This window comes from [Clostridium] clostridioforme AGR2157 (assembly GCF_000424325.1).
GTDB classification, from domain to species: domain Bacteria; phylum Bacillota; class Clostridia; order Lachnospirales; family Lachnospiraceae; genus Enterocloster; species Enterocloster clostridioformis_A.
Window position 1 is genome coordinate 1 of sequence record NZ_AUJR01000010.1, and the last position, 56,690, is coordinate 56,690.

The following is a 56,690-nucleotide window of genomic DNA, read 5'->3' on the forward strand; positions in this document are numbered from 1 at the left end:
GACGACGAGGTAGATAGGTTAGAGGTGGAAGTGCAGTAATGTACGGAGCTGACTAATACTAATCGGTCGAGGGCTTATCCAAAAGGTTAAGGGAAGAAAAGGTTTGTGGAACAATCGGAATTCAATATGCGGTTTTGAAGGTATGTATATGCCTTTAATGGCCCGGTGGCTCAGCTGGTTAGAGCGCCGCCCTGTCACGGCGGAGGTCGACGGTTCGAACCCGTTCCGGGTCGTTTTTCTTTCATATACACGCTGAAAGAGATACCTATTGGGGTCTTAGCTCAGCTGGGAGAGCATCTGCCTTACAAGCAGAGGGTCACAGGTTCGAGCCCTGTAGGCCCCATTTAAGTATTTTTTACAGAAAAGTGTATATACTAATATAATAAGGGCGAATTCCCGAGTGGCCAAAGGGGACAGACTGTAAATCTGCTGGCAATGCCTTCGGTGGTTCGAATCCACCTTCGCCCATTTAAAATGTTAGTTGACAAAACATTTTAAAACATTTATAATTATATACTAGCGCGGGGTGGAGCAGTCTGGAAGCTCGTCGGGCTCATAACCCGAAGGTCGTAGGTTCAAATCCTGCCCCCGCAATTTTTTTTGCAAAAACTTAAACTTTATGGGCGTGTAGCTCAGTCGGTAGAGCACTTGACTTTTAATCAAGTTGTCCCGGGTTCGAATCCCGGCACGCTCATCAGATGCCCAGATAGCTCAGTTGGTAGAGCAGAGGACTGAAAATCCTCGTGTCGTTGGTTCGATTCCGACTTTGGGCACTCAGCATTTAGCACTTATCCTTGACGGATGGGTGCTTTTTTGTTTTATTGTAAGATTTCCTTCATTGTAAAAATGCCGGAAGTCTGATAGTATAAATATTGTTTTAAGGATTCGATATACTACTAACAAAAGATACCAGGGGAAAATAAATGAGCAGACGGCGTAAAAAAAAGGATTCACCAATAAAGACTGTGATTTTGATTATCATGGCAGCCATCATCATGACGGCAGCCGTGTATGTTGTCATGTCCGTGATTGGGAAAATCCGGACGGATTATGAAAAGCTGGATTTCGGCACTGAGGAGAAGGAGACGCCTTCCATAACCATAGATATCAGTGAGGAGCCAAAGGCCGGCTGGAATGAAACAGATAATGGTTGGATGTATTATCTGGATGAAGAAACGTATGTGGCAGACCAGTGGAAGGACATAGACGGTTTTCTGTACTACTTTGACAGTGACGGCATCATGGCTACCGGAGAATTGAAACAGGAAGGTCAGATTTATACCTGCCATGATACTAAGGGATATCTGAAGGATATTCACATTGATTTGGACTATGTACCTGAGAGTACAGGTGAGAACCTGGACAGCCTGGTGAGGACTAATGCGTTCTGGTGTTATCTGAGGGCGGAAGACACAGGACTGTTTAAGACTATTCTGTACCGTAAGACCGTGGAGAACAAGGTAATGGTACTGGGGGGAGAGACTGCCCCAGAAAAGACTACAAGGAATTCTATGCGTGCTTACGGCGATTACGTATATTTCCTGCCTAAGGTAAAGGAAAGCCAGAAACAGGGCCTTTCTGAGGCTGAGAGGGGGCTTTGCGATAAGCTCTTCCGGATGAGGCCGGGTAGCGATACAAAGGAACTGATTGCAGAGAACGTGGATGGTTATATGGTGCTGGAGGAGACAATCTATTACGCCCAGGCAGGGAAGATTTACCATACCACCTCAGGCACAGAGATTGCCACTGGGCAAGCCAGGTATTCGGTGGTCATAAAAGATGGAAATTGTTATCTGGTGGACGACATGGGAAATCCTGCGGTTGCTGAAAGCGGCAGCAGTGTCAGCATTGGAGACCGTGTTTACAGGATTGAGGAAGACGGAAAGATAAAATATGTAAAACACGGCCAGGTAACCATTGGCAAAAAGACCTATTATCTGGGCGGCAGCGGAACAAAATCTTCCGTCTGTGTAAAGAGCGATGGGAGCGATACTGCCATTATCAGGGAAAACTATGGTGTACAGAGCTATTGCATTGTGGATAACCAGATCTACTATAGCAGTTATGTGGATAAAGGTACCGGAGGAGAGTGGTACAGCCAGATTTTCAGAACTGATTTGGAAGGGCAGAATAAACAGGCAGTGTCAGAGCGTTTCCCTGGTGTTATGCAGAATATGTATTACTATGAAGACGAGGGCCAGATATTCGGGGAATACAATCCCGCTATCTGGAAACAGGCATACGGAGCAGCTGTTATTATAGCAAGAGATGGGAACATTTATCAGATAAAGGATGAATCCGTACGGACCGGAAAGCATGTGGACGGAAATGACATGTTGGAAATTATAATGGCCAGGGACGGCAAGGTCATCTGTCTGTGGCATGATTGTGAATGGGACAGAAACAGAGGAATAACCAGTATCCTGTGGAGCAAAGCCATTGAGCTGGATGCCGGGGACAGAAGCCTGATTGATATGGTTCCCTCAACAGAATACGGGAAGAGCAGCGAATCCCAGGAGACGGGGGACATAATCCAGCCAATTGAGACTATGCCGCCGGCTTCCACAGAGACTGTCTCACCGGCGGAGCCTTCCGTAAATAACAACCCTGTAATCAACACGGAGGGACCTCATACGGATACAACTGTACCAACGGTTCCGGCACCTGCTCCCACAGTCCCGGCGCCTGCTCCTACGGTTCCACCGGTGACGGAACCGTCTGCAGAGGTAAAGATAGTGCCTTTGGGATAAAGAGATAGACCCGTATTAGCGGGGTTCTTCCTCATCAAAATCCACTATCACATAAAAACCACGTGAATTTTCGCGTATGTCTTTTACAATTCCGTATTCAGATTTGATGCGGTAACGGGCGGCGAAGCAGCCGGACATGGCTACAGCTGGGTCAATGATATAGCTGTAGCTGCTGGTTCCTTCCCGCTCGATTATTTTTACTTTATCGCCTTTATTCACAAGTCCCTGGCGTTCCATTTTAAATTCAATGGTTCTCATTGATACCTGCTTCCTTTCCTACTTCATAACATACCATATTGATGTAGTCAGATAAGGTACTGTTCTGGCAACCTACAATGTAGTGATTGCAACGGTTGACCGGAATCAGTATCTTATATGCCCTGCTGATGCCAATGGCTGTGGCCATGGCAGGCGTAATCTCCCCCAAAAGGGAATTGGCCATGACAATGCCGATAGGACCGATGATGATATCTGCGTCCCCGGCATTGACAATAACCGGATTCTCACCGGTAGCGCCATAGGTGGCGCCTGCTTTCAGCATGGCGGATGTGGCTATGCTGTTTGTTCCGATGGCATATGTCTCCAGACTTGGAAAACGTTTTTTCAGCTGTTCGATGACTGACTTACCCATTTTTCCGCCCTGTCCGTCTATGATGACAATTTTCATGGTTCACCTTCTTTTCTTTTGTGTTGAGGGATGTCTATAATTGTGTCCGACATAAAATTTAAGTAGTTTACAGGGATATATTTTAACAGAAATGTGGGAAAAAGTAAATGTTATCCACAGATGGGCGGGGCAGAAGGGTGGAATTGTGGATAAAGATGAACGGAACGATTTTATATGGGAATAAAAAGCCTTTCAAGCTGGTCTTGACAAATCAGAGTCAGGTGTTATAATCAAGGTTAGCAATATGCAGAGGCATTGAGGGAAACAGTAGTCAGTGGGAAGTATCCAGAGAGCAGGCCGGTTGGTGGAATGGCCGCATACCAAAGATTGACGAATACCAGTCCTGAGCCGCGTCAGGGAGGTCCGGACAGGTGTTGTGTGTGGAAGGGGTATGATTTGTGTCAGATGCCCTTATGATACACGTTTTCACAACACAAAGAAGGGTGGGAAATGGCGCCGTACCCCCGCGTTAAGGGATAAATGAGTGAAAATCAAGGTGGAACCGTGTGAATGCACCCTTGGACATAAGAATATGTCCAGGGGTTTTTATTTTCCCGTTTTTTCACAGGATTCCGGCAGCGGACATATTCAGAAGGAATGTTTTTCAGCAGAACAGCCGGAATCATGATATCAGAATAACACCAAAGAGATGGAGCCGAAAAAGGCCCATAGAAGAAAGGAGATTCGTATGAAAATTATTTTACCAGACGGAAGTGTACATGAAGCTGAGGATGAATTAAGGGCCATACGCCACACGGCATCCCATGTACTGGCACAGGCAGTTAAGAGATTGTATCCGGATGCAAAGCTGGCCATTGGACCGGCCATTGATGATGGCTTTTACTATGATTTTGACAGGGAGGGAGGCTTTACTCCTGAGGACCTTGAGAAGTTAGAGGCAGAGATGGCTAAGATTGTAAAAGAAAATCTGCCGATTAAGCCGTTTGTACTGCCAAGGGCTGAGGCCATCAAGTTCATGAAGGAAAAGGGAGAGCCTTATAAGGTAGAGCTTATTGAGGACCTGCCGGAGGAAGAGACAATCAGCTTTTACCAGCAGGGCGAATTTGTGGACCTGTGCGCAGGACCCCATATCATGTATACAAAGGGCGTAAAGGCGTTTAAGCTTACAAGCATTGCAGGTGCTTACTGGAGAGGCAGCGAGAAGAATAAGATGCTTACCAGGATATACGGAACCGCATTTGCCAACAAGACAGACCTGGAATCCTATCTGGCCATGATGGAGGAGGCAAAGAAGCGTGACCACAGGAAGCTGGGCAAGGAGCTGGGCCTGTTCATGTTTGCGGAGGAGGGACCAGGATTCCCATTCTTCCTTCCCAAGGGAATGACATTAAAGAATACCCTGATTGATTACTGGCGTGAGATTCACTACAGGGACGGCTATCAGGAGGTTTCCACCCCCATCATCCTGAGCCGTAAGCTTTGGGAGAATTCAGGCCATTGGGACCATTATAAGGATAATATGTATACCACTGTAATTGATGAGGAAGACTATGCTGTCAAGCCTATGAACTGTCCGGGAGGAATGCTGGTCTACAAGAATCAGCCCCATTCTTACCGTGACCTGCCTTTAAAGGTAGGCGAGCTGGGACTGGTTCACCGCCATGAGAAGAGCGGACAGCTCCACGGCCTGATGCGTGTGCGCTGCTTTACTCAGGACGATGCCCATATCTTCATGAGAGATGACCAGATTGAGGACCAGATTAAGGGTGTAACAAAGCTGATCAATGAAGTGTATACACAGTTTGGCTTTGAATATTTTGTGGAGCTGTCCACCAGGCCGGAGGATTCCATGGGGTCTGACGAGGATTGGGAGATGGCTACAAACGGCCTTAAGAAGGCGCTGGAGGACATGGGCCTTGATTATATTGTCAACGAGGGCGACGGCGCGTTCTACGGTCCTAAGATTGACTTCCACCTGAGGGATTCCCTGGGCAGGACATGGCAGTGCGGTACCATTCAGCTGGATTTCCAGATGCCTCAGAGGTTTGACCTGGAGTATACGGCTGAGGACGGCTCCAAGAAGCGTCCAATCATGATTCACCGCGTATGCTTTGGCTCCATTGAGCGTTTTATCGGCATCCTGATTGAGCATTTTGCAGGGAAGTTTCCGGTATGGCTGGCTCCTGTGCAGGTTAAGGTAATCCCTGTTTCTGAGAAGTCCATGGATTATGCCACCGGCGTATACGAGAAGTTAAAGGCAGCCGGCATCCGCACAGAGCTGGACCACAAGGACGAGAAGGTAGGCTACAAGATTCGCCAGGCTCAGCTGGAGAAGGTTCCCTATATGCTGGTTCTGGGTGAGAAGGAAGCCGTAGAGGGCGCGATAACGGTGAGAAGCCGGGACAAGGGTGACCTGGGCGCTGCTGGACTGGATGGATTCATTGAAGATATTAAGAGGATGATTGAGACGAAAGAGAGATAGTATTAGAATGTCCCTGCCCGGAATATATAATACAATGGGCAGGGACGTTCTGTTATTTTAAGCGGGTTCTTATATTTTTGTTTCTCTGTTAAGGTTAAGCCTGTTTCAACGGTACTTCTACCTTTTTCTTTACAACAAAAGCAGCTGCAAGGGATACCACAGATATGATGAATGGGAGCCGGCCATTGCCCAGTGGTCCAAGGAATTTATCACGGATTGATGTGGATGGCATGGAGATTGATTAGAATCTGTACCATATCTCAGGCCCAATGAAAAGGGGCTGTCGCACCAGATGATTGAAAAATCATAGGTGCGGCAGCCCTTTTTGTGCTCATATGGATTTTATTGAGTCATTACTTAAAAATCAGACTGTACGAAAATCAAACACATTATCCGGCGGTCAAGACAGGTTTCACCTGAAAACATTGTAAAAGGGTGCCTATGCAGCAGAACTAAAGGAAGAGGGAGTCGTCCGTTAAGGCATTTATTACTTAATTTTTTGTAAGCAAAATTGAGATTATTACAGAACCGCTTGACAGAAGTACGAAAACGAACTACAATAAAGTACGAAAGTGAACTTTTGAGAAAGGGTGTATTATGAATCCGAAAGATTTTTTTTATAACTTTGGCAGAGCAATTTATCATATTGATGCGGTATATGATGAGTTTGCAAAAAAGAGTGGTGTAGCGCCTACGCTTTTGTGGATATTATATGCGCTAAATGATGGAGAAAACCATACCCAGCGGGAGATCTGTGTTGATTGGGGCCTGCCTAAAAGTACAGTCAATACCGTAGTGAGTGAAATGAAACAAAACGGATATATTGAACTTGAACCGATTAAGGGAAAACGCAGGGAAATGACAATATTGCTGACTGAAAAGGGAAAGCAGTATGCAGATACCGTTTTGAAGGACATTTATGAAAAAGAAGCAGAGGTATTTTCAGCGTTTACCACGGATGATTTAGGTATTCCGGATCGGCTGGAAAACATTGTGAATCTATTAAAAAGATAAAAGGAATTGCTTAAATGAGAATTATTGTTCTTGAAGGTTTGATTGTACTCGTAATGATGCTCTGTATGGTTGCCTGTGGAAACCAGGCAGATAGTACACCTGCAGAGGAACAGGGCAAAACATCGGTAGTTGCGCAAAAAGTTGATCCGCAGATTTCGGAGGATGATAAGAAAGAAACAGAAGATAATTCTAAAACAACTGCTGCGGATGAACGGAAACAGTGAGTGATGCAGAAGGCGGCAAGGTGCTTGTGGCTTATTTTTCCGCAACCGGGACAACAAAAAAACTCGCGGAGTATGCGGCTGAGGTTACTGGGGCAGATCTGTATGAGATTGTTCCGGCAGAACCATATAGTGATGCGGATCTTGATTGGAATGACAAAAACAGCCGTACAAGCATTGAAATGAATCATGATTCGGTAAGACCGGCTATAAACGGCAGTGTGTCCGATATGGAATCGTATACAATTGTATTTATCGGGTATCCAATCTGGTGGGGCGATGCACCGCATATCATTGATACATTCATGGGAAGTTATGATTTTTCTGGGAAGACCATTGTTCCCTTCTGTACTTCCGGTAGTAGTGGGATTGGTTCCAGTGCAGAAGAACTGCATGATTATACCGATGAAAGTGTGACGTGGCTTGATGGCGAAAGATTAAAGAGTTACCGCTGCTTGCGGCAGAAATCCAGTTGGGACAGGAATCCCATGAGTGGATGGGTATTGTAATGGTATGCCTTTTTGTCCTGCATCATGTAATGAATTATAAATGGTTCAAAGGTGTATTCAAAGGGGATTATTCTCCTGTCAGGTTTTGCATTAAAATGGCTGACGCTTCCGGGGAGTAAGCAGGCGGCACGAATTCTCCACGAACCGGCATGGTGATGATGAAGATATGCACATAGTTCGGTCAGTGATTTCTACATGAGCCCGTATGAGCTTACTCAGAAAGAATATGTGGAAATAAAGGGCAATAAATCGAGCAATTTTCACGGCAAAGACCTGCGGGTTGAGAATATTACATGGCTTGGTGCAGTGGCTTGAAGATAATAAAATAAAGCAAAAATAGGAAATGGAGGAGGAAACTGACATGGAGTATATAAAATTGGGAAACTCAGATTTGAATGTATCCCGTATCTGCATGGGATGTATGGGGTTTGGTGATCCGGGACGAGGACAGCACAGCTGGACTTTGGATGAAGAACATTCAAGGGAAATCATAAAACACGGACTTGAATTAGGTGTCAATTTTTATGATACGGCAATCGCCTATCAAAACGGTACAAGTGAGCAGTATCTTGGCAGGGCGGTAGGGGATTTTGCAAAGCGAGAGGATGTTGTGATTGCGACAAAGTTCCTGCCCCGGACAAATGAGGAAATAGCAGCCGGAATAAGCGCCCAGCAGCATATCGAAAATATGTTAAATAAGAGCCTTGAAAATCTCGGCATGGAGTATGTTGATTTGTATATTTACCATATGTGGGATTATCAGACGCCGCTTTATGATATCATGGAAGGCTTAAACAGAATGGTGAAAGCCGGAAAGACGCGGTATATTGGCATTTCAAACTGCTTTGCATGGCAGCTTGCAAAAGCAAATGCTCTTGCGGAAAAAGAAGGGTTTGCAAAATTTGTATCCATACAGGGGCATTATAACCTGATTTTCAGGGAAGAAGAGCGCGAGATGTCAGCTCTGTGTTATGAAAATAATATTGCCATGACGCCTTATAGCGCCCTTGCCAGTGGACGTCTTTCCAGAAGGCCGGGAGAAACATCAAAACGTCTGGAGGAAGACAGCTATGCGAAAGGGAAATATGACAATGCGGCCACGCAGGATGAAATGATTCTAAGGCGGGTTGAGGAACTTGCAGATAAGCATGGTGTGACAATGACGGAGATTTCCCTTGCATGGCTTCTGACGAAAGTCACCTCTCCGGTTGTGGGGGCAACGAAGTTCCATCATGTGGATGGTGCTGTGAGTGCTGTTAATCTGAAACTGACAGAGGAAGAGACCTCTTATCTGGAAGAGTGCTATGTTCCCCACTGGCTGGTTGGAGTAATGGCACAGAACACGGTATCAGCTGCAAAAGAAAACCATGTTTGGTCCGTAGGCGATCAGAAAATAAAATAAACAGGAGGAAAAGCATTATGGCAGTAAAACAGACGGCAGGAAGGACCCAGCTTGGGGATTTTGCCCCGAAATTTGCAGAACTTAATGATGATGTATTATTTGGCGAGGTTTGGGCACGGGAAGATAAACTCTCCCTGCGAGACCGCTCCATTGTTACAGTTGTTTCTCTTATGGCACAGGGACTCACGGATGAATCAATCAAATATCATCTGATGAGTGCAAAGACGAACGGGATTGCAAAAGAAGAGATTGCAGAAATCGTAACTCATGCGGCGTTTTATTGTGGGTGGCCGAAAGCGTGGGCTGTATTTCGTATGGCAAAAGAAGTTTGGAATGAGGAAATTGTTGCAGAGGACGCGAAAACAGAACATGAAAAATCTTTGATTTTCCCTATTGGAAAGCCGAATGATGCATTTGCACAGTATTTTATAGGACAAAGCTTCCTTGCACCAGTTTCAACGGAACAGGTGGGCATTTTCAATGTGACCTTTGAACCGGGCTGCAGAAATAACTGGCATATTCATCATGCGGATAAAGGCGGCGGACAGATTCTGATTTGTGTGGCAGGACGAGGTTATTATCAGGAATGGGGAAAAGAACCTGTGCTTATGGTTCCCGGATGTGTGGTGAATATTCCTGCTGGGGTGAAGCATTGGCATGGTGCGGCACCGGATAGCTGGTTTTCTCATTTGGCAGTGGAGGTGCCAGGGGGGAATGGGAGCAATGAGTGGCTGGAAGCTGTAACAGATGAACAGTATAAGGATTGCAAATAAGGAGTGATAGTAAGCGCTTAATTTAGGAGTGGATTTCCATCTGTTCTCCGGTATGCGATAATGGTTACTGTAATGCAAGCATTTTACTCTTCAAACCAGCTTGCAAACTTTCATTATAAGGAGGTAGCCATTATGCGGGCAGCCGGAAAAACTGCCGAAGAACAATACCAGCTGATCCTGGAGTGCCGCAGGAGCGGCATGAGCGACTGCGACTGGTGCAGGGAGAAGGGAATCAAACTGGACACATGTGCCTGTTATAAACGTCTGGACGGCAGCATCCAGGGGCGTTTCCGATGGCCGCGCAGTCGGGAGGAAGTAAAGCCCATCACCTGGAAACAGTTCGACTGGCTCATGTCCGGTCTGGAGCTCGAGCAGCCCAAGGCACTGAAAAGGGCCATATAAAATCCGGCTCTCCACCGAAAAGGCAAAAGGCAAGAAGCCTATCCTGTTTTTCCCGGAAAGCCTCTTTCCGCTGGTTTGTTACCATTACCATAGGTTTGATGCTGTCGGATGAGTTCTTTGTATTCGGACTGTGAGAATACTTCTTGCTCCGTTCACCAACCTCGATCCGCTGAATGAACAGCCGCAGCAGTTCCGGAGTCAATTCGTCAATGGCGGTGTAACGCTTTGCCTTCTCAATGAACGTCTCCACATTAGCCGCTGTCAGTTTTTCCAGCCGCAACGAGTTCACTATCCCGCTTCCGCATAGCGTCCAACTCTTTCTGGAGCGAGTTCATCTCCCGCCGCAGCTCCACGCTGTTCTTCTGGTTGATGTACTGTGCGAACTGACGCTCCTGCGTCCTGGCGGAGTGTGTCACCCGACGGATATCATCCAGTATAATTCTGATTAGATCCATTTCTCGGATATGGTGCGGTGTGCAGCATCTTTACCACGTTTTCCATAAGTATAGCACTTGAATTTGTACTTCTATGGAAAACAAGGTCCAATGTTCGCTACTTGAAGATTACTCAAACCGCGCGATCAGATCGCTCCGGTGAACAAAGTCCTCCACCTCTTCTCGGAAAGTGTGGATGATCGTCTCTTTACTGGGTTTTGGGTAGCGGTGCGTGATTTCATAACAGGTCAGCGGCGGGGGCGGCGCAGTCAGGGTATAGCGGACGATATGTTCCTTATTTTTCAACGCCTGATAAACGCTTGCTGGAGCGATAGCCCAGCGGTCCGGTACATCCAGATAGAGGGGGATCTGTGCGCCGGTCCCTACGAAAACTAGGCTTTTCCCTGATGGCCAGTGTTGGTCGTGCCACATTTCATAGTCCGCGCTCCAACGCAGATACACCTCATCCTTGATGGACAACTCCCCCGGCGTGATCTGGTCATGGTACCGGCTGTCCCTGTGACAGATCACATACATCTGCTCCTGGTAGAGAATGTGGGCCAGGATGTCCGGATACCGGCGCTGGCTGTAGACATAGCCGATGTCAATAACTCGGTGGCCGCTGGGACACTGGATTTTATCAGCTTCAGCTACTACCGTTCCAATGTTATTTCCACAGAAACCAAAATAAACGTGATCGGCGGCGACCTCAACCCTTATCTGAAAGCCACCCCATGGGGCTGGCCCATTGATGCGCTGGGGCTGCGTTATGTTCTCAACGAGTTCTATGACCGGTATCAGAAGCCGCTGTTCATCGTGGAGAATGGACTGGGTGCCGTGGATGAGATTGAAACGGACGGTTCCATTCAGGATGGCTACCGCATCCAGTATCTCCGCGCTCATCTGCGGGCAATGATGCAGGCGATGAATGAAGACGGTGTGGAGCTGTTAGGCTATACTATGTGGGCTCCCATTGACTTGGTGTCCCTCAGTACCGGTGAGATGAAAAAACGCTACGGTTTTATTTATGTAGACATGGATGACAAGGGAAATGGTACTTTGACACGCAGAAAAAAGGCATCCTACGACTGGATGAAAGAGGTTATTGCCAGCCAAGGCGAAAACTTGTGGAGGGAGAATCAATAAGGGTTCCTATCCCGGCTATATCAAACGCTATTGACGGGAGAAGGGGAGCCAGACCAAGATAAACGAGGGCGATCTGGACTTGATCCGGCAGCATACCAACGACTACATCGCATTTAGCTACTACCGCAGTGCGGTGTGCAAGTCTGACGGAACAATGTTTTGTTTAGCCATAGAGGAAACGATAGTTCCCATTCTCGTGTTGCAGGAACGGTCAATCTCAGCCAAATGCTCGAACAGCGTACCCTCTACCACAAGGTTTGTATAAAGCACCAGATTGGGGATTAGATAATCGCACTCTTGACGATATGTACCGCCCATTTGTTCAAATAATGATTTCATTGATGGCTCCTTTCATTATGATAAATTTGTTTGCAGTTTGAGGGCTGTGCCTTTTTCTCCTTTCCTCATAACTGCCTTTTCAATTCGTCACAAATGAGCCGCCTCCTTTATAGATTACATCATGGGGTCTTTTCATAAAATCAAATCTCCTTTCCAAGTGCGATTTCCGTACTTTGCGACCGGGCATCTATGGATAAGTTTATTAACACAGATAATGCCAAGCCGCCATAAAATATAGAAATGTCAAAATGGCAGGGCGTGTTGCCCTGCCAGAAAGTCAAAACTTGTTCCTTCACGTATAGGAGTTTTTAAGGGGTAAAGAGGAAGTGTTTTTGTAAAAATTATTCAGAATATCCCATAAATCGAGTGGCCAGTTCCTGTACCGCTAAAATCGGCGCCTGCTCATAGCTTTTGGAAGGATAATCACGCTCAAATCGTTCTGTTTCTGCCATCAACATTGGAATGAGAGAGACATCTCCCCGGAAACCCATCACTAAACACAGCATGGATTTCAGGTACTCACTTTTAAAAACGTCATAGCTTTGTACTATCCAGTCACAACAGTTATTTTGGGAATGCAGGAAAAAGTAAAGTGCATTTTCGATAAATATGTCCTGTCTGTTGGTCATTGCCCTGCGTTGGATAAATGGGAGGATTTCATTCTCATACTGAAGAATTTTTTTGCGGAGAAGAGTCCGATTCGTCCCAGACAATGGTTTTCTCATAAGACGGATGAGTTCGTCGGTATTATCCGCATTGTTGATTTCCTGTTCTTTTTCCGTATCAGCGTCAGATGGCACAAAATGTTCAGATATATACTGGTTTGCGATTTCTTCTGTTTCTGGCATTAAGTAAAGGCTGTATTCAAATCTTGCAGCTGAAAAATCCTTATATGGATGTGAATGTAAAAAGTGCCTGATTTCTTTATTTGTCATCATCTTTCCTTTCTGGGCGGGTATCTTCAATCAAGTTATCTTTTAGCTTCTGAACCGCCTTGCTGCTCGCCAATACCGGCCCCGTTTTTTACGGTTTTAGCTGTAAATCTGTTTGATGTTAAGGCGTTCTCCCTCATATAGGTATTTTGTTTTGCCCTTTTTTATCATGGCAATGGTATCCTTATGCAGGTCATTCCTTAAAGAAATGATTCGCTGTTCAGGAAGCGGTACAGAGTATTTTTTGAGAATCCCTCTTCAAAAGTTTTTGTTTTCCGCCGCATGTAATCGCTGCGGCCAGAAAAAAGCAGGCATAACAGATACCGGAAGATGGTCATAACCGGAATTCCTTTTTCCTTGCCGGCATTACATTTGAAGAGAAGCTTCCCTATTTGGAACTCGCTGATAAATATTGCGGCAAAATCAAAAACCTCGTTTTCCTTATTCTGATTATGTGGTATACTTGACATGGCATGAATCTCCTTGCTGTGTGATTGTTTTTGGCAATTCAATTATACCATGCAAGTCGGGTTTGTGCCTTTTTTAAGTGCTAATGTATTGAATTTTCAAGGTTCATCACACCAAATGGTGTGGGAAGTTTGAGTCAATTACTTATACATCATATCACCTAATCTTCATCCCTTCAATGGTTTTCTAAATAATTCCGTTACTGAATGCTTAGAGGTTCTCCCCTCTGCTCTTTTTCCAGAAGCATGGGGGGCAGTTTTTTGTGTATCTTTTTCTCACTGCATGAAGTTTTCATGTTCTGCTATGCCCTCATATGAATCCGGCAAATCAAGACTGCCATCAAAGTCAAAATCGTTATCTTCCATATATCAAAACCTTCTCTGCAAAAGAACATTAAAGAATCTCATAAAATTTTCAAAACACTTCCGATTTCCATGCCATATTTCTCCTTTAGATAAAAAAGTAATCTTTTTTTATAATTAGATTACTAAAAAATATGGAAGCCGTCGTCCATACGCCCATGCGTGTCTTTATGGCAGCAGGGGAGTCGGGGACAGGAAAGACGACCAATGCGAAAATGGTGGCACAGCTTCTGGGAATGCCCTACTATTTCTTTACCTGCGGTGAGGGAACAAACGAGACTGATCTGGTGTCTGCCATGATCCCCAATATCGGCAGTAAGAAAGCGGAGCCCGTTATGGACCTGCTTATATGGATATGCAGATGGACCCGGCATCGGCTCTGGAACGGATCAGCGGCGTGTACGAGGAAGCGATCAGCCAGGAGGATGCCCTGCGGGAGAAGAAAGGGCTGGAGGAGAACAGCGTAAGCAAAAGCGGGCGCTGACAAAGCGGCGCTCAATGGGCTTATGCAGGAAAACTTTGTCTTTCTGGAATTGAAGCGCCAGGTAGAACGGCTAAATGAGATGGATCTGAAAACGCCGGCGTTTGCTGCCTACAAGGGAGGCGAGATTGATTTTTATGTAAAAGCTTGGTCGGAAACGAACTGCGGTATGCCGTGGAGGTGAAGAGTGGGAAGAACCAGGCAACAACTGGAAAGCCTGGAGGATGTGTATATCGGGAGTCAGATGTGCCAGAGGTATCCCGGAAGTGCGCTGAACTATCCGGATTGTTACCAATTTACAGCATTTTTTATAAATTTGGTGAAAAGGCTGTTGACACTTTTGTAAAATACATATATAATGTTACATAGCGAACAGGTAAACAACGGTCAAGCAGAAAAGCGAGTTAGTAGCCTGCCATAGTATAGGAAAAGCAGATCTGTATGCACCGAACCAAACCAGGAGGTATGAAGATGAAGATTACAAAAGTAGAAGTTTTCCGTCTTCCGACGGCAAACAGCAAACAGAACAGCCCCATTGGCTGTCGGATCCATACGGATGCGGGAATCTGCGGGGATGGCGAAGCCGGTATGGCCTATGGAGTAGGCGGTACGGCTGCTTTCGGAATGGTGTGCGATCTGGCTGAACTGATCATTGGGATGGATCCGCTGCGCACAGAGTACATATGGGAGTATATGTACAAGAAAACTTTCTGGGGTCAGAACGGTGGCCCGGTGGTATTTTCCGGAATCGCCGCTATCGATGTGGCGTTGTGGGATATTAAAGGAAAATATTTCAAGGTTCCCTGCTATCAGCTTTTGGGAGGCAAAGTAAGGGATAAGCTCCGTACCTATGCAAGCCAGCTTCAGTTTGGATGGGGACAGGTTGGCGTTTCTGAACATCTGTGGGCAGTCACTCCGGAGGACTATGCTCACAATGTAAAACTGGCTGTTGATGAGGGCTTCGATGCCATCAAAATTGACTTTTTTGACCGGGATGAAGAGGGGAAACCTTTGGATTTCTTAAGCACAACGGGTATTCTGACGCGAAAGCAGCTGAAATTGGTCGAGAGCCGTATGAAAGCTGCGCGGGAAGCTGCTGGTGATGATGTAGATATTATCATGGAAAACCATTCCTATCCGGATGCGCTGGGAGCCGTACAGCTGGCAAAGCTGGCGGAAAAGTATAACATTATGGCATTTGAGGAGCCCAATACGCCTACGGCGCAAACGGTCGAATACATCGCAAAATATACATCCGTTCCGATTGCAAACGGCGAAAGGCTGTTTTCGCGGTGGCAGTATGTAGACTATTTTAAAAAGAATCTGCTTCAGCTGGCACAGCCGGACATCGGAAACTGCGGCGGTATCTCCGAGGTAAAGAAGATCTCCGATATCGCGCATGCCTTTGACGCCGGAGTTCAGGTTCATGTGGCGGGAAGCCCACTGGCAACGAATGCGGCTCTCCATGTGGAGTGTACCATTCCGAATTTCATCATCCATGAGCACCATACCTGCAATCGTATGGATACCTGCCTCGGCCTGACAAAGTACAACCTTCAGCCTGAGAATGGATATTTCAGTGTACCGGAGCTTCCGGGTATTGGAAATGAATTCCTGCAGGAAGCGATTGACAAGGCAACTCTCTATAAAGTGGTCTAATAGCCGATCACAAGGAAGGACGGGGGAAAGTGACAAAGAGTGGAGGGGCACAACATTTTTTATAACTTGTTTGTGCCTTGAGCGAAGCGAAAGGAATGATAAAAACTATGAAGATTACAAGTGTAGAATGCTATCTCGGGAATTTTATTACCGTAAAGGTCAATACGGACAAGGGCATTTACGGATGGGGCGAAGCAGGCCTGGCTTATGGTAACTGCTGGGAGGCTGCCTTTGGGCAGTGCCAGGATTTTGCAAAGCTCGTGATTGGCATGGATCCTTTTAATACGGAGGAAATCTGGGAGCACCTCCATCGCCACACCTTTTGGGGAATGGGCGGCGGTGTTGTCGTTACATCTGCCATGGCGGCCATTGATACGGCGTGCTGGGATATCAAGGGCAAGGCATTGGGCGTTCCCGTGTACAAGCTGTTGGGCGGTAAAACAAATAAGAAGCTCCGCGCATATGCCAGCCAGCTTCAGTTTGGCTGGAGAACCATTATCGAAAAGAATGACAGCCTGACTGTCCTGTATGATCCGAAGGATTACTATGATGTAGTCAAGGATGCCATGTCAGAAGGTTACGATGCCGTTAAGATTGATCCTGTATTCGCCCCGACGGAAAAAGCGGATCTGGTAAGCCTGTTTGGCACACAGGGAACCCATCATCGCGGCTGCCTGCGTCAGCATGATTTGCAGCGTTCAGTGGAGCGTATCGCCGCGGCAAGGGAAGCCGGAGGCCCGGATTTGGATATCATCGTGGAGATTCATTCTCTCCTGGATGCAAATACGGCAGCAGATCTCGGTGAAGCATTAAAACCGTACCGCATTATGTACTACGAAGAGCCGACTATGCCGTGTAATCCGTCCGTATTTAAGCACATCAAAGAGCGCAGCGGGCTTCCGCTTGCTACTGGTGAGCGAAGTTATACCCGCTGGGGTTTCCGCCAGTTCTTTGAGGAACGTACACTTGATGTGATTCAGCCGGATTTATGCAATACAGGCGGAATTACTGAAACGAAAAAAATCTGTGATATGGCGCAGGTCTATGACATGGGCGTGCAGATCCATGTATGCGGAGGCCCGATCGCAACGGCTGCCGCATTGCAGGTGGAAGCGGCAATTCCCAATTTTACAATCCATGAAGAGCACAATGCGAACCTGTGTACGAAATTTACCAAAGGCGGCAAATATTTCTACGAGCCGAAGAACGGATATTATGACGTGCCGGAGCTTCCGGGAATAGGGCAGGAAATGTCTGAGGAAGAGCTTGCAAAGAGCCGTAAAGTCGTTATCGAAGGCAACACTTCAAAATTATTCGTGAAAGCAGAATAACTTCTGCCGGTTTTAATGCGGCTTGTATCCAAAATATTGGCTGAAAAACCGAAACGCGAACCAGTAAGGCCCAGGGCGTTAAAAAATAACGTCCCGGGCCTTTTTGGGGTTCATGACAAAAGAAAGCTCGCAAAGCGTGCGGTCTATTGTTTCTTTGAGAATAGAATACTTGCATTATGAAGGAATAAAGAGTAGAATAAAAGAACCGCAGAGTTATCGACGGATGAAAGTAAGCAAATTAGAACTAGGAAGGTAAACTGAAGTGGGTTACGTAAAAATCAGGAAGAATAAAATCAGCCGGCTTTCTGTAGTGGATCAGGTCTGCGAGGCAATCAAGGCAGATTTAGCGGCGAAGGTCTGGCAAGTGGGAGACCGCCTGCCTTCGGAAAGTGAATTGGCAGATATGTTTGGCGTCAACCGTTTAAGTGTGCGGATGGCACTCCAGAAATTGAGTACGCTTGGATTTATTGAAACCAGAGTAGGGGAGGGTTCTTTTGTTACGGAATTCTCAATGCAGCCGTTTTTATTGGAAGTTGCCGGGGTTTATAAGGATGAAAAGCGCCGAAAAGATGTGGAGCAGCTCCGAAACCTTCTGGAGGGCGAATGTATGAGTATTGCAATCCTTGAGGCAACGGAGGAAGAGAAGAATGGGTTAAAGGAAAAGCTGGAACAGTATTTTGAAAAAGAAGCCGTGTATAACCAGAATATCAAAGATGATGAAGCACTGGACGAACTGGTAAACGCAGATTTCGCTTTCCATTATGAAATTATAAACATAAGCCATAATCACATATATATGGATGTGTATGCAATGGTGCAGCAGCTGATCCGCGAGCATATTAAATATTTGATCAGTACCCGTGCCCGGCGGAGGGAGGAAGCGGGACTTATGGCTTTGGACCATAAGGATGACAAGCATCTGCAAATGTATGAGAGTATTGTGAACGGAGATATAGAGGAAGCGAGACGTTCCAGGGAACTGATCCTTGGTATCCGTCCTATTCACGGGATGGATTACTTTGATCAGGCTGATGAAAGTTAGCGGTTCGTTACAGTGAATGCTATAGGCCCCCCACTTTCATGCCGTGGAGGTGCCGCAACGCAGCACGAGGGTTTGAAAGGCGGTTAATGAGGGGACTGTCATGGATGGTCAGTTTTCAGGTATAATTTTATTTACCGTATCAGGCTGCCATCCGTCCTCACAGTCACAACCTGCCATGGTATGAACTTCCCACTGGCCTGGAGGGCGCGTTTCGCGGCATTTTCAATACCGCCGCAGCATGGAACCTCCATGCGGACAATGGTGACATCCTTAATATCATTGAGGCGGATGATTTCCGTCAGCTTTTCAGAGTAATCCACCATATCCAGCTTTGGGCATCCTATCAGCGTGATGCGTCCGGCTATGAAGTCATTGTGAAAATTGCCATAGGCAAAGGCAGTACAGTCAGCAGCTATCAAAAGACGGGCATCCTTAAAGTAGGGAGCCTGGACAGGAGCCAGCTTTATCTGTACAGGCCACTGGGTCAGCCGGCTTTCCATGGAAAAGGATTTTTCCAGGGAGAGGGTTTCTGTGGAAATGGGGATTTCTCTTGCTTCCCTGGCAATACTTCGTGACTGGCTTCCCGGACATCCGCTGTGATGAGGTGCTGTGGAAGAGGAAACTGTGGAAGAGATGCCGGCGGAAGGGCAGCCGGCTGCGTCGCATGCATTCTGGCGCTGGGCCATGCGGGCTTTTACGGCTGCCTCATCATAGGCAGCGGCCTCCCTTTCCTCAAAGATAATGGCCCCGGTAGGGCAGGTGGGCAGACAGTCCCCAAGGCCGTCACAGTAATCATCCTTTAAAAGTCTGGCTTTTCCATCCACCATTCCGATGGCTCCTTCGTGACAGGCAGCAGCACATGCGCCGCATCCGTTGCACAGGTCTTCATTTATCTTAATAATTCTCCTAATCATTCCTTTATCCTCCTTGTTGGAAAACAGTCAATTGTTGTTATGCTAGAAGTATACTATGGGAAGCGCGGAATGTATGTTGTTCTGACAACATCTCATCCGCTGATTTTTACCATATTTTTTAAAGCAGGCAAGACAGCGGGAAAATAATGGCAATGGCAGGAAGAATATTTAGGACCTTGGTCCGCTTGATGCCTGCAATTTTTAAACCCACTGCCAGGGTGATGATTCCCCCGCAGGACTTAAAATTAGCAAGCATGGTGTCGGTGACCAGGGGAAGTATGTAAGAAGCCCCTCCAAACAACAGGATACCCACGACAAACTGCGGCACGGCAATAAAGCCCACCAGATATCCTGCCGTGGTCCCGAAGATAATGGCTGTAAAAAAGTCCATGACAGCCTTGGCATAGAGAATGGAATGGTCGCCGGTCATGGCTGAGTTCATGGCGCCAAATACCCCGGTGCCGCTGAAGCAGAACAGGATAATCATACTGATTAACACATCCATCTGTTCGTCATCCAGTGTCAGGGGAAGCCGTTCTTCCAGTCTGTGAATTCCTTTTAGCAGGTTATCCTCCAGGTTTAGTAGTTCTCCTATGACAGTTCCCACAATAAGGGCCAGCACCACGGCCGACAGACTTTTTAACATGATAATAAGGCTGATTCCCATGGTAATGGCTGACAGGCCAAAGATATTGGGGAGAGCATCCTTTAATTTCTGAGGAAAATGGTTTTTTAAAAATGCCCCCAGGATACCTCCCAGGAATACGGCAATGCAGTTGGTTATGATTCCATATGGCATATGACAGTTGTCTCCTTTGCTGATAGTTGTTTTAATCGTTACTTTGTGCGTTCCCCTGTATCAATGTATCGTTCCATTCTTTGATATAATTCCTGGAACAGTTCCATAAACCCCTGTACCCTTTCAGGCGGGATATCCCAATACTTAAAAACACAGCGTCCCTGCTTGGCTCCGTGTAGGAATAGTAGGTAAAGGCCAGGCCCAATCCCTCCTGAGCCATAGAGACCGCCAGGTCTGCCGTAATGTTGCCGTGGAGGACCTCATATTGTAACTTTTCCTTGTGGAATAGATCCCTGCTGATGGTGCCCAGCATGGTTGTATGGTCACTGAGGATGAACTTAAATTTAGCGGCGTCTTTCAGGTCGATCCACCAGCTGGGCGTGTGCTCTCTTCGATGAGCAATTTCCATCACCGAATGGTTTCGATTGGTGACAATGAAGATCTCATCCTTTTTCAAAAATGTAATCTCCCGCTTGAGCTTCGCGGACGGCATTGCCACGACAGCCAAATCTTACTGACCATCCAGTAACAGATCCTCCAGCTTCATGATGTTCTCTTCGACCACGTCTACTTGAACGTCGGGGTATTTCTCATAAAATCGTTTGAGGATGATAGGCAGTATCCGCCGGCCCCGGAAGGAGCTGATACCCAGTGTCACCCTGCCGCCCTTCAGGTTTTCACAGTCCCACAATTCGTTTTTGGCACGCTGGTAATCCGTCATGAGTTTTTTCAGATGACCGATGAAGACAGCGCCATTGCGTGTCGGACGAATTCCCTTTGAAGTTCGGACAAAGAGCTTCACCCCCAACTCACTTTCGTATTGATGCAGAAACTGACTCAAACTGGATTGTGCCATGAACAGCTGATCGGCTGCCTTAGAGACGCTGCCATTCTCCGCCAATGTGATCAAATATGAAATTTCCTTCAGATCCATCTCTGTCCCCTCCTCAGTCAATTGGATGCTATTGCTTTTTTCGATAGAACCTATTACATATTTTGGGTTGCGGAGCCTTCAAAAAGATTATAGAATTGATTCAAAGATTTGGCAAGCAGCGTATCCGAAAAACTTTCCCCCAAAGGTTTTTCATCCAAATGAACAAATCCGTTTCCCATAGAGTTCCCGCATTCCCTAAAGCGAAAGGAGTATGAAAATGGCAAAGATATCTCTCAAAGGTGTCATTGATCTCCACGTCCACTCCAATCCTGATCTGCGCCATCGTGCCTATGCTGACAAGGCGGAACACATCCTTCAGCTCTGGGACAATTTTACCGTCCCTGACCACCTCGACGCAGCCGTCCGGAGTATGGACCATTTTGACCATGTGATTCCGGGCGGATGTCGTGGGCAGCCAGACGATTTTGCCGCCGAGTTTGAGACTGCTCTCTACCGCTGACGGATTGATTCTTGCGCTCATGGAGGCCGGCATTCGTGTCGGCGCATGAACTGGTCCACCACAGGGGAAACAATTTTACCATGTTTGGCGGAATTACGTTGAACCGTCAAATTGGGACTTTGATGTGATTCTGGCTACCGGACATATTTCCCCGGAAGAGTGCTTTACCGTCGTTGAGGCCGCCCGTGCCGAAAGCGTCAAGAAAATCGTAGTCACCCATCCCGAGTGGTGGAGCGTTGGCATGAGTTTAGCAGACCAACTCCGTCTGGTCAAAGATTATGACGTCTATCTGGAACGCTGCTTTGCCCAGAACATGGGCAACGGAACCTACAAAAGCAACTTATCCGGCAATCTGGAGGGATCCAGGTGTGCGGCTATCGGAACGTCATTATCAGCACCGACGGCGGACAGGTGGAAAATCCCAATTGGTAGATTGCTCTGGAGCAATACATACAATACCTGTCCGACCACGGCATCCCAGAGGATCAACTGTATTACATGACCCATAGCATCCAGGCAGCTCTGTTGGGCCTGGAGACATTTCCCCCGCAGTCACCCCTTGAGTCATTCTCAACATCATAATTTAGAAAAGGAGAAGACATTATGGTAGCTCTTGTTGGTTTTATCATGATTATCGCAATCGTTGTACTGCTGCTCAAAGGCAAGATGTCGCCTATCGTTGTTCTGACGATTATTCCTACCATTGCCGCGCTGATTCTGGGCTTCGGTCCCATTGAGGTGGCCGGATTTATTAAAGACGGTATCGGCACCACTACCAGCAACGGCATCCTGTTTATTTTCTCGGTTATTTACTTCGGCGTTATGTCTGACACCGGTATGTTTGACGTCATCGTCAACGGCCTAGTCAAGGTCGCCGGCAAAAGCGTCATCGCCGTGACCGTCGCCACTGCCATCATCGCCACCATCGCCCACATGGACGGCACTACCGCCACCACCGTCCTCATCACGATCCCCGCCATGTACCCCGTATACAAGCGGATGAACATTGACACAAGGATTCTGGTGTGTCTCACCGGCGCCTGCATGGGCGTGATGAATCTGCTGCCCTGGGGCGGACCCGTGGCCCGCGCCGCCACTGTGCTGCAAATGGATGCCAACGAGCTGTGGCGTGTCCTGATCCCCATACAGATTCTGGGTTTCTTTGCCAATATCGTTGTCGCGGTCCTGTTGGGCATGCTGGCCATCAAGCAGGGTGCCGGCGCTGGCAAGGGTGTGGTGGTTGAAGTGGACGAGAAGGCCAAGGCGGAGGAAGACGCCCTGCGCCGCCCCAAGCTGCTGATCATCAACATCGCCCTCACTGTGGCCCTGATCGCGATTCTGTCTCTGGATCTGGTCACCAGCTATGTGGCTTTCCTGATTTTCCTGTGTATCGCTCTGGCCATCAACTACCCCGACCTGAAGCTGCAGGATAAGCTGGTCAAGAAACACGCGCCCTCCGCCCTCATCATCTCCGCCACGCTGTTCTCTGCCGGCGCCATGGTCGGCATCTTCGACGGCACCGGTATGCTCACCGAAATGGCCAACACCATCATCGCCATTGTTCCCGGCTTCATGGGCGGCTTCCTGCACATCATCTTCGGTATTCTGGCTCTGCCTCTGGGTCTGTGTATCGGCACCGATGCCTACTTCTACGGCATCATGCCGCTGGTCATCGAGGTTGGCTCCACCTATGGTATCCCCGCCATGGCCACCGCCACCGCCATGATCATCGGCAAGAATCTGGCCTTGCTGGTCAGTCCCCTGACCCCCGCTACCTATCTGGCCATCGGCCTGACCAACACCGAGTTGAAGGATCACATGAAGTATTCCATCCCCTGGTACTGGATTGTCAGCATTGTGATGCTGATCTTCGCGGTCATTATGGGTGTAGTTCCACTATAAAGATTGATTTCTCCTCTTTCCTATACAAGGTGCGGCCCCGGCTTTCACCGGGGTTGTGCCTTTTGTGTTATCGTTTTTTTCGACGTTTTCTCATATTTGACTGCTGAACATCCATCCGATATGATAGTACCATAAGCTTTGCCAAATCGGGTAATACGGCGATATCCCGATGCCATAATGGATGGCATTTCCCAGGCATCAAGATGTTGTAGCATCATGATGCCGTAGAGGCGGCAGTACCACATCTTTGTAGAGCGGTGTCTGCCGTCTTCTAATTTATAGTCCTCTTACTCACGTTTGTTAGAGCGTTCCACGGAAGTCCTTCCGTCATACTCCTTTTTCCACGCTTTACTGTCCCTTGGCGGTATGTTGAACAATCTTGGATTGTCACTGGTATAAATATGTACTGTTCTTCCATATTTGGCAGGAGAACAGGGATGTTCGCAAAAACAGCCTTGTCTGCGGTTTGATTTTGGACATCGGTATTTTGCCCGGTGTTTCGCTGCTTCATATCCATCCTTGTGCATACGTAAGCCCATTTTGCAGATGACGCCATCATCATCAATGGTGAAATCATAAGTGAAATGCCCTGTATGTCCCGGGTTCAGATCAATAAAAGGAGTGATCTTTTTCCGCCTGCAGTATTCGTAGACAGGATAGGCATCATGGGCAGAATCCAGAAGGAGTTTTTCAATGTGAAACTCTGGAAGATAGGCTTTCATGGTGAAAAAAGAGTGCAGGAAAGAAAGCATATCATGCCTGGAAGCCCGTTCCGGAAGCGGAAAAACAGGCAGGTCACTATGGGAATCAGAAGCCACATACATGTAGAGGTGGTAACCAAAAAAATAACATTCCCGGTGGGAATCCCAACCCCAGTTGCAGTCCGGCTGTGAATAATGGCGTTTGCATCCACAGGTACGGCAGCCGTCCTCCAGACATTTACAGAGCCTGGGGAACCTATGGGACTTAGGACCTTTAATTTCTCAGTGCTGAAAGCCAGAAATAAACTCTGAGAATCCCTCTATGAATCCGATGGTTTTTCATGTATACTATGAATAGAAAAACGCGGATGATATGGAGTTGACTATATGAAAATAGCAGTGATGGGATACAGCGGTGCGGGGAAATACACACTGGCTAAGAAACTGGGCAGGCTCTACGACTGCCCGATTCTGTATTTGGACAGGATACAATTTGAACCCGGATGGAAAGAGAGGGACCGTGAGGAGGCAATGCGTATGGCAGAGGCATTCCTGGATGAGAATCAGGACACGGGCTGGATTATTGACGGAGACTACGCAAAATTCTGCCAGGAACGGCGTCTGGAGGAAGCGGATCTCATCGTTTTCATGGATTATACCAGAAGAATCTGCCTGTGGCAGGCGGTAAAACGGTATCTGGAGTACAGGGATAAAACCAGGGAGAGCATGGCAGAAGGCTGCCGGGAGAAGATTGACTGGGACTTTGTGAAATGGATTCTCCGTGACGGTCGGGATGAAGCCCACAGCCATCAGTCCATTAAAGCCAGATATCCGCATAAGACGCTGGTGGTCCGCAACCGGAAACAGTTAAAGGGCAGTATGACAAGACTGATATTACGGAGCCGTGAGAGGACATTGGGATGAAACAGGAAGAACTTCTGATTAACCGCCTGGCTGCTTATGCGGGATCGGACATGTATCCCTTCCATATGCCTGGGCATAAGCGCATGCCGGGCCCTATGGACAGCTTTGCAAATCCCTTTACAGTGGATATAACGGAGATTGACGGGTTTGATAACCTTCACCACCCGGAGGGAATCCTAAGGGATTCCATGAGATGGGCGGCGGATGTCTACGGGGCGGACCAGACCTACTATCTGATTAATGGAAGTACCAGCGGGATTCTGGCAGCTGTATGCGGTACTGTCCCCAGAGGCGGGAGAATCCTGGTGAGCAGGAACTGCCATAAATCCGTGTACCACGGAATCTATCTGAATCAGCTTAAAACCTCCTATGTTTATCCACAGGAGATAGCGGGATTGGGGATACAGGGAGGAATCACGGCGGAGGATGTGGACAGGATGCTTAAGCGGTATATGGATACACAGGCCGTACTTATCGTATGTCCGACTTATGACGGTATCGTATCCGATATAGAGGCCATTTCCCAAATCGTTCACAGGGCCGGGCTTCCGCTGATTGTGGATGAGGCTCACGGCGCCCATTTCCGGTATGACGCCATGTTTCCGGTGTCCGCCCTGGACCTGGGAGCAGATGTGGTGATTCAGAGTGTGCATAAGACTCTTCCCAGCCTGACTCAGACAGCCCTGCTTCATATTAAGTGCAACCGGCCGGACGGCGGATGCTATGCAGACCGGGAGCGGATTGACCGGTTTATCCATATGGTACAGAGCAGCAGTCCTTCCTATGTACTCATGGCCAGCATAGAGAACAGCATATACCAGATGGAACAGATGGATATGGCGCCCTATGGGAAACGTCTTCGTGGGCTGCGGCAGAGGCTGGGGCGGATGAATCATCTGCGTCTGGCTGACACAGGGCTAATAGGACAGGCCGGAATCAGGGACCTGGATATCTCCAAAATCGTGGTGTCAACCAGGGGAACGTACCTGCCTTCTGTGGGAAATGGATTGACCGGATTTACAGGTGCCCAGCTGGATGATATTCTGCGCAGGGAGTATCATCTGGAGATGGAGATGTGCGGTGCGGATTATGTGACAGCCATTACCACGGCTATGGACAGCGAGGAGGGCCTGGAACGCCTGGGGGACGCACTGGTCCGGATTGACGCACGTTTGACGGATGACGGTTCAAATGCCCGCAGGGAAAACGGCAGTGGGCCGGTTATGGCTCCGGATTGTAAAACAGGTCAGGAGAGTATGCAAAAATGCAGTGTATACAGTATGCGGTGCGACACGGCCATGTCTGTGGGAGAGGCTATGGATGGGAAGATAAAGTCCATAAACCTGGAGGACAGTCCAGGATGCATTTCAGGGGAGTTTGTCTATATCTATCCGCCTGGCATCCCCATTGTGGCTCCCGGGGAATGGATCAGCAGACCCATCCTGGAAGTGATCCTGGAATACAGGAATAAGGGGCTTCCGGTACAGGGGCCCATGGACCAGTCTCTTAGGACCATCCGAATCGTACAGAAGGACTGACAGAATATAAAGACTGAATGAGATAAGAAAGTGCAGAGTGAATCATGGGAAAAATATTTTATGTCATGGGCAAGAGTGCCTCTGGAAAAGATACCATATATAAGAGACTCCACAGCAGGATGCCGGAACTTAAGACTGTTACCATGTATACCACCAGACCTATACGGGACGGGGAACAAAATGGGGTGGAGTATTTTTTTGTGGACCGTTCTTATCTGGACCAGTGCAGGAAGGATGGGATTTTGATTGAGTGCCGGACGTATGACACGGTATACGGCCCGTGGAGTTATTTTACAGCGGACGATGGACAGATTGATTTGAAAACAGGCAATTATCTGATTATGGGTACTCTGGAATCCTACGGGAAGATGAGTGCTTATTATGGAGAGGAAGCCCTTGTCCCAATCTATATTCATGTAGAGGATGGATTGAGGCTGCGGCGGGCTCTGGAACGGGAGCAGCAGCAGACCGTGCCTAAGTATAAGGAAATGTGCAGGCGTTTCCTGGCAGATGAGGAGGATTTCAGCCCCAGCCATCTGGAGCAGAGTAATATAACAAGGCAGTATGAAAATGTGGTGCTGGAGGATTGTCTTAGGGAGATTGTGCAGGAGATTGAGAGGATTTGCGGGGAAGGGGTAAAAAGGGGATTCCGCTGACAATGCCTATGGCAATCAGGTTGTATAACAATGGAGGTAGAAAAAGTTATGACAAAAGAAAAGTCTAAAAAAGGGTTTATCGTCCGGGCATTGGACACAGTGGAACGTGTGGGAAACGGTCTGCCTAATCCGGTCACCATCTTCCTTATACTGACAGGTATTGTGATTATCCTGTCCGCTATCTGCGCCGCTCTTGGCGTATCCGTAACTTATGATTTCCTGGACAGCACCAGCGGCGGGATTTCACAGAAGACAGTACAGGCAGTAAACCTTCTGGCCCCTGATAGTGTCCGCCACATGGTGACAACCGTTGTGTCCAATTTCACCGGATTCTTTGCGCTGGGCACCGTATTCACAATCATGATTGGTGTGGGCGTTGCGGACGGAACCGGCTTCATGTCCGCACTGCTGCGCAAAGTTGCCGCTTCTACGCCAAAGACATTTGTAACCGCTGTGGTTGTATTTCTGGGAATTATGTCCAATATAGCCTCTTCCACCGGCTATGTTGTACTGGTTCCCCTTGGAGCAATCCTGTTCATGGCTTTTGGACGCCATCCAATCGCCGGCCTTGCAGCTGCGTTTGCAGGCGTGTCCGGAGGATGGAGCGCTAACCTGTTAATTGGTACCAATGACCCCATGTTTGCCGGAATGTCCACTCAGGCAGCACAGATGATTGACCCGGGATATACGGTCCTTCCTGTTTGTAACTGGTATTTCATGATGGCTTCCACATTCCTGATTACCATCATCGGAACCATTGTTACGGACAAGCTGGTTGAACCGCGCCTTGCACCCTATGTGCCGGATGCGTCTGAAGCAGTGCAGGATATTGCTGAGAACGAGAAGCGAGGCATGCGCTGGGCAGGTATTACCGCTCTGGCATATGTGCTGTTCATGGCTGTTCTGGTGGTTCCTTCCAACGGGCTTTTAAGAAATCCTGAGACACATGCGTTCCTCACATCCCCGTTCATGAGCGGAATCATTTTCTTCATGATGCTGCTGTTCCTGCTTCCAGGTCTTGCCTATGGTATCGGCGCGGGCACGGTTAAGAATGACAAGGATTTGGTCGCCCTGATGAACAACACAATCGCAGGCCTTTCCAGCTTTATGGTACTGATTTTCTTTGCGGCACAGTTTACAGCATGCTTTAACTATTCCAACCTGGGTACCATCATTTCCGTATCCGGAGCCAACTTCCTGCAGTCAGTGGGATTTGTAGGGCTTCCGTTAATCATATGCTTTATTGTGCTGACAGCATTTATCAATATCTTCATTGCGGTTGACTCTGCGAAATGGGCTATCATGGCTCCGATTTTTGTCCCCATGTTCATGCGTCTGGGCCTGTCCCCGGAGCTGACACAGGCTGCTTACCGTATTGGCGATTCCAGTACCAACATCATCGCGCCGCTGATGCCCTTCTTTGTACTGACTGTTGCTTTCTTCCAGAAATACGACAAGAAGGCGGGAATCGGAAGCGTTATCTCCACCATGCTGCCATATTCCCTGGCATTCCTGATTGGATGGATTATCATGTTCTCTGTATGGTATCTGCTGGGCCTGCCTTTGGGACCGGGCTCACCAATGTTCTATTAACAGAAGGGGGCGTCAGTCTCAGATACTGTGCACCGGCTTCTGGAGCTTTCCGGTCTGGGGATTCTCCAGATTATATTCATTAATCTTATTAAACAGCTGCCTGGCGCTGATTCCCAGCTTATAGGCAGTGGCTGATATATTCCATCCCATTTGGTTCAATACCCACTGCAGGTACTCCTTCTCGCTGCGGCGCTTAAATTCCCGCCAGGGCACGATGCCGGCCTGGGTGAAGGAGCTGGAAGGACTGTCGTCATCCGTTGTCTTCAGGTTATAGAGAATGGGGATGCCTTCCGTGGTGATGACATGGTTCTTGGAGAGGACCACCATCCGGTCCACATGGTTTTTCAGCTCCCTGATGTTGCCCGGATAATCATAATTAATAAGGAAATCCCAGGCTTTCTCGTCGATGCTGTCGATTCTGATTTGGTTCACCCGCTGGGATTCCTCCAGGAAGAAGTGAATCATGTCCACCAGGTCCTCCTTCCTCTCCTTGAGGGCGGGGATACGGATGACAATGGTGCTGATACGGTAAAAGAAATCCTCACGGAAGGTTGTGTTGCGTACCTTGGCCACCAGGTCGCGGTTGGTGGCGGTTATCAGCCGGAAATCCAGCTGCTTGCTGTTGTTGCCGCCGATTCGCTCGATTCTCTTTGTCTCGATGGCCCTCAGCAGCTTTACCTGGGTAGTCAGGTTGATGTCGCCCACCTCATCTAAGAACAGGGTGCCCTTGTCAGCCAGCTCAAACTTACCGGCCCTTGCCTTGATGGCGCCTGTAAACGCGCCCTGCTCATGGCCGAACAGTTCTGCTTCCAGAAGGGATTCTGTATAGGCATTACAGTTGACCGCTATGAGCGGCATGTCGGAACGGCGGCTGCATGCGTGGATGTACTGTGCAGCCACATCCTTGCCGGAACCAGATTCACCGATAAGGAGGACGTTTACATTGGATGCTGCCACACGTTCACAGTCTTCCAATGCCCTCCGGTAGGCAGGGGATTTTGTGTTGAAAAAAAACTTTTTTTTCATATCGTTTTCGTCCATAAGCGTGTCTCCTGTACTTGGTTTTTGAAATTTATTAATTATGCATAAATTTGAGAAAAATTTAACATAAAAATTGTGAAAGAAGGGAAAAGTGGAAGCCAAAAACAAAAATAATCCCTTCCTGCCCCCTATTATAACTGAAATTTATTTCACTATCAAGAAAAATAGTTCATAAAAAAAGGAAATTAAAAAAAGTCAGAAGTTAAAAGAATGACAAAATAGACAATATAGAAAACCTATATAGGACGGAAAAGCAATAGAAAAAATGAATTTCCGTTGGTTAAAAGGTTAAATAATAAAAAAGACCCCGCTTTAGAAAAAGTTGGCACGATAATTGCTCTATTATTATGTGGAATGGAATCCTATGCCTAACAAATAAGAAAGATTCAAAGGGTGAAACATCATGTACATCGTAGTTACAAACAATGTGAAGTGCAGAGACAGGTATCAGGACAAATTAAAAGTGGACTTCCTGGAAAATGGTACCTACATTGATGTGTTAATCAAGGTGAGAAACTATATGCATAAAGGTTATCGCCTGGAAACCCATCCTATGGCAGGGAGCCTGAAGCCTAACCAGATTCCTTACAAAACAATCATAATTTCCGACTCTGAGGTTGAAAAAGAAGAATTTTACCAGTTTGAGATGGTGATGGAGAACAGTATCCAGTCCTGTGAGAAATTCATGAAGTACAGACGGACTCCTGATTGGCCGGAAAATATACTGGAAGACTTCAGGGACGTGGATTTATCTTTGATTGAAGGAGCTGTAAAAAAAATAATATACAAGGAGGAGTGATTAGATGAAACTTGAGTTGGGGTTCGTTCAGATTAACGACATTCAGTTTGCATCGGAATCAAAAGTGGAAAACGGAACTATTTATGTTAATGCAGAAGAGTTAAAGGCACTTTTGTTGGAAGATGAGAACCTGAAGTCTGTTGAGCTGGAGATTGCAAAACCAGGAGAGAGTGTCCGTATCATGCCGGTAAAAGACGTGATCGAGCCACGTGTAAAAGTTAACGGAGGTGGAAACTTATTCCCAGGCGTTATTTCCAAGGTGGAGACAGTGGGAAGCGGAAGGACCAACGTATTAAAAGGTTCCGCGGTTGTTACCACAGGTAAGATTGTTGGCTTCCAGGAAGGTATCATCGACATGTGCGGCGAGGGAGCCAAGTACACACCATTCTCCCAGTTAAACAACCTGGTTGTTGTATGCGAGCCAATCGACGGACTTGCAAAGCATGCTCATGAGAAGGCTGTCAGATTCGCAGGTCTTAAGGCTGCTGATTACATCGGCAGGCTGGCTAAGGACGCAGAGCCTGATGAGATTAAGGTTTATGAGTCATGCTCCGTTAAAGAGGGAATTGAGAAATATCCGGAACTTCCAAGAGTAGCTTACGTACTTATGCTTCAGAGCCAGGGCCTGATGCATGATACATATGTATACGGCGTAGATATGAAACAGTCCTTGCCAACCATCTTAAACCCGACCGAATTAATGGACGGCGCTGTTTTAAGCGGTAACTGCGTATCTGCGTGCGACAAGAACACAACCTATCACCACCTTAATAACCCTGTTGTCGCAGACTTATTTGAACAGCACGGAAAGACCCTGAACTTTGTAGGTGTCATCATCACCAACGAGAACGTATACCTTGCCGACAAGATGCGTTCTTCTGACTGGACATCCAAGCTTTGCGAGTTCTTAGGCGTTGACGGCGCTATCGTTTCCCAGGAGGGCTTCGGTAACCCGGATACTGACCTTATCATGAACTGCAAGAAGATTGAAGGAAAAGGCGTTAAGACTGTTATCATCACCGATGAGTACGCAGGACGCGACGGAGCTTCCCAGTCCCTGGCAGATGCAGATGCAAGTGCCAATGCGGTTGTTACAGGCGGAAACGCAAACATGGTTATCAATTTACCGGCAATGGACAAAGTAATCGGCTATCCTGAGGTAGCTGATATCATTGCAGGCGGATTCGACGGAAGCTTACATGAAGACGGCTCCATTGTTGCTGAGCTTCAGGTAATCACAGGAGCAACAAACGAGATGGGCTTCAATAAATTAAGTGCCAGATAGGAGGATAAGATGTCAAAGTTAAGAATTGTTCATTATATTAACCAGTTCTTCGCTAACATCGGCGGCGAGGAAAAGGCTGATTACCAGCCGGAATTAAGAGAAGGCATTGTAGGCCCTGGTATGGCGTTCAACCAGGCATTTGGAGATGAGGCAGAAATCGTAGCTACCGTTATCTGCGGCGACTCCTATTTCAACGAGAACGTTGAAGCTGCTAAGAAGACCATTCTGGATATGATCAGCAGCCAGAAGCCAGACGCAGTTATCTGCGGACCGGCATTTAATGCAGGACGTTACGGCGTTGCCTGCGGTACCGTTGCACTGGCAGTTAAAGAAGAATTAAACCTTCCGGTCCTGACAGGTATGTACAAAGAAAACCCGGGCGCTGATATGTACAAGACAAAAGTATATATCGTTGAGACCAGGAACAGCGCAGCCGGCATGAGAAGTGCTGTTGCTACCATGGCTCCTCTGGTAATTAAGCTTGCCAAGGGTGAGAAGCTTGGTTCCTCCAAGGAAGAGGGCTATATGCCAAACGGCATCCGTGTCAACTTCTTCGAGGACAAGAGAGGCTCCCGGAGAGCTGTTGAGATGCTGGTTAAGAAACTGGCCGGCAAGGAATTCACAACCGAGTTCCCAATGCCTGATTTCGACAGGGTAGATCCTAATCCGGCTGTTAAGGATATGGCTCATGCAAAAATCGCTTTGGTTACCTCCGGCGGTATTGTACCAAAGGGCAATCCGGACCATATCGAGTCTTCCAGTGCTTCCAAGTACGGCAAGTATGACATAGACGGTGTCATGGACCTGACAGAGGCCACATATGAGACTGCTCACGGCGGATACGACCCGGTATATGCAAACGAAGACGCAGACAGAGTCCTTCCTGTTGACGTTTTAAGAGAATTTGAAAAAGAAGGAAAAATCGGCAGCCTGCACAGATATTTCTATACTACAGTTGGCAACGGTACATCCGTAGCTAACGCTAAGAGATTCGCTGCAGAGTTCGCACAGGAGCTGAGGAATGACGGGGTAGACGCGGTCATTCTGACCTCTACTTGAGGTACCTGTACACGTTGCGGTGCAACGATGGTAAAAGAAATTGAAAGAGCAGGAATCCCTGTAGTTCATATTGCAACTGTAGTTCCGATTTCACTGACAGTAGGAGCTAACCGTATTGTTCCTGCTATCGCTATTCCTCATCCTCTTGGCAATCCTGCATTGACCATGGAAGAAGAGAAGGAAATCAGGAGACATATACTGACAAAGGCTCTGACAGCACTGGAGACCCCGGTTACAGAGCAGACTGTATTTGAGTAAACCTGAAAATTGATGTGTAAGGAGATATTCTGATGGACAAGATTTATGATGTCATTATTCTGGGTGCAGGTCCTGGCGGACTTGCAGCCGGAATCTATGCGGGAAGAGCGCGTCTGGACACGCTGCTCATTGAAAAAGGAAAAGACGGCGGACAGATTGCCATCACAGACGAGATTGAGAACTATCCCGGACAGATGGTGGACGGCGAGAGCGGTCCTTCCCTGATTGAAAGAATGACCAAGCAGGTGGAGAAGTTCGGTGCTGAGCGTGTATGTGATACCATTGTCAGCGTTGATATCGAAGGCCCGGTAAAGACACTGGTTGGCAGCAACGGAACTTATAAGGCACGTACCCTGATTATCGCTACCGGCGCTTTCCCAAGGCCAATCGGCTGCAAGGGCGAGGGTGAGTTCATGGGCAAGGGCGTTTCCTACTGCGCAACCTGCGATGCTTCCTTCTTCGAGGATCTGGAAGTATTTGTAGTCGGCGGCGGCGACTCTGCTGTTGAGGAAGCCATGTACCTGACAAAGTTCGCAAGAAAGGTTACTGTCATCCATCGCCGTGACGAACTGCGCGCAGCTAAATCCATCCAGGAGCGCGCGTTCAAGAATCCTAAGCTGTTCTTCATGTGGGATACAGTTGTGGAAGAGCTCCACGGAGACGGCGTCCTTTCCGGCATGACTGTTAAGAATGTTAAGACAGGTGAGCTTACAAGAATTGATGCAGACGAGGACGACGGCCTGTTCGGCGTATTCGGCTTCATTGGATACAACCCAAGAAGCGAACTGTTCGAAGGCAAGTTAGAGATGGACCACGGCTATATCAAGACCGACGAAGACATGCATACCAATGTGGAAGGCGTGTACGCAGTAGGCGATATCCGCGTAAAGAGCTTGAGACAGGTTGTTACTGCTGCTGCAGACGGAGCAATCGCTTCCATGCAGGTTGAGAAATATCTGGCAGAGCAGAAATAAATGATTCATATTTGAGAAAGGAAGGTAATACCAATGGTAGATTTAACCAAGGACAATTTTGAAGAAGAAGTATTGAAGGCTGAAGGCACAGTACTGGTTGACTTCTATGGCGACGGATGTGTACCATGTGCAGCTCTTATGCCGCATATCCATGCTATGGAGGGTGATTACGGCGATAAGATTAAATTCACCTCATTAAACACCACCAAGGCACGCCGTCTGGCAATCGGACAGAAGATTCTTGGTCTTCCTGTTATCGCTATCTACAAGGGCGGCGTAAAGATTGCAGAGTGCGTTAAGGACGATGCAACGGTTGAGAACATCAAGGCTATGATTGAGGCCAACTTATAATTTATCTCCAGAAAACCGCATTATTTTACTAGCAACCGTCAATACTGACGTTTGTCTATATTACAGCGCCGGGCGTATGCCCGGCAGCTAAATCAGATACTAAAAATAAAACAAGGAGGAAAACGGATATGGCAATTTTGAAAGACAAAAAAGTCATTATCATCGGAGACCGTGACGGTATTCCGGGACCAGCCATAGAAGAATGCGTAAAGACCGCAGGCGCTGAAGTTGTATATTCTTCAACTGAGTGCTTCGTCTGAACGGCCGCTGGTGCTATGGATCTGGAGAATCAGAAGAGAGTTAAGGATTTAGCTGAGCAGTACGGCCCAGAGAACATTGTAGTTGTTCTTGGAGCAGCAGAGGGTGAGGCAGCTGGTTTAGCTGCAGAAACCGTTACAGCAGGAGATCCTACTTATGCAGGTCCGCTAGCAGGAGTCCAGTTGGGACTAAGTGTATTCCATGTTTGTGAGAACGAGATCAAAGATGAGGTTGACAGCAGCGTTTATGACGATCAGGTCAGTATGATGGAGATGGTTATGGACGTTGATGACATCGCGAATGAGATGACTTCCATCAGAGAGCAGTATTGCAAATATTTATAATTAAAATGTAGCCGTTCAGAACGGTTATATAAAATGTAATTCCCCTGGAGGCTCTTCATGGGGTTTCCGGGGGGGTTTATGCAATATAGGGGTTTTTATTGCACAACTATGCTAGTACTGCATTGCGCAAGTTCCAGTATGATACATACTTTTAAGCGGCGGCTCGAAGGCAGCCGCGGACTGAGACTTGCGCAACGCAGTACTAGATGTCATAAATTATGGTGAGGTGAAGGAATGAACGGTTATGCAGTTTTAAAGGGCGCCAGCTATACATTGGCGATTACACCTGATATGGTTATTCACAATGGTACAACACAGACAACAGAGATGATTGTTAATCCTGAGTCAGAATATTTGAGGGAACTTCCGAGCCACTTGAGAAGTTTTGAGGATGCCGTTAGCTATATGCCGAACCAGGTATATATTGGCAATGAAAAGCCACAGAAAATGGCTGAGGTTGGATTCCCATGGTATGATAAATTAATGGATGGGGCCAGCAAGGACGGCAAGTACGGCGAGATCATGCCTGAGGATGAGTTCTACGGACTGATTCAGATCTGCGACGTATTTGATTTGGTTAAACTGGAAAAGGGATTTGCAGCTGACGTTAAGGCAAAGCTGGATGCACATCACATGTTCACAGACGAGCATGTAGCAATCCTTGATAAGAACAGCGAGACAACACAGGAAGAAATCGCTGCCCTGGTAAATGATGAGCATGCAGAGCCGCTGTACTACAACAATGTACTGGTTGGCGCTGTTAAGAGAGCTCATGACGTGGATGTTAACTTATCCGCACACGTTATGTTAGAGAACCTGGTAACAAAGGCTTCTAACGTATTATCCTTACTTAACTTAGTAAAAAAGGCAGGAGTTAATCCCGATGATATAGATTATGTTGTTGACTGCTGTGAGGAAGCCTGCGGCGATATGAACCAGAGAGGCGGCGGCAACTTTGCAAAGGCAGCAGCTGAGGTTGCCGGATTTGTGAATGCAACCGGTTCTGACGTAAGAGGCTTCTGTGCAGGACCAGCTCATGCAATGCTTCATGCAGCTGCCCTGGTAAAGGCAGGAACATTCAAGAACGTTGTGGTTACAGCAGGCGGCTGTACCGCTAAATTAGGTATGAACGGCAAGGACCATGTGAAGAAGGGACTTCCGATTCTGGAAGACGCTATCGCAGGATTCTCCGTATTAGTAAGTGCTGACGACGGCGTAAGCCCACAGATCAGAACTGACATCGTAGGACGCCACACAGTCGGAACAGGATCCGCTCCTCAGAACGTTATATCTTCCCTGGTAACCAACCCTCTGGACGAGGCTGGTTTAAAGATTGTGGATATCGACAAGTACTCTCCTGAGATGCAGAACCCAGACATCACCAAGCCGGCAGGCGCAGGCGATGTTCCTGAAGCTAACTACAAGATGATTGCTGCCCTTGGCGTTAAGAGGGGCGAATTACAGCGTAATGAGATTGCAGATTTCGTTAAGGAGCATGGTATGACCGGCTGGGCTCCAACCCAGGGACATATTCCTTCAGGCGTTCCTTATCTTGGACTTCTGAGAGACGAAATTCTGGCCGGCGAGACAAAGCGAGCCATGATTATCGGTAAGGGAAGCTTATTCCTTGGAAGAATGACCAATCTGTTCGACGGCGTATCCTTCGTGGTTCAGGCCAACGATGGTTCTGCTTCAAAGGAGAGCGGCGGCGTAGATGAGAGCAAGGTAAAGGCTATGATTGGCCAGGCCATGAGAGCGTTTGCTGAGGGTCTGATGGGCGAAGAGGAATAATTTTCACCGAGAGAAAGGAAATAAGTTATGTCTGATAAGAAAATAAAAGCTATGATTGCTAATACTTTTCTTGAGGTGGCCGATGCTCTTGAAACAGGACAATATGGCAAAAAGCCGGTTATCGGCTTCGCCTCAGAAGGCAGCGAACATGGCCAGGATAATATAGAAGAAGCCATGAGGATTGCCGAGATGAAGGGACTTAAGGCTGTCCTTATCAAGGGGGAAGACCTTCATAAGAAGATGGAAGAGATGCTGGATTCCGGCGAGATTGACGGCGCCGTTACCATGCACTATCCATTTCCCATCGGTGTGTCCACAGTCGGAAAGGTTGTCACCCCAGGCAAGGGAAAAACTATGTATATTGCCACCACCACAGGTACGTCTGACACAGACCGTATCAGCGGCATGGTTAAGAATGCAATCTATGGAATCATTGCGGCAAAGGCTGACGGTGTGGAGAACCCAACCGTAGGCATTGCCAACATTGACGGCGCACGCCAGACAGAAAAGGCACTTCTCAAGCTGGCTGAGAACGGCTATGATATTAACTTCGCAGAGTCCGTAAGGGCTGACGGCGGTATTGTCATGAGAGGAAATGACCTGTTAGGAGGAACTCCTGATATTATGGTCATGGATTCCCTGACAGGCAACCTGATGATGAAGGTGTTCTCATCCTACACCACAGGCGGTAATTATGAGTCTTTAGGATTCGGTTACGGTCCTGGCGTGGGCGAGGGATATGACCGTCTTATCATGATCGTGTCACGTGCTTCCGGCGCGCCTGTGATTGCAGGAGCCATGGAGTATGCCGACAATCTGATTCGTCATGACTGGAAGAGGATTGCTGATGAAGAATTTGAGAAGGCAAACAAGGCCGGACTTAAGGATATCATCAACGAGCTGAAGTCCGCCGGCAAGAAGGACGCAGGCGCAGCATCCGGGGAAGTGAAGATGCCTCCCAAGGAAGTGGTTACTTCACAGATTCCGGGTATCGAGGTAATGGACCTGGAAGACGCTGTTAAGGCGCTGTGGAAAGCCGGTATCTATGCTGAGAGCGGCATGGGATGCACAGGTCCCATCGTACTGATGTCCGATGCCAACAAGGATAAGGCACATGAGATTCTGAAGGCAGCAGGATACGTCAGCTAAGTATATGCCGGTCAGGCCGTCCGGGCCTGATATCATAAATAAAGCCATTCATTCATAAGTTATATATTTTCCGTGCCCGTGAAACAACGATTTCGCGGGGCGGAGAATAAAAAAAGCTTAAGTTTTCGCGATAACTTTTCCGGAAGTTACGGATTGACATACAATTGAATACATGATAGTATATTAAAGTTAAATGCTATCCAAAAGATATGGAGGCAGATAGGTTGCTGGTGTGCCTCGCGGTCTTCAAAACCGTTGTGGGGGGTTAAGAGCCCTCTGGGTGGGTTCGATTCCCACCTCCTCCGTTTAAACCATATCTGTAGTGGAGGTAATATATGATGGAAGATAGAAGAGAGTTACTCCGAAAGATTCCGAAAATAGACGAGGTGCTGCAGGATGAGCGTCTCTTTTTTTTTACGGAAAGTACGCCCAGAGCAGTGATTGTGGACTCGGTCAGGGAAGTCACCCAGGAGCTTAGGAAGGACATCCTGGAAGGCAGGAGGAATCAGGTGGGGACCAAGGAAACACTGATGACAGAAATCGTGGCCCGCATTACAGGCAAGAAGAAAAAGAGCCTGCGGCGCGTCATCAATGCAACAGGGGTGGTGCTTCACACGAACCTGGGAAGGGCAAATCTGTCGGACAAGGCATGCGAGAGCATCATGGACGTAGCCAGGAACTATACCAATCTGGAATATGATGTGAAGCGCGGCTCCAGAGGGTCCCGCCATGACCATGTGGAGAGAATCCTGACCAAGATTACGGGGGCGGAAGCCGCCATGGTGGTCAACAACAACGCGGCGGCAACCATGCTCTGTCTCTCTGCCCTTGCAAAGGACAAGGAGGTCATTGTCTCCAGAGGTGAGCTGGTGGAAATCGGCGGTTCCTTCCGGGTGCCGGAAATCATGGAACAGAGCGGCGCCAAGCTGATGGATGTGGGAACCACAAACAAGACTAAGCCCTCGGACTATCTGAATGCCTACCATGAAGGTGAGACCGGTGCCCTGATGAAGGTTCACACGAGTAATTACAGGATACTGGGATTCACCCAGGAGGTGGAACTGCCTGAGATGGTGGAGCTGGGTAAGAAATTAAATCTTCCGGTTATCTACGATATGGGAAGCGGCCTCATGGCCGACCTGACAGACTATGGGGTGGACGAGCCCACTGTTCTGGACGCCTTAAAGACCGGCATAGATGTGATTCTGTTCAGCGGGGACAAGCTGTTAGGCGGACCCCAGGGCGGTATCATAGCAGGAAAGAAAGAGTACATTGATAAAATGAAGGCCCATCCTCTGGCAAGGGCATTCCGGGTGGGCAAGATGACACTGGCGGCCATGGAGGCTACCTTCTTTGAGTATTCGGATATCCGCCAGGCCAAAAAGACCATACCGGTACTGAACATGATAACCACGCCGGCCGGAGAGCTTAAGGACAAGGCGGAGAGGCTGGCCGGGGACATCCGCAGGGCGACCCATAACTTTACCGTGGAGGTGGAGGCGTGTAAGGACCAGGTAGGCGGCGGTTCCGCTCCCACCGTGCTTCTGGACGGATATGCGGCGGCCATTCAGGGCAGGACATTGGCGCCGGAGAAAATTGAGCGCCTGCTTCGCAAGGAAGAAATTCCAATTATTGTAAGGATTACCCACAACCAGGTATATCTGGATGTGAGGACCATCAGGGAAGATGAGTTTGAATATATTGTAGCGGCGTTTATCGCAATGGACAGCAGACAGGTTGAGGGGTGATGATATGCAAAATGTGATAGTGGGAACAGCCGGTCATGTGGACCACGGCAAGACATGTCTCATAAAGGCCCTTACAGGGACGGATACGGACAGGCTGAAGGAGGAGCAGAAAAGGGGAATTACCATTGAGCTGGGATTTGCCAACCTGCCCAATGACGCCGGAATCCATATTGGAATCATCGATGTTCCGGGCCACGAGAAGTTCGTGAAGAACATGCTGGCGGGTATTGGCGGTATCGACATGGTGCTTCTGGTCATTGCCCTGGATGAGGGCGTCATGCCTCAGACTGTAGAGCATTTTGAGATTCTTAAGATGCTCCATATCAAGCAGGGCATTGTGGTGTTTACCAAGGCCGATTTGGTGGATGAGGACTGGGCCGAGCTTGTAAATGATGACGTGGACAACCTGGTCAAGGGGACCTTCATGGAAAAGGCCGACCGCATCCAGGTATCCGCCTATACCGGAAAAAATATTGATGTGTTAAAACAGATGATAGTGGATAAGGTAAGGGCGGCAGGCGGCAGGCGCCAGGAGAAGGAATTGTTCCGTCTGCCCATAGACCGTGTATTTACTATGGAAGGATTCGGCACAGTTGTCACGGGAACCCTATTGGAGGGCTGCTGTCAGGTGGGGCAGGAGGTAGAGCTCTATCCCACCGAGAGAACCGTCAAAATCAGGGAGATACAGACCCACGGTCACAGGGTGGACATGGCGTATGCCGGTCAGAGAACGGCCCTGAATCTGGTCAACATCAAGAAGGACGAGATTAACAGGGGAGAGGTTCTGGCTGCCCAGGATTCTCTTTTGAAAAGCCAGTTCATAGACGCTAAGGTGCAGTTGTTCTCTTCCACGGACAGAGAACTGAGAAACGGGGACAGAGTCCACATCAACTATGGGTCGGCCCAGGCCATATGCAAGGCAGTGCTGCTTGATAAGGATGTGCTGTCCGCGGGTGAGGAGGCCTACGTGCAGTTCCGGTTTGACGAGCCTGTGGCCGTGAGGAGGAATGACAGGTTCATCATCCGTTTCTATTCTCCCACCATTACCTTTGGCGGAGGCATCGTGCTGGAGGCAGAGGCGTTAAAGCATAAGAGGAATCATGAGGAAGTCATTGACAGCCTTCATATAAAGGAGCTGGGCACTGATTTAGAGGTCCTGGAACTGGAGCTTAAGGAGGAGAGCCGGTACTTCCCTGTTCCTAAGATACTGGCTGCCAAGCTCAACTGGACAAATCAGGAGACAGAGGATCAGCTGGAGGTCCTGGTCAAGGGGAAGAAGGCTATCCGTCTCAGCGATGGCAGCTATATTCATAAATATTACTGGAATGAAATTACCCAATACGGTACAGAGCTTCTGAATCAGTTCCACAAGGAGAATCCTATTTCCGACGGAATGGAGAAGGAAGAATTTAAAAGCCGTATACTGGATAATTTCAGGATTCAGGAGTCTAAGAGAGCAGATGTCCTTTTAAATGAGATGATAAAGCGCAGCATTACGGTTACCATAGGCAGTGCGATTGCAGCAGCCGGATTTAATGCTGAATATTCCCATGAAATAAAGGGAATGTTAAAGGAGATTGAGGATACCTACTTGATGGCAGGGTATGAGATACCGGCCACAGACGATGTGATTAACAAGTTTAAGGATAAGAAACTGGCGAAACAGATTGTGAATGATTTGGTAAAGAAGGGCGCATTGGTAAAGATAAATCCTGGTGCCATGATTCACAGGGACAATTGGGAAAAGGCCATGGGGCTTCTTAAGAAATACTTTGAGGACCATCCAACCATTTCACTGGGAGATTACAGGGATCTGCTGGGAACCTCCAGGAAGTATGCTGTTTTGTTCCTGGAGTACTGCGACCAGCAAAAGATAACACGGAAACAGGACGATGTGCGTATCCTTGTCCAGAAGTCGAGGTAGGCGGATATGGAATTCAGACAATTAGAAGCATTCGTAAATGCGGTAAAGTACAAAAGTTTTTCAAAGGCAGCGGACGCCGCCTTTCTGACCCAGCCCACCATCAGCGCCCATATCAATAACCTGGAGAATGAGCTGGGGACAACCCTTGTGAACCGTACAGGAAGGGAGATAACCCTGACAAAGCAGGGAGAGTTGCTTTATCCCTATGCCATTGACATGCTCCATACCAGGTCGCAGGCGCTGGCCACGGTACAGGCCCAATGCGAGGCAATGGACGGTGTTCTGGATGTATATGCATCCAGCATTCCGGGTCAGTACTATCTGCCCCGGCTCATAGGGGAGTTTCACGCCAAATGCCCGAAAATCCGTTTTTATGTGGAGCAGTCGGACAGCAAGACAGTGATTGAAGATGTTATGAGCCAGAAGGGCGAGATTGGACTCACAGGCTATAAGATGCATAACAGTCTGGTATATGAGCCTGTCTTTATGGATGAGCTGGTGCTCATTGTGCCGGATACGGAGAAGTATTCCCGGTGGAAGAAGGGGAGTACGGTGAGCTTCCGGGACTTTGAACATGAGACCTTCATCCTTCGGGAGGAGGGATCAGGTACAAAACAGGAGATGGAAAAGGCGGAAATTCACGGTGTACCTGTGTTTAAAAACGTGGATGTGATTGCCCGGATGAACAGTACCGAGGCTATCAAACAGGCAGTGGCCGGAGGCCTGGGAATCTCCATCCTGTCCAGGATGGCTGCCGGGGAAAAAGAAGGAACCCACCGGATTAAGTACTTTAAGATAGACGGCCTGGAGAAGAAACGGACTTTTTATATGGTATATAGTAAGAACATACGTCTCTCTCCTATTGCGGAGGCATTCCGGGACCTTGTGATTGAATACAGGGACAGGAACTGGCAGCAGGATATCGGGCGGTTCATGCAGTGAGTTATGTATGAATCAAGCGGGTTACAGGCGGGTTTCAAGCGGGATACAAGCGGATTTCAAGCGGGATTGGCTCAGGATTATGCTGCACAGTGTTTTTGTATAGAAAATGTCTATATTAAAAAGCGGCTTCATGTTTTTTTGAATTGGATTTGCCCCTTCCATTTTGGTAAGATGATTAAGTAAATATTGGTAAAAAATGAATTGATTTACGAATGATTTTTAGCTGATTTTACCAAAAGAAAAGGGGATATGATTATGAATCTGACAAGTTCTAAAAAGACACTGCTCCTGTCCGGAGTGGCGCTGGGAATACTGGCATGTATTCTCGCTTACTTTGGCAACCCTAAGAACATGGCAATCTGCGTAGCCTGCTTCATCAGGGATTCCGCCGGGGGCATGAAGCTTCACACGGCAGCCGTTGTGCAGTATTTCAGGCCTGAAATCGTGGGCTTTGTCTGCGGTTCCTTCCTGATTGCCCTGGCAACCAGGGAATACCGTTCCACAGCAGGGTCGTCTCCCATGCTGCGTTTTATCCTGGGCGTCATCATGATGATTGGCTCCCTGGCATTTTTGGGATGCCCGCTCCGCATGGTAATCCGCATGGCAGCCGGTGATTTAAACGCATATGTAGGATTCATCGGATTTGCAGCCGGTGTATTTACCGGAACAATCGCTTTAAAGCATGGATTTTCACTGGGAAGGGCTCATGAAACCGGAAAGATAAACGGGGCAGTGCTCCCGGTTACCCTGTTGGTGCTGTTTGTACTGAGCCTGACCACCACATTATTTGCGTTCAGTGAAAAAGGTCCGGGCAGCATGCATGCGCCTGCGCTCCTTGCTCTGGTTGTGGCCCTGTTGTTTGGCGCCATAGCGCAGAAATGCAGGACCTGTTTTGCAGGCAGTATCCGTGACGTCATTTTAATGAGGAATTTTGATTTGATTACTGTCATCGGCGGACTGTTTGTTGTCATGCTGGTGTTTAACCTGGCTACAGGCGGATTCAAGCTTTCCTTTGCAGGACAGCCGGTAGCACATTCACAACATATCTGGAATATCCTGGGGCTTTACGCCGTTGGTTTTGCGGCTGTCCTGGCAGGCGGATGCCCGCTGCGCCAGCTGGTTTTAGCTGGTCAGGGCTCATCTGATTCCGCGGTTACATTCCTTGGACTTCTGGTGGGAGCTGCTTTCTGCCACAATTTCGGACTGGCTGCATCAGCAGCAGCGGCAGCCACCGCAGATACCCCGGCAGCGCCGGGCGGTCTTGCCATGGCCGGTAAGGTTGCTGTGATTGGATGCATTGTCATCCTGTTCATTATTGGGTTTGTACCAAAGTCAGAGGAAGGGAAATAGGAGGTAAGAGATATGTATGAAGTAGATGCAAGAGGATTATCCTGTCCTGAACCTGTGATGCTGACAGCAGCAGCCCTTAAGAAGCACAAGGGAGAGACTGTTAAGGTGCTGGTCAGTGAACCTCATACCAGGATGAATGTTGAGAAATATGCAAAGAGCCAGGGAAAGACGGCTACAGTAACCGAAAAAGGGTCTGAATTTGAGATTGTAATTGAATAATACAGATGTCCCGGTTTCAAGCGTGTCTGAACCAGGGCTTCTGAAACCGGATGCTGCAGTGGAAGGCATCAGGCTGTTTGACAGCCTGGTGACAGTCTGCTGCAGCATATTTTTAGATACGAAAGGATTTATGGGATGAGAAAAAAAGAACCGAAATTAATTATTACTTTTCATACCACGGCTGAAGCCATTGCCATGGAGAAGCTTTGTAAGGAGAACCAAAAGTCAGGGAGGATGATACCGGTTCCCAGGGAAATATCCGCAGGCTGCGGCCTTGCCTGGTGCTGTGAACCTGACATGGAACAGGAGATGGCTGAGTTCATGAAGGAAAAGGGCGTGGAGCATGAAGAAATGGTCCAGATCATGTATTGATTTAGAGGGCATGGCTCAACTGTTGCGATTAGGGCAGAAAGGAAGGCGCTATCATGATTTATTTTGACAATGCAGCTACTACCATGAGGAAACCGGACTGTGTCATAGATGCAGTGGCGGATGCCATGAAGAATTTTGGCAATTCGGGCAGAGGGGCCCATGAGGCATCCCTGGATGCGTCCAGGATGATTTACGAGACCAGGGAGCGAATCTCGGAATTGTTCAACCTGGGCAATCCCCTGCAGGTTGCATTTACCAGTAATTCCACTGAGAGTCTGAATACGGCCATCCAGGGCCTGTTCTCAGAGGGGGACCATGTGATTACCACGGTGCTGGAGCATAATTCTGTGCTTCGGCCTCTTTATCTTATGGAAAAACGGGGAATCAGTCTGACCATACTGCCCTGTAATGAGCGGGGAGTCCTGTGTTATGACCGGCTGGAGGAAAGCATACGGCCGGAGACAAAGGCGGTGGTGTGTACCCATGCCTCCAACCTGACCGGCAACAGGATGGATTTGGACCGGATTGGTGAAATCTGCCTCAGGCACGGAATCCGCCTGGTGGTAGACGCATCCCAGACAGCGGGAGTCCTTCCCATTGACATGAAGGGGATGCATATAGATGTGCTGTGCTTTACCGGCCATAAGGGGCTTCTGGGCCCTCAGGGAACAGGCGGAATCTGCGTGGGTGACGGCATACGCATAAGGCCCCTTAAGGCAGGGGGAAGCGGTGTCCACACCTATTTGAGGGAACATCCCCAGGATATGCCCACGGCCCTGGAGGCAGGGACGCTGAACGGCCATGGTATAGCAGGTCTCCATGCCGCCCTTGGTTTTATAAAAGAGACCGGGGTGGAAACCATTCACCGAAGAGAGGCAGAACTGATGCGCCGGTTTTATGACGGTGTGGTTCAGATACCGGGAGTCCGGGTGTACGGCGATTTCTCTTCCGATGAGAGGGCAGCCATCGTGGCCCTGAATATCGGGGATTACGATTCCTCGGAGGTCAGCGACGAACTGGCTGTCACATACGGAATTTCCACCCGTCCCGGCGCCCACTGTGCGCCTCTGATGCATGAATCCTTTAAGACCGTGGAACAGGGAATGGTGCGGTTCAGCTTTTCTTTCTTTAACACGGAGGAAGAGATTGATGCCGGGATTCAGGCAGTGAGGGAATTGGCGGCAGAGGAGTAGTTCGCCGTCTAAACTGTTAGTGAACTGTGACTATACATAACAATTCTAACTGCCGATTGGCGCTCCAACCGCGTGTAACCCATTTTTTATGTGCTGTATCACATAAAAATTTGTCGTTTTTTCGTCAATTATTTAACGATAATTTTTGAGAAGAATTAACAAGAAAAAAGAATTTCCTTGGGGCTCCCCAGCAGCATTAGGCAAAATGCAAAAAAATATCATATAAAATCCTTATTGTTTATGATAAGTTATTAGTATTTTTCAATGGCTGCAAAAAGGATTAGAATTAAACACAGAAATAATGTTAAAAAAATCACCATTAGGGGGTAAGCAACATGAATCAATTAATTCAATCATTAGTAGAACGTTCCAGAAAGGCCCAGCAGGTGCTTTGCACGTATGACCAGGAAAAGACAGACGCGATCGTAAAAATGTTTGCAAAGGTTATTTTTGATAATGCTGAGCCACTGGCAAAGCTGGCTGTGGAAGAAAGCCGGATGGGCGTTTATGAAGACAAGGTTACTAAGAATAAAGGAAAATCCAGGATTATCTGGAATGCATTGAAAGGCAAAAAGTCCATCGGAATGATCGGAAGGGACGAAGAGGCAGGACTGATCGAGGTGGCAAAACCCATGGGTGTTATTGCGGCAGCTACACCTTGTACCAACCCCATTGTTACCCCAATGTGCAATGCAATGTATGCGGTAAAATGCCAGAACACAATTATTATCGCACCCCATCCCCGCAGCAAGAAATGTGCAATGGCAGTGGCTGAATTGTATTACAAGGAACTGGACCGCATGGGCGTGCCGAGAGATATTTTCCTGGTGATCGAGGAGCCGTCCATTGAACTTACCAACGAGCTGATGGCAGCCTGCGATGTTGTGCTTGCAACCGGCGGCGCCGGCGTGGTGAAGTCGGCATATTCCAGCGGAAGACCGAGCTACGGCGTAGGGCCCGGCAATGTACAGGGACTGATCGATGAGGGGATCGATTACAAGGCAGCTGCAGGCCGTATGATCGCCAGCCGTATATTCGATAACGGTATTATCTGTTCCGGAACCCAGACCATCATCGCACCGGAAAAGGATTACGATGCTGTAATAAAAGAGTTCGTGGAGCAGGGTGCGTACTACATCGATGACAAGGCCGTTATTGACAAACTGGCTGATGTAGTATTCCCGGACGGCGTGATCAACAAGAAAGTGGTTGGACAGTCCGTAAAGACAATTGCAGAGCTGGCAGGAATTACAGTTCCCGAAGGCACCAAGGTCATTGTTGTGAAACCTGAAAAGCATGGTGCAGGCGTTGTGTGGAGCAAGGAAAAAATGTGCCCGATGATGGCTGCATACAGCTACAAGACCTGGGAGGAGGCTGTTCAGATCGCTTATGACAACCTGGTATATGAGGGCGAAGGCCATTCCGCAGACATCCAGTCCGACAATGAAGCCCACATTGAATATGCAGGAGTGAAACTTCCGGTAAGCCGCGTGGTGGTAAATCAGACCTGTTCCAGCATGGCTGGAGGTGCATTTGCCAACTCCTTGAATCCTACAACCACACTTGGCTGCGGAAGCTGGGGCAACAACGCGATCAGCGAGAACCTGTTCTACACCCACCTGATGAATAAGAGCCGTATCGCATTTGTGAAAAAGGATTGGAAACAGCCGTCAGATGAGGAAATCTTCGCATAGGAGGTCAGAGCATGAAAGAGATTATTTTGAAATCCCAGATATCATACTACGATACCTGCGCAGAGTTTGCCAGTGAGTTTAACCTTGGAAGCGATGACCTGATACTGACCAACGAATACATATATACTCCGTATTTTGGCAACCTGGGGCTGAATGTTCACACCATCTTCCAGGAGGCATACGGGGCGGGAGAGCCCACTGATATTATGGTGGATGCGATACTGGACGAGGCTGCGAAGACCGACTGTAAGAGAATCATTGCCATCGGCGGCGGTACGGTCATCGATATTGCCAAGGTTCTGGCCGTGTCGGCAGGTGATCCTCTGGATTCCCTTTACGCTGCACCTGACAAGATTGAGAAGAAACGGGAACTTATCATTCTTCCGACAACCTGTGGAACAGGAAGCGAAGTTACAAATATTTCCATTATCAACAGGACCAGGCTGGGCACGAAGGTGGGACTTGTATCGCCCCATATGTATGCGGATGAGGCGGTTCTGGTGCCGGAACTGCTGAACACGCTGCCCTTTGCCGTATTTGCCACCAGCTCCATTGATGCTCTGGTACACGCCGTGGAATCCAGCCTGTCACCAAAGGCAACCCCGTACACAAAACTGTTTGGGTACAAGGCAATTGAGATGATCATCAAAGGGTATCAGAAGATTGCGGCCGAAGGCAAGGATGCAAGGCTGCCGTTGATGAAAGATTTCCTGATCGCCAGCAACTATGCGGGGATCGCATTCGGAACAGCCGGATGTGCCGCTGTCCACGCCACCAGCTATCCGCTGGGAGGCACTTACCATGTGGCCCATGGGGAGAGCAACTACGCCATGTTTACCGGTGTGCTGAAAAACTATATGGAGATCAGACAGGACGGCGAGATTGCGGTGATGAACCAGTTCCTTTCCCAGCTGCTGGTTTGTTCCGAGAATTTGGTTTACGAAAAGCTGGATGAATTGCTTGGGACGATTCTGCCGAAGAAAGCGCTCCACGAATATGGAGTAAAGCAGGAAGAACTGGCAGTGTTTACAAAGAGCGTTATGGAACAGCAGGGACGTCTTATGGCAAACAATTTTGTGCCGTTGGACGCAGACCGGGTGCTGAAGATTTATCAGGAACTATATTGATGGGGAATGATATAGACCATGAAAAGGAGAAGAAGATTATGGCGTTAATGACTGGCGAAGAATATGTTGAGAGCATGCGGAAAATGAACCTCAATATCTACATGTTTGGGGAAAAGATTGAGAATCCCATCGACCATCCGATTTTAAGGCCATCCCTTAATTCGGTTAAGGCTACATATGATCTGGCTCAGCTGCCGGAATATGAGGACCTGATGACCGTAACGCTGGAGGACGGGCGCAAGATCAACCGGTTTACCAATATCCACAGAAGTACGGATGATTTGATCAAAAAGGTTAAAATGCAGAGACTCTGCGGCCAGAAGACGGCTGCTTGTTTCCAGCGGTGTGTGGGAATGGATGCATTTAACGCTGAATGGTCAACCACATATGAGATCGATGCAAAATACGGAACAAAGTATCATGAGAATTTCAAAAAGTATCTCCGTATGGTTCAGGATCAGGACCTGACCGTGGATGGTGCAATGACTGACCCCAAGGGAGACCGCGGACTGGCGCCTCATGCACAGCCTGATCTGGATATGTATCTGCGGGTCGTGGAGCGCAGGGATGACGGAATCGTAGTCAGAGGAGCGAAAGCACATCAGACAGGAATCATCAACTCCCAGGAAGTGATCGTCATGCCAACCGTTGCCATGGGTCCTGATGATAAGGATTATGCGGTTTCATTTGCCGTTCCTACGAATGCAGAAGGAATCGTAATGATCATAGGAAGGCAGTCCTGTGATACAAGGAAGATGGAAGGCTCCCAGATGGATGTGGGCAACAGCGAATTTGGCGGCGTCGAAGCGCTGGTTGTGTTTGATGATGTATTTGTGCCCAATGACCGTATTTTCCTCAACGGTGAATTCGAGTTTGCAGGAATGCTGGTAGAGCGGTTTGCGGGATACCACAGACAGTCATACGGCGGATGTAAGGTTGGTGTCGGCGATGTCCTGATCGGAGCTGCCGCATTGGCTGCGGATTACAATGGCGTGCCCAAGGCTTCCCATATTAAGGATAAGCTGATCGAGATGACTCATTTGAACGAGACATTGTATTGCTGCGGTATCGCATGTTCAGCGGAAGGAACACCTACCGATTCAGGAAATTATATCATAGACCTTCTGCTGGCCAATGTATGTAAGCAGAATGTGACCAGATATCCCTATGAGATCGCCCGTCTGGCAGAGGATATTGCCGGAGGACTGATGGTGACCGCGCCTTCTGAAAAGGATTTGAAGGATCCGGTTGTGGGAGGATATGTGGAGAAGTATCTTAAGGGCATCGAAGGCGTTTCCACTGAGAACCGCTTAAGGATACTCAGGTTGATCGAGAACCTGACACTGGGAACCGCTGCTGTGGGATACAGGACAGAATCCCTCCATGGTGCCGGATCACCTCAGGCACAGAGGATCATGATCTCACGCCAGGGCAATATTGGAAGAAAGAAAGAACTTGCCAAGGCGATCGCGAAGATCAAGGATTAAATTTAAAACCGACAGCTGACTGGTTTGCAGAAGAGATATCCGCCATAAAAGATAAGGTACTGTGTTTTATGGCGGATGTTGCCATATTATGACCCATGATACAAGAGGGAGGTAATTCAGGTATGAATTGGAAAGAGATTTATACATCGAAATTAAAATCAATGGAAGATGCTGTTAAGGTTGTAAAATCCGGTGACAAGGTGGTGATCGGCCATGCGGTTGGTGAACCCATTAAGCTGGTGGATACAATGGTGGAATATGCAGTCCAGGCGGATCTTCGGGATATAGAAATCTATCAGCAGGTGGATATGGGGCATTCCCTTTATGCCCAGCCCGGCATGGAAAAACATTTCAGGGAAAACAGTTTATTTCTTGGGGCAAAGACCAGGGACTGCGTAAACAGTGGAAGAGGTGATTTTACTCCATGCTATTTTTACCAGACTCCGGATTTTTACCGCTATACAAAAAAGCCGGATGTGGTTCTGGTAACATTATCCATGCCGGATGAACACGGATACTGCAGCTTTGGTGTGTCCTGTGATTATACAAAGCCTGCGGCGGAAGTGGAAGGAGCCAAGGTAATTGCTGTGGTCAATCCCAATATGCCGAGAACCCTGGGAGACAGCTTTATCCATGTGTCCGACATTGACGTGATCGTGGAAGACGATACCCCCATCCCGGAACTGGGACTTCCGAAAATCGGTGATGTGGAGATGGCCATCGGTGAGCATATTGCCTCATTGGTGAAAGATGGGGACTGCCTGCAGCTTGGAATCGGTGCGATCCCGGATGCCGTGCTTAAGTTCCTGGACAATAAAAAGGATTTGGGCATCCACTCGGAAATGATATCGGACGGCGTGATCGACCTGTATGAAAAAGGCGTGATCAACTGCAGCGCTAAGAATTTTAACCGGGGCAAGATAGTGGTGTCATTCCTTATGGGCAGTCAGAGACTGTATGATTTTGTGGATGATAATCCAAGTATTTATATGGCGCCTGTGGATTATGTCAACCACCCGATCATCATTGGGCAGAATGACAATCTGGTCTCCATCAATTCATCCGTTGAGGTGAACCTGATGGGTGAGGCGTGTTCAGAGGCAATGGGCTTAAAGCAGTTTTCAGGAATCGGAGGACAGGTGGACTTTATCCGGGGCGCCTCCTTCTCAAAGGGCGGCAGATCCATTCTGGCATTCCCATCCACTGCAAAGAAGGGAACAGTATCAAAAATTGTGCCGTATCTGACCCAGGGAGGGACGGTGACCACATCCAGAAATGATGTTGACTACATTGTCACGGAACATGGAATTGCAAAGATGAAAGGGAATACCCTTAGAGAACGGGCCCGCCAGCTGATCCGTATTGCGGCGCCGCAGTTCAGGGACGGCCTTGCAGAGGAGTTTGAGAGACGCTTTGCCGAAAAATATCAGGAGGTAGCTATATGAGCTGGAGAGAAATCTATGCTTCAAAATTGAAAACCCCGGAAGAAGCGGTAAAGATCATTCATTCAGGGGATACGGTTCTGATCGCCCACGCAGCGGCGGAACCGGATGTACTTGTGAGTGCGATGGCGGATCATGTGGTGGAACAGGATTTAAAGGATATCCATCTTGTTCAGCAGCATGATATGGGAACCTGTAAATTTTTTGAACCGGGAATGGAGAAGCACTTCAGGTATTCTTCCCTTTTTATCGGAGCACGCAGCAGAAATTATGTTGCAGAGGGTAAGGGCGATTACGTGCCGGTATTTTTTAACCGGATCCCCAATTATGTGACAGATATTGAGCCTGCGGATGTATTTCTGGTCACACTGTCCATGCCGGATGAGCATGGCTACTGCAGCTATGGACTTTCCTGCGATTTTGCCAAAGAGGCTGCAGAACGGCCGGGAACCAAGGTGATCGGAGCAGTCAATCCCAACATGCCCAGGGTTATGGGAGATAACTTTATCCATGTGAGCTGTCTGGAGTCCATTGTGGAGAGCAATGAGCCGATCCATGAGCATGCCCGTCCGGTGATCGGAGAGGTGGAGGAAAAGATCGGAGCCAACATAGCCGGTCTTGTACATGACGGAGACTGCCTGCAGCTTGGAATCGGTGCGATCCCGGATGCGGTGCTAAAGTTCCTTGGAGACAAGAAGGATCTGGGAATCCATTCGGAGATGATTTCAGATGGACTGATGGATCTATATGAGATGGGAGCCATTACCGGAAAAAGGAAAAACATAGATAAGGGCAGAATGGTCATTACCTTTATGATGGGCACCAGAAAACTGTATGATTTTGTGAATGACAATCCGGCGATCTGTATGAAACCGGTGAGTTATGTAAATGATCCTTTTGTCATAAGCCAAAATGATAATGTGGTATCCATCAACTCTGCCCTGCAGATCGATTTGATGGGCCAGGTCTGTGCAGAAGCAATTGGACTTAAGCAGTATTCCGCAGTGGGAGGCCAGATGGACTTTGTAAGGGGGGCGTCTGCATCGAAGGGTGGAAGATCGATCATTGCCTTTGGCGCTACCACAAAGGGGGGGACCATATCTAAAATTGTTCCTTTCCTGACCCAGGGGGCGGCAGTGACCACCAGCAGGAATGATGTGGATTACATCGTAACAGAATATGGAATTGCCCATTTAAAGGGAAAATCTTTAAGAGAGAGGGCAAAGGCATTGATCGGTATCGCGGCTCCGGCATTTCGTGATGACCTGGCAAAAGAATTTGAGAAACGTTTTAGGGAAACAATATAGCAGAGATTGCGGGGGTAATATATGAACATATCAATGGTTTCCGACTTACTAGAGACACTCATGATCATTGGTTTCGGCTTATCCTGGCCGTTTTCCATTTATAAATCTTATGTATCCAGGACAGCCAAGGGGAAAAGTCTGCAGTTTGAATTTTTTATATGGCTGGGATACATATTTGGGATCGCAAGGAAGTTTCTTTTATACTACCATGCAACGACTCCTTATGACTGGCTGTTCTTCCTGTCCTGGTTCTTCTATGTGCTGAATTTTGCCGAGATATCGTATGATATGTGGCTGTATACCAGGAACGTAAAACTTGACAGGGAAAGAGAAAGTAAGAAATAAGACCATCATGTCACTCCTTACCATGTCAGGGACCCGGAATTAAGTATCCGGGTCCGGATGACATGGCTGTTTTGGCATAAACAGGGTTAAATCTGATGACTTAGTATTTTATGTGCCATGTCAAGTAATTCAGGATTGATTTCCTCTACCAGGATAACATCCTGTATGGAAGGAAATGCGGAGCGGACTTCTGCGGTTATCAATTCTTCATTGGTGCTGTGAGCGGCAGGACATCCGGAACATTTTCCGGTCAGCCTTACCCTCAGAATGTTATTTTCCAGGCTTTGAATTACCACATTGCCATTGTGCTCGGCCAGGGACGGCCGGACTTTTGCATCAAGAACAGCTTCTATTTGTTTGATCGTGGCTTCCATGATACACCCTCCTTTGCATTGTAGTTTAACAGCGTGAAAACAGTTTGTCAATGAAAGCTATGATATGAAAATTTGATGGATACAGATAAAAAAGATTGGAAAGAAGTGGTGGTATGACTGCTAATTTTGAACACTATAAAATTTTTTATTATGTAGCAAAGTATAAAAATCTGACCAGAGCAGCCAATGCTCTGGTTACCAGCCAGCCATCTGTGACATACTGCATGCAGAATCTTGAAAGTGTATTGGGATGTAAGCTGTTTATCCGTTCAAGGAAAGGGGTTACTCTGACTTCAGAGGGGGAACTGCTTTACAGCTATGTTGCTCCGGCCTGTCAGCAGCTGATCCAGGGGGAAGAAAAATTGAAAGAGCTTCTTGGTGAACAACATGAGTACATAAATGTGGGCGCTACGCAGATAGCTATGCTCTCTTATCTGGTCGCACGCCTGAACCGGTTTCAGGAGCAGTACTCCCAGGTAAAACTAAATATTTTTAATTACAACACACACCAGACACTGAATGAACTGAAGGCGGGGAAAATAGATCTGGCCATCATCACCACCCCCTTTGACCATGAACAGTCATTCAAGGTTGTTAAGGTAAAGGATTTTAACAGCGTATTGGTGGGTGGAGTAAAGTATGCGGAATACGGGAACAAAAATGTATACCTGGCGGATGTGGCGGGCCTGCCGCTGATCACAATGTCTGACAATACAACCACGTTTCAGTTTTTTCAGGAATTTTACCGTTCCTGCGGACTGACCATGCAGCCGTCCATTGAAGTGGCATCTATGGACCTTATCCTTCCTGTCATCCTCAAGAATCTGGGAATCGGATTCGTGCCCGAGGAATTTGCACGGCCCCTCATTGAAAAGGGAGAAATCGTGGTATTTAATCTCTATGAACAGATTCCGAAGCGGAATATATGCATTGTCAGTGACAACAACAGGCCATTGAGCGCGGCTGCCAAAACGCTGCAGTACATGCTGGAATATCAGGACAAGGTAATATGAGGATCAGGTAATACCAGGATTTAATTAAGTCAGGAGTATTGCTATGAAAATTGGAATTAAATTCTGTGGGGGCTGCAATCCGGTATATGACAGGGGCAGACGGGTCAGCAGATTCAGGGAAGCCCACCCCGAGCATGAATATGTGACGTCTGATACAAATGCAGTATGTGATATCTGGATGGTTGTCTGTGGATGCAGCCGCAGGTGTGCGGATACAAATGGATTAAAGGCAGGAAGGGGCATTGTCCTGCTGTGGGATGAGGACAGCTTTAAACGGCTGGAAGAAGAAGCCGCAGAGGCGGCCCGGGAAGGGGAAGCCGGCGGCAGTGACAGGAGAGTGCTTCATCTGCATGAGAAAGCAAGGCGGTCCAGGGTGATGACCAGTGAAGATGTCCGAAGCTTTGCGGCCCTCACGGGAGATAAAAGCCGCCTGCATCTGGATTCCCACACCGCGTCCAGGGCCGGCTTTGAACGCCCGTTGGTCCATGGCATGTTTCTGGATTCCCTGGTATCGGCTGTCATGGGAACAGACCTGCCGGGAAGCGGTACTCTATATACGGAACATACCGCCAGATTCATACGGCCGGTTTACATAGGAGATACCATAGAGATCACAGTGGAATTTGTCTCCTTCGAGGAGCGGGAAGACTGCTATATAGGCATGTTCCGGGGAACCTGCAGGAACCAGAATGGCGAGAGGGTGCTGTCGGCAATGTGCAGCCAGATAATGAAGAAAAGCTTGTTTAAAGTAGTAGCAGAGGAAAGTGAGCAGACGGATTATGACGAATTTAGAGAAATATGACCAGTTGTTTATGAGAAATCTAAAGGTGAAGAGGGAGGAGCTGGAGCGGCTTAAATACAGGGGGATACGTGCATGGGACTCCCTGGGGCATATGGATCTGATTGCGGATCTGGAAGAAGCGTTTGATATCCACATGGGTACGATGGATGTCATGGATTTTTCTTCTTATGAAAAGGGAAAAGAGATCCTAAAAAAATATGGAGTGGATATCTGAAGCTCCGAAGGCAGGCATTTTGTGAAAGAAAATGAAACAGTGACACGGATTACCGTATGCCGTGACAGCCTGACCCAGAGTAACTGCTATCTGATCGGGGAGAAGGGCGGGGCGATGGTAATCGATCCCAATCATTTTGAACTGGTAGAAAATGCATTAAGGGAACAAGCCCTGACACCTGAACTGGTCATGCTGTCACATGAGCACTGCGATCATATACGGGGGCTGGAGGAGCTGAGAAACCATTGGAAGGTAAAAGTTCTATGCAGCAGGCGGTGCAGTCAGGGAATCGGAGATATCACTCAGAATATGTCCCGGATGATGGAAGTTTATCTGCTTTACCGTACGCAGCAGAGCGTTGTATACCCACCTTTTATCTGCAGGCCTGCGGAACTGGTATATGATGCCCCTTATGATTTTACGTGGCATGGACACAGGTTTTTGTGTACGCCGCTTCCCGGACACTCGGGAGGAAGCAGCTGCATTTTTATGGATGATACCTGCCTGTTTACCGGAGATTATCTGATACCGGGCGAGCAGGTGGTGACAAGGCTTCCGGGAGGCAGTGAACAGGAATACGAGGAGACGGCAAAGCCGTGGCTGTCTGCATTGAAGGCAGGACTGACCATATATCCCGGACACAATGACAGCTATGTTCTGACCAGGGAGGTGAAGGAACGGTATGGATTATGAATTACTTCTGGCAATAAGACCCTATTCTCTGGACAGATCCGGGAAGAAGAAAATGTTCGGGGAATGGCTGACGGAGCTGACAGAGTATCACAGGCACAACTGTATCCCATATGAACGGCTGCTAAACGCCATGGATGTACAGCCGGACAGAAAGATGGAGGAAGAGGAAATCCCCATGCTTCCCATCAATCTGTTTAAAAACATGGAGCTTAAAAGCATTGCTCCGGAGCGGATCTTCAAAATCGTGACATCCTCAGGCACAGAGGGCCAGGAGGTATCCAAAATTTATCTGGATACGGATACTGCCAGGTATCAGCAGATTGCGCTGGCGAATATAGG

61 protein-coding genes, 7 tRNA genes, 1 rRNA gene and 1 pseudogene (1 of these 70 running past the window's edge) are annotated in these 56,690 nt (G+C 48.1%); 55 read left to right on the forward strand and 15 right to left on the reverse strand.

The features are described 5' to 3' along the window. The 8 genes from G614_RS0105790 to G614_RS0105825 form a co-directional block, all read left to right on the forward strand. A 23S ribosomal RNA gene (locus G614_RS0105790) occupies positions 1–82 on the forward strand; the annotation flags it as partial. Positions 83–159: 77 nt separating this feature from the next. Then, positions 160–233 (forward strand) — tRNA-Asp (locus G614_RS0105795). 37 nt (positions 234–270) lie between these two features. Further along, positions 271–343 (forward strand) — tRNA-Val (locus G614_RS0105800). A 43-nt stretch (positions 344–386) separates the two neighbouring features. Then, positions 387–468: transfer RNA gene (locus tag G614_RS0105805), tRNA-Tyr, on the forward strand. A gap of 52 nt (positions 469–520) precedes the next feature. Beyond that, positions 521–594: transfer RNA gene (locus G614_RS0105810), tRNA-Met, on the forward strand. Between the two features lie 27 nt (positions 595–621). After that, positions 622–694: transfer RNA gene (locus tag G614_RS0105815), tRNA-Lys, on the forward strand. A gap of 6 nt (positions 695–700) precedes the next feature. After that, positions 701–773, forward strand: a tRNA-Phe gene (locus G614_RS0105820). A 150-nt stretch (positions 774–923) separates the two neighbouring features. Next, complete coding sequence (locus G614_RS0105825) at positions 924–2,750, forward strand: hypothetical protein (protein ID WP_027641204.1); 1,827 nt, start codon at positions 924–926, stop codon at positions 2,748–2,750. Positions 2,751–2,765: 15 nt separating this feature from the next. Here G614_RS0105825 and G614_RS0105830 read toward each other — a convergent pair whose 3' ends face one another. Continuing rightward, positions 2,766–3,008, reverse strand: coding sequence for a hypothetical protein (locus G614_RS0105830; RefSeq protein WP_027641205.1), 243 nt, complete (start codon positions 3,006–3,008; stop codon positions 2,766–2,768). After that, positions 2,995–3,417 carry a DUF3842 family protein gene (locus G614_RS0105835; RefSeq protein WP_027641206.1) on the reverse strand — a complete coding sequence of 141 codons (423 nt, stop codon included), beginning with the start codon at positions 3,415–3,417 and terminating at the stop codon, positions 2,995–2,997. The genes G614_RS0105830 and G614_RS0105835 overlap by 14 nt, the downstream gene beginning before the upstream one ends. Positions 3,418–4,105: 688 nt before the next feature. Between G614_RS0105835 and thrS the strand changes: the two genes are divergently transcribed. From thrS to tnpB, 7 genes are all read left to right on the forward strand, one after another. Beyond that, complete coding sequence (gene thrS / locus G614_RS0105850) at positions 4,106–5,860, forward strand: threonine--tRNA ligase (RefSeq protein WP_027641207.1); 1,755 nt, start codon at positions 4,106–4,108, stop codon at positions 5,858–5,860. A gap of 597 nt (positions 5,861–6,457) precedes the next feature. Beyond that, complete coding sequence (locus G614_RS26855) at positions 6,458–6,874, forward strand: MarR family winged helix-turn-helix transcriptional regulator (RefSeq protein ID WP_044917450.1); 417 nt, start codon at positions 6,458–6,460, stop codon at positions 6,872–6,874. A gap of 14 nt (positions 6,875–6,888) precedes the next feature. Beyond that, on the forward strand, positions 6,889–7,098 hold the full coding sequence (locus G614_RS26860; protein WP_044917451.1) for a hypothetical protein: 210 nt from the start codon (positions 6,889–6,891) through the stop codon (positions 7,096–7,098). Next, the gene (locus G614_RS26865) at positions 7,095–7,604 is read left to right on the forward strand and encodes a flavodoxin (RefSeq protein WP_049948051.1); all 510 of its coding nucleotides are present in this window, start codon (positions 7,095–7,097) and stop codon (positions 7,602–7,604) included. The genes G614_RS26860 and G614_RS26865 overlap by 4 nt, the downstream gene beginning before the upstream one ends. 361 nt (positions 7,605–7,965) lie before the next feature. After that, complete coding sequence (locus tag G614_RS0105870) at positions 7,966–9,006, forward strand: aldo/keto reductase (protein WP_027641208.1); 1,041 nt, start codon at positions 7,966–7,968, stop codon at positions 9,004–9,006. A 17-nt stretch (positions 9,007–9,023) separates the two neighbouring features. Next, positions 9,024–9,779, forward strand: a complete 756-nt coding sequence (locus G614_RS0105875; RefSeq protein WP_027641209.1) for a carboxymuconolactone decarboxylase family protein — start codon at positions 9,024–9,026, stop codon at positions 9,777–9,779. Between the two features lie 132 nt (positions 9,780–9,911). Continuing rightward, positions 9,912–10,181: an IS66 family insertion sequence element accessory protein TnpB gene (tnpB, locus tag G614_RS29230; RefSeq protein WP_155245021.1), complete on the forward strand. Its 270-nt coding sequence runs from the start codon at positions 9,912–9,914 to the stop codon at positions 10,179–10,181. Here tnpB and G614_RS34965 read toward each other — a convergent pair. The 3 genes from G614_RS34965 to G614_RS0105890 all read right to left on the reverse strand — a co-directional run bounded on the left by G614_RS34965 (position 10,129) and on the right by G614_RS0105890 (position 11,152). Continuing rightward, positions 10,129–10,470, reverse strand: coding sequence for a DUF4368 domain-containing protein (locus G614_RS34965; protein ID WP_420341521.1), 342 nt, complete (start codon positions 10,468–10,470; stop codon positions 10,129–10,131). The genes tnpB and G614_RS34965 overlap by 53 nt on opposite strands. Then, entirely contained in the window at positions 10,433–10,636 is a 204-nt protein-coding gene (locus tag G614_RS31100) for a hypothetical protein (protein WP_027641210.1), read from the reverse strand. The genes G614_RS34965 and G614_RS31100 overlap by 38 nt, the downstream gene beginning before the upstream one ends. Positions 10,637–10,744: 108 nt before the next feature. Then, positions 10,745–11,152 (reverse strand): hypothetical protein, encoded by a 408-nt coding sequence (locus G614_RS0105890; RefSeq protein WP_162142734.1) that lies wholly within the window; start codon positions 11,150–11,152, stop codon positions 10,745–10,747. Between G614_RS0105890 and G614_RS26875 the strand changes: the two genes are divergently transcribed. Beyond that, complete coding sequence (locus tag G614_RS26875) at positions 11,117–11,761, forward strand: family 1 glycosylhydrolase (protein WP_049948052.1); 645 nt, start codon at positions 11,117–11,119, stop codon at positions 11,759–11,761. The genes G614_RS0105890 and G614_RS26875 overlap by 36 nt on opposite strands. Positions 11,762–11,881: 120 nt before the next feature. Here G614_RS26875 and G614_RS26880 read toward each other — a convergent pair whose 3' ends face one another. The 3 genes from G614_RS26880 to G614_RS26890 form a co-directional block, all read right to left on the reverse strand. After that, positions 11,882–12,100 (reverse strand): TnpV protein, encoded by a 219-nt coding sequence (locus G614_RS26880; RefSeq protein ID WP_044917452.1) that lies wholly within the window; start codon positions 12,098–12,100, stop codon positions 11,882–11,884. Between the two features lie 341 nt (positions 12,101–12,441). Continuing rightward, positions 12,442–13,038 carry a hypothetical protein gene (locus tag G614_RS29235; protein ID WP_027641212.1) on the reverse strand — a complete coding sequence of 199 codons (597 nt, stop codon included), beginning with the start codon at positions 13,036–13,038 and terminating at the stop codon, positions 12,442–12,444. A 194-nt stretch (positions 13,039–13,232) separates the two neighbouring features. After that, positions 13,233–13,502, reverse strand: coding sequence for a hypothetical protein (locus G614_RS26890; protein ID WP_155245023.1), 270 nt, complete (start codon positions 13,500–13,502; stop codon positions 13,233–13,235). A gap of 575 nt (positions 13,503–14,077) precedes the next feature. On the opposite strand from G614_RS26890, the pseudogene G614_RS34255 reads away from it, so the two are divergent. The 5 genes and pseudogenes from G614_RS34255 to G614_RS26895 all read left to right on the forward strand — a co-directional run. Further along, positions 14,078–14,131 (forward strand): annotated as a pseudogene (locus G614_RS34255) (hypothetical protein); the annotation flags it as partial. Positions 14,132–14,211: 80 nt separating this feature from the next. After that, complete coding sequence (locus G614_RS33340; RefSeq protein WP_278245978.1) at positions 14,212–14,346, forward strand: hypothetical protein; 135 nt, start codon at positions 14,212–14,214, stop codon at positions 14,344–14,346. A 468-nt stretch (positions 14,347–14,814) separates the two neighbouring features. Then, entirely contained in the window at positions 14,815–16,002 is a 1,188-nt protein-coding gene (locus G614_RS0105935) for a mandelate racemase/muconate lactonizing enzyme family protein (protein ID WP_027641213.1), read from the forward strand. A gap of 107 nt (positions 16,003–16,109) precedes the next feature. Continuing rightward, complete coding sequence (locus G614_RS0105940; RefSeq protein ID WP_027641214.1) at positions 16,110–17,333, forward strand: mandelate racemase/muconate lactonizing enzyme family protein; 1,224 nt, start codon at positions 16,110–16,112, stop codon at positions 17,331–17,333. Positions 17,334–17,595: 262 nt separating this feature from the next. Continuing rightward, positions 17,596–18,375: a FadR/GntR family transcriptional regulator gene (locus G614_RS26895; RefSeq protein ID WP_044917453.1), complete on the forward strand. Its 780-nt coding sequence runs from the start codon at positions 17,596–17,598 to the stop codon at positions 18,373–18,375. A gap of 131 nt (positions 18,376–18,506) precedes the next feature. Here the strand turns inward: G614_RS26895 and G614_RS0105950 are convergent, their stop codons facing one another. From G614_RS0105950 to G614_RS34260, 5 genes are all read right to left on the reverse strand, one after another. Beyond that, positions 18,507–19,289 carry an ATP-binding protein gene (locus tag G614_RS0105950; protein ID WP_027641215.1) on the reverse strand — a complete coding sequence of 261 codons (783 nt, stop codon included), beginning with the start codon at positions 19,287–19,289 and terminating at the stop codon, positions 18,507–18,509. Between the two features lie 118 nt (positions 19,290–19,407). Beyond that, on the reverse strand, positions 19,408–20,088 hold the full coding sequence (locus G614_RS0105955; RefSeq protein ID WP_027641216.1) for a DUF554 domain-containing protein: 681 nt from the start codon (positions 20,086–20,088) through the stop codon (positions 19,408–19,410). A 31-nt stretch (positions 20,089–20,119) separates the two neighbouring features. Continuing rightward, positions 20,120–20,545 (reverse strand): hypothetical protein, encoded by a 426-nt coding sequence (locus G614_RS31110; protein ID WP_027641217.1) that lies wholly within the window; start codon positions 20,543–20,545, stop codon positions 20,120–20,122. A 54-nt stretch (positions 20,546–20,599) separates the two neighbouring features. Further along, complete coding sequence (locus G614_RS26900; RefSeq protein ID WP_044917467.1) at positions 20,600–21,022, reverse strand: LysR family transcriptional regulator; 423 nt, start codon at positions 21,020–21,022, stop codon at positions 20,600–20,602. Between the two features lie 100 nt (positions 21,023–21,122). Then, positions 21,123–21,515, reverse strand: coding sequence for a DUF6282 family protein (locus G614_RS34260; protein WP_334291499.1), 393 nt, complete (start codon positions 21,513–21,515; stop codon positions 21,123–21,125). A gap of 91 nt (positions 21,516–21,606) precedes the next feature. On the opposite strand from G614_RS34260, the gene G614_RS29240 reads away from it, so the two are divergent. The 6 genes from G614_RS29240 (at position 21,607) to G614_RS0106010 (ending at position 28,796) form a co-directional block, all read left to right on the forward strand. Further along, the gene (locus tag G614_RS29240; RefSeq protein WP_155245024.1) at positions 21,607–21,984 is read left to right on the forward strand and encodes a DUF6282 family protein; all 378 of its coding nucleotides are present in this window, start codon (positions 21,607–21,609) and stop codon (positions 21,982–21,984) included. 101 nt (positions 21,985–22,085) lie between these two features. Beyond that, complete coding sequence (locus tag G614_RS0105980) at positions 22,086–23,384, forward strand: CitMHS family transporter (RefSeq protein WP_027641220.1); 1,299 nt, start codon at positions 22,086–22,088, stop codon at positions 23,382–23,384. Positions 23,385–24,472: 1,088 nt separating this feature from the next. Further along, the gene (locus tag G614_RS0105995) at positions 24,473–25,009 is read left to right on the forward strand and encodes a DNA topology modulation protein FlaR (RefSeq protein ID WP_027641222.1); all 537 of its coding nucleotides are present in this window, start codon (positions 24,473–24,475) and stop codon (positions 25,007–25,009) included. Beyond that, on the forward strand, positions 25,006–26,547 hold the full coding sequence (locus tag G614_RS0106000) for an aminotransferase class I/II-fold pyridoxal phosphate-dependent enzyme (protein WP_027641223.1): 1,542 nt from the start codon (positions 25,006–25,008) through the stop codon (positions 26,545–26,547). The genes G614_RS0105995 and G614_RS0106000 overlap by 4 nt, the downstream gene beginning before the upstream one ends. A gap of 44 nt (positions 26,548–26,591) precedes the next feature. After that, positions 26,592–27,203, forward strand: a complete 612-nt coding sequence (locus tag G614_RS0106005) for a guanylate kinase (RefSeq protein WP_027641224.1) — start codon at positions 26,592–26,594, stop codon at positions 27,201–27,203. A gap of 48 nt (positions 27,204–27,251) precedes the next feature. Beyond that, the gene (locus G614_RS0106010) at positions 27,252–28,796 is read left to right on the forward strand and encodes an AbgT family transporter (RefSeq protein WP_027641225.1); all 1,545 of its coding nucleotides are present in this window, start codon (positions 27,252–27,254) and stop codon (positions 28,794–28,796) included. 18 nt (positions 28,797–28,814) lie between these two features. Here G614_RS0106010 and G614_RS0106015 read toward each other — a convergent pair whose 3' ends face one another. Continuing rightward, positions 28,815–29,837 (reverse strand): sigma-54 interaction domain-containing protein, encoded by a 1,023-nt coding sequence (locus G614_RS0106015; RefSeq protein WP_027641226.1) that lies wholly within the window; start codon positions 29,835–29,837, stop codon positions 28,815–28,817. A 403-nt stretch (positions 29,838–30,240) separates the two neighbouring features. Here G614_RS0106015 and G614_RS0106020 point away from each other — a divergent pair, with 403 nt between their 5' ends. The 23 genes from G614_RS0106020 to G614_RS0106140 all read left to right on the forward strand — a co-directional run bounded on the left by G614_RS0106020 (position 30,241) and on the right by G614_RS0106140 (position 53,255). Further along, positions 30,241–30,636, forward strand: a complete 396-nt coding sequence (locus tag G614_RS0106020) for a GrdX family protein (RefSeq protein ID WP_027641227.1) — start codon at positions 30,241–30,243, stop codon at positions 30,634–30,636. Between the two features lie 4 nt (positions 30,637–30,640). Beyond that, the gene (locus G614_RS0106025; RefSeq protein WP_027641228.1) at positions 30,641–31,921 is read left to right on the forward strand and encodes a glycine/sarcosine/betaine reductase component B subunit; all 1,281 of its coding nucleotides are present in this window, start codon (positions 30,641–30,643) and stop codon (positions 31,919–31,921) included. A gap of 9 nt (positions 31,922–31,930) precedes the next feature. Then, positions 31,931–33,238: a glycine reductase complex selenoprotein B gene (gene grdB / locus G614_RS0106030; protein WP_080664476.1), complete on the forward strand. Its 1,308-nt coding sequence runs from the start codon at positions 31,931–31,933 to the stop codon at positions 33,236–33,238. A gap of 32 nt (positions 33,239–33,270) precedes the next feature. Next, positions 33,271–34,212, forward strand: a complete 942-nt coding sequence (trxB, locus tag G614_RS0106040) for a thioredoxin-disulfide reductase (protein WP_027641230.1) — start codon at positions 33,271–33,273, stop codon at positions 34,210–34,212. A gap of 33 nt (positions 34,213–34,245) precedes the next feature. After that, positions 34,246–34,563, forward strand: a complete 318-nt coding sequence (trxA, locus tag G614_RS0106045) for a thioredoxin TrxA (protein WP_027641231.1) — start codon at positions 34,246–34,248, stop codon at positions 34,561–34,563. A gap of 128 nt (positions 34,564–34,691) precedes the next feature. Beyond that, positions 34,692–35,165, forward strand: coding sequence for a glycine/sarcosine/betaine reductase complex selenoprotein A (grdA, locus tag G614_RS0106055; RefSeq protein ID WP_080664477.1), 474 nt, complete (start codon positions 34,692–34,694; stop codon positions 35,163–35,165). A 234-nt stretch (positions 35,166–35,399) separates the two neighbouring features. Then, the gene (grdC, locus tag G614_RS0106060; protein ID WP_027641233.1) at positions 35,400–36,956 is read left to right on the forward strand and encodes a glycine/sarcosine/betaine reductase complex component C subunit beta; all 1,557 of its coding nucleotides are present in this window, start codon (positions 35,400–35,402) and stop codon (positions 36,954–36,956) included. Positions 36,957–36,983: 27 nt separating this feature from the next. After that, a complete protein-coding gene (gene grdD, locus G614_RS0106065) occupies positions 36,984–38,105 on the forward strand; it encodes a glycine/sarcosine/betaine reductase complex component C subunit alpha (protein ID WP_027641234.1) in 1,122 nt (373 codons plus the stop codon). Positions 38,106–38,316: 211 nt separating this feature from the next. After that, positions 38,317–38,410, forward strand: a tRNA-Sec gene (locus tag G614_RS31115). A 30-nt stretch (positions 38,411–38,440) separates the two neighbouring features. Next, a complete protein-coding gene (gene selA / locus G614_RS0106070) occupies positions 38,441–39,853 on the forward strand; it encodes an L-seryl-tRNA(Sec) selenium transferase (protein ID WP_027641235.1) in 1,413 nt (470 codons plus the stop codon). A 4-nt stretch (positions 39,854–39,857) separates the two neighbouring features. Then, the gene (selB, locus tag G614_RS0106075; protein ID WP_027641236.1) at positions 39,858–41,777 is read left to right on the forward strand and encodes a selenocysteine-specific translation elongation factor; all 1,920 of its coding nucleotides are present in this window, start codon (positions 39,858–39,860) and stop codon (positions 41,775–41,777) included. 6 nt (positions 41,778–41,783) lie between these two features. Then, positions 41,784–42,719: a selenium metabolism-associated LysR family transcriptional regulator gene (locus G614_RS0106080; protein WP_027641237.1), complete on the forward strand. Its 936-nt coding sequence runs from the start codon at positions 41,784–41,786 to the stop codon at positions 42,717–42,719. A 255-nt stretch (positions 42,720–42,974) separates the two neighbouring features. Next, on the forward strand, positions 42,975–44,069 hold the full coding sequence (gene yedE / locus G614_RS0106090) for a YedE family putative selenium transporter (RefSeq protein WP_027641239.1): 1,095 nt from the start codon (positions 42,975–42,977) through the stop codon (positions 44,067–44,069). A 12-nt stretch (positions 44,070–44,081) separates the two neighbouring features. Beyond that, on the forward strand, positions 44,082–44,288 hold the full coding sequence (locus tag G614_RS0106095) for a sulfurtransferase TusA family protein (RefSeq protein WP_027641240.1): 207 nt from the start codon (positions 44,082–44,084) through the stop codon (positions 44,286–44,288). After that, a complete protein-coding gene (locus G614_RS31120) occupies positions 44,281–44,427 on the forward strand; it encodes a hypothetical protein (RefSeq protein WP_155245025.1) in 147 nt (48 codons plus the stop codon). Before G614_RS0106095 ends, G614_RS31120 begins: the two co-directional genes overlap by 8 nt. Beyond that, positions 44,424–44,660, forward strand: a complete 237-nt coding sequence (locus G614_RS0106105) for a DUF3343 domain-containing protein (RefSeq protein WP_027641241.1) — start codon at positions 44,424–44,426, stop codon at positions 44,658–44,660. The genes G614_RS31120 and G614_RS0106105 overlap by 4 nt, the downstream gene beginning before the upstream one ends. A 53-nt stretch (positions 44,661–44,713) precedes the next feature. Beyond that, the gene (locus G614_RS0106110; RefSeq protein ID WP_027641242.1) at positions 44,714–45,853 is read left to right on the forward strand and encodes an aminotransferase class V-fold PLP-dependent enzyme; all 1,140 of its coding nucleotides are present in this window, start codon (positions 44,714–44,716) and stop codon (positions 45,851–45,853) included. 335 nt (positions 45,854–46,188) lie between these two features. After that, positions 46,189–47,547, forward strand: coding sequence for an aldehyde dehydrogenase family protein (locus G614_RS0106115; RefSeq protein WP_027641243.1), 1,359 nt, complete (start codon positions 46,189–46,191; stop codon positions 47,545–47,547). 11 nt (positions 47,548–47,558) lie between these two features. Beyond that, positions 47,559–48,674, forward strand: a complete 1,116-nt coding sequence (locus G614_RS0106120) for a 4-hydroxybutyrate dehydrogenase (protein WP_027641244.1) — start codon at positions 47,559–47,561, stop codon at positions 48,672–48,674. Between the two features lie 38 nt (positions 48,675–48,712). Beyond that, positions 48,713–50,161 (forward strand): 4-hydroxyphenylacetate 3-hydroxylase family protein, encoded by a 1,449-nt coding sequence (locus tag G614_RS0106125; protein ID WP_027641245.1) that lies wholly within the window; start codon positions 48,713–48,715, stop codon positions 50,159–50,161. A gap of 122 nt (positions 50,162–50,283) precedes the next feature. After that, positions 50,284–51,606, forward strand: coding sequence for an acetyl-CoA hydrolase/transferase family protein (locus G614_RS0106130; protein WP_027641246.1), 1,323 nt, complete (start codon positions 50,284–50,286; stop codon positions 51,604–51,606). Continuing rightward, complete coding sequence (locus G614_RS0106135) at positions 51,603–52,910, forward strand: acetyl-CoA hydrolase/transferase family protein (protein ID WP_027641247.1); 1,308 nt, start codon at positions 51,603–51,605, stop codon at positions 52,908–52,910. The genes G614_RS0106130 and G614_RS0106135 overlap by 4 nt, the downstream gene beginning before the upstream one ends. Before the next feature lie 21 nt (positions 52,911–52,931). After that, complete coding sequence (locus G614_RS0106140; RefSeq protein ID WP_242828008.1) at positions 52,932–53,255, forward strand: hypothetical protein; 324 nt, start codon at positions 52,932–52,934, stop codon at positions 53,253–53,255. Positions 53,256–53,341: 86 nt separating this feature from the next. Here G614_RS0106140 and G614_RS0106145 read toward each other — a convergent pair whose 3' ends face one another. Then, entirely contained in the window at positions 53,342–53,629 is a 288-nt protein-coding gene (locus tag G614_RS0106145) for a NifU family protein (protein WP_027641249.1), read from the reverse strand. Positions 53,630–53,742: 113 nt separating this feature from the next. Here G614_RS0106145 and G614_RS0106150 point away from each other — a divergent pair, with 113 nt between their 5' ends. The 5 genes in view from G614_RS0106150 to G614_RS0106170 are tightly spaced (at most 43 nt apart) and all read left to right on the forward strand, a layout consistent with a single transcriptional unit that may run on beyond the window. After that, positions 53,743–54,642 (forward strand): LysR family transcriptional regulator, encoded by a 900-nt coding sequence (locus tag G614_RS0106150; protein ID WP_027641250.1) that lies wholly within the window; start codon positions 53,743–53,745, stop codon positions 54,640–54,642. A 43-nt stretch (positions 54,643–54,685) separates the two neighbouring features. After that, positions 54,686–55,444, forward strand: coding sequence for a MaoC family dehydratase (locus G614_RS26915; RefSeq protein ID WP_044917456.1), 759 nt, complete (start codon positions 54,686–54,688; stop codon positions 55,442–55,444). Beyond that, positions 55,422–55,658 carry an acyl carrier protein gene (locus G614_RS0106160; protein WP_027641251.1) on the forward strand — a complete coding sequence of 79 codons (237 nt, stop codon included), beginning with the start codon at positions 55,422–55,424 and terminating at the stop codon, positions 55,656–55,658. Before G614_RS26915 ends, G614_RS0106160 begins: the two co-directional genes overlap by 23 nt. A gap of 21 nt (positions 55,659–55,679) precedes the next feature. Then, on the forward strand, positions 55,680–56,351 hold the full coding sequence (locus G614_RS0106165; protein WP_242828009.1) for an MBL fold metallo-hydrolase: 672 nt from the start codon (positions 55,680–55,682) through the stop codon (positions 56,349–56,351). Continuing rightward, a protein-coding gene (locus G614_RS0106170; protein ID WP_027641253.1) for an acyl-protein synthetase crosses the window boundary here: on the forward strand, positions 56,341–56,690 show its start. Its footprint extends 724 nt past the window's final position; the window shows 350 of its 1,074 coding nt (coding positions 1–350); the start codon lies at positions 56,341–56,343; its stop codon lies beyond the right edge, outside the window. Before G614_RS0106165 ends, G614_RS0106170 begins: the two co-directional genes overlap by 11 nt.

Excerpts from the sequence above, each read along its gene's own strand:
- grdC (WP_027641233.1), top strand. The coding sequence starts at position 35,400 with ATGAACGGTTATGCAGTTTTAAAGGGCGCCAGCTATACATTGGCGATT.
- G614_RS0105875 (WP_027641209.1), top strand. The coding sequence starts at position 9,024 with ATGGCAGTAAAACAGACGGCAGGAAGGACCCAGCTTGGGGATTTTGCC.
- G614_RS26880 (WP_044917452.1), bottom strand. The coding sequence starts at position 12,100 with ATGAAATCATTATTTGAACAAATGGGCGGTACATATCGTCAAGAGTGC.
- G614_RS26890 (WP_155245023.1), bottom strand. The coding sequence starts at position 13,502 with ATGTCAAGTATACCACATAATCAGAATAAGGAAAACGAGGTTTTTGAT.
- G614_RS0106020 (WP_027641227.1), top strand. The coding sequence starts at position 30,241 with ATGTACATCGTAGTTACAAACAATGTGAAGTGCAGAGACAGGTATCAG.
- G614_RS0106135 (WP_027641247.1), top strand. The coding sequence starts at position 51,603 with ATGAGCTGGAGAGAAATCTATGCTTCAAAATTGAAAACCCCGGAAGAA.
- G614_RS0105890 (WP_162142734.1), bottom strand. The coding sequence starts at position 11,152 with ATGTATGTGATCTGTCACAGGGACAGCCGGTACCATGACCAGATCACG.
- G614_RS0106130 (WP_027641246.1), top strand. The coding sequence starts at position 50,284 with ATGAATTGGAAAGAGATTTATACATCGAAATTAAAATCAATGGAAGAT.
- trxB (WP_027641230.1), top strand. The coding sequence starts at position 33,271 with ATGGACAAGATTTATGATGTCATTATTCTGGGTGCAGGTCCTGGCGGA.
- G614_RS0106015 (WP_027641226.1), bottom strand. The coding sequence starts at position 29,837 with ATGGACGAAAACGATATGAAAAAAAAGTTTTTTTTCAACACAAAATCC.
- G614_RS26900 (WP_044917467.1), bottom strand. The coding sequence starts at position 21,022 with ATGGATCTGAAGGAAATTTCATATTTGATCACATTGGCGGAGAATGGC.
- G614_RS0105955 (WP_027641216.1), bottom strand. The coding sequence starts at position 20,088 with ATGCCATATGGAATCATAACCAACTGCATTGCCGTATTCCTGGGAGGT.
- G614_RS0105995 (WP_027641222.1), top strand. The coding sequence starts at position 24,473 with ATGAAAATAGCAGTGATGGGATACAGCGGTGCGGGGAAATACACACTG.
- G614_RS0106080 (WP_027641237.1), top strand. The coding sequence starts at position 41,784 with ATGGAATTCAGACAATTAGAAGCATTCGTAAATGCGGTAAAGTACAAA.
- G614_RS0105950 (WP_027641215.1), bottom strand. The coding sequence starts at position 19,289 with ATGATTAGGAGAATTATTAAGATAAATGAAGACCTGTGCAACGGATGC.
- G614_RS0106005 (WP_027641224.1), top strand. The coding sequence starts at position 26,592 with ATGGGAAAAATATTTTATGTCATGGGCAAGAGTGCCTCTGGAAAAGAT.
- G614_RS0106125 (WP_027641245.1), top strand. The coding sequence starts at position 48,713 with ATGGCGTTAATGACTGGCGAAGAATATGTTGAGAGCATGCGGAAAATG.
- yedE (WP_027641239.1), top strand. The coding sequence starts at position 42,975 with ATGAATCTGACAAGTTCTAAAAAGACACTGCTCCTGTCCGGAGTGGCG.
- G614_RS0106150 (WP_027641250.1), top strand. The coding sequence starts at position 53,743 with ATGACTGCTAATTTTGAACACTATAAAATTTTTTATTATGTAGCAAAG.
- G614_RS0106160 (WP_027641251.1), top strand. The coding sequence starts at position 55,422 with ATGACGAATTTAGAGAAATATGACCAGTTGTTTATGAGAAATCTAAAG.
- G614_RS0105870 (WP_027641208.1), top strand. The coding sequence starts at position 7,966 with ATGGAGTATATAAAATTGGGAAACTCAGATTTGAATGTATCCCGTATC.
- G614_RS34260 (WP_334291499.1), bottom strand. The coding sequence starts at position 21,515 with ATGCCGGCCTCCATGAGCGCAAGAATCAATCCGTCAGCGGTAGAGAGC.
- G614_RS0106115 (WP_027641243.1), top strand. The coding sequence starts at position 46,189 with ATGAATCAATTAATTCAATCATTAGTAGAACGTTCCAGAAAGGCCCAG.
- G614_RS0106145 (WP_027641249.1), bottom strand. The coding sequence starts at position 53,629 with ATGGAAGCCACGATCAAACAAATAGAAGCTGTTCTTGATGCAAAAGTC.
- G614_RS0105940 (WP_027641214.1), top strand. The coding sequence starts at position 16,110 with ATGAAGATTACAAGTGTAGAATGCTATCTCGGGAATTTTATTACCGTA.
- grdD (WP_027641234.1), top strand. The coding sequence starts at position 36,984 with ATGTCTGATAAGAAAATAAAAGCTATGATTGCTAATACTTTTCTTGAG.
- G614_RS0106120 (WP_027641244.1), top strand. The coding sequence starts at position 47,559 with ATGAAAGAGATTATTTTGAAATCCCAGATATCATACTACGATACCTGC.
- G614_RS26875 (WP_049948052.1), top strand. The coding sequence starts at position 11,117 with ATGGTACCGGCTGTCCCTGTGACAGATCACATACATCTGCTCCTGGTA.
- G614_RS0105830 (WP_027641205.1), bottom strand. The coding sequence starts at position 3,008 with ATGAGAACCATTGAATTTAAAATGGAACGCCAGGGACTTGTGAATAAA.
- G614_RS0105835 (WP_027641206.1), bottom strand. The coding sequence starts at position 3,417 with ATGAAAATTGTCATCATAGACGGACAGGGCGGAAAAATGGGTAAGTCA.
- thrS (WP_027641207.1), top strand. The coding sequence starts at position 4,106 with ATGAAAATTATTTTACCAGACGGAAGTGTACATGAAGCTGAGGATGAA.
- trxA (WP_027641231.1), top strand. The coding sequence starts at position 34,246 with ATGGTAGATTTAACCAAGGACAATTTTGAAGAAGAAGTATTGAAGGCT.
- G614_RS26915 (WP_044917456.1), top strand. The coding sequence starts at position 54,686 with ATGAAAATTGGAATTAAATTCTGTGGGGGCTGCAATCCGGTATATGAC.
- G614_RS26855 (WP_044917450.1), top strand. The coding sequence starts at position 6,458 with ATGAATCCGAAAGATTTTTTTTATAACTTTGGCAGAGCAATTTATCAT.
- G614_RS29235 (WP_027641212.1), bottom strand. The coding sequence starts at position 13,038 with ATGATGACAAATAAAGAAATCAGGCACTTTTTACATTCACATCCATAT.
- selB (WP_027641236.1), top strand. The coding sequence starts at position 39,858 with ATGCAAAATGTGATAGTGGGAACAGCCGGTCATGTGGACCACGGCAAG.
- G614_RS0106105 (WP_027641241.1), top strand. The coding sequence starts at position 44,424 with ATGAGAAAAAAAGAACCGAAATTAATTATTACTTTTCATACCACGGCT.
- G614_RS0106010 (WP_027641225.1), top strand. The coding sequence starts at position 27,252 with ATGACAAAAGAAAAGTCTAAAAAAGGGTTTATCGTCCGGGCATTGGAC.
- tnpB (WP_155245021.1), top strand. The coding sequence starts at position 9,912 with ATGCGGGCAGCCGGAAAAACTGCCGAAGAACAATACCAGCTGATCCTG.
- G614_RS31100 (WP_027641210.1), bottom strand. The coding sequence starts at position 10,636 with ATGGATCTAATCAGAATTATACTGGATGATATCCGTCGGGTGACACAC.
- G614_RS0105980 (WP_027641220.1), top strand. The coding sequence starts at position 22,086 with ATGGTAGCTCTTGTTGGTTTTATCATGATTATCGCAATCGTTGTACTG.
- G614_RS0106110 (WP_027641242.1), top strand. The coding sequence starts at position 44,714 with ATGATTTATTTTGACAATGCAGCTACTACCATGAGGAAACCGGACTGT.
- selA (WP_027641235.1), top strand. The coding sequence starts at position 38,441 with ATGATGGAAGATAGAAGAGAGTTACTCCGAAAGATTCCGAAAATAGAC.
- G614_RS0105935 (WP_027641213.1), top strand. The coding sequence starts at position 14,815 with ATGAAGATTACAAAAGTAGAAGTTTTCCGTCTTCCGACGGCAAACAGC.
- G614_RS0106025 (WP_027641228.1), top strand. The coding sequence starts at position 30,641 with ATGAAACTTGAGTTGGGGTTCGTTCAGATTAACGACATTCAGTTTGCA.
- G614_RS0106095 (WP_027641240.1), top strand. The coding sequence starts at position 44,082 with ATGTATGAAGTAGATGCAAGAGGATTATCCTGTCCTGAACCTGTGATG.
- G614_RS0106140 (WP_242828008.1), top strand. The coding sequence starts at position 52,932 with ATGAACATATCAATGGTTTCCGACTTACTAGAGACACTCATGATCATT.
- G614_RS0106000 (WP_027641223.1), top strand. The coding sequence starts at position 25,006 with ATGAAACAGGAAGAACTTCTGATTAACCGCCTGGCTGCTTATGCGGGA.
- G614_RS26860 (WP_044917451.1), top strand. The coding sequence starts at position 6,889 with ATGAGAATTATTGTTCTTGAAGGTTTGATTGTACTCGTAATGATGCTC.
- G614_RS33340 (WP_278245978.1), top strand. The coding sequence starts at position 14,212 with ATGGATATGCAGATGGACCCGGCATCGGCTCTGGAACGGATCAGCGGC.
- G614_RS0105825 (WP_027641204.1), top strand. The coding sequence starts at position 924 with ATGAGCAGACGGCGTAAAAAAAAGGATTCACCAATAAAGACTGTGATT.